This window comes from Kitasatospora sp. NPDC002522, assembly GCF_053595195.1.
On the sequence record NZ_JBSFXE010000042.1, the window covers coordinates 1 to 56,128 of the forward strand.

The following is a 56,128-nucleotide window of genomic DNA, read 5'->3' on the forward strand; positions in this document are numbered from 1 at the left end:
CCTGATCGCCGTCACCCGCCCCGACGGCCAGCAGACCCTCGCCGCCTACACCGACCGCCTCAGCCTGCCCGTCACCGTCACCGAACCCGGCGGCGTCGTGTGGCGGCAGACCTACGACGAGCACGGGCGCCGGACCTCGGTCACCAACCCGCTCGGCGCGGTGACCCGGTTCGGCTACGACGAGCTCGGGCACCTGGAGAGCGTCACCGACGCGCTCGGCCACACCACCCGGATCCGCTGCAACCCCGCCGGCCTGCCCGTCGAGTCCACCGACCCGACCGGACGGACCGTCGGCTACCAGCGCGACGCCTTCGGCCGGGCCCGCACCATCACCGACCCGATCGGCGGCGTCACCCGGCTGACCTGGACCGCCGACGGCCGTCCGGCCACCAGGACCGCCCCCGACGGGACGGTGGAGAGCTGGGTGTACGACGGTGAGGGCAACCTGCTCACCCACACCGACGAACTCGGCCAGGTCAGCACCTACGAGTACACCCACTTCGAGACCCTCGCCGCCCGCACCACCCCCGACGGCGCCCGGATCACCTTCACCCACGACGCCCACATGCAGCTGGTGGCCGTCACCAACGCCCTCGGCCAGCGCTGGGAGTACGAGTACGACCCGGCCGGGCGGCTGATCGCCGAGAGCGACTTCGCCCGCCGCCGCGCCGAGTACACGCTCGACCCGGCCGGGCAGCTCGTCGCCCACACCAACGCCGCCGGGCAGCGCACCGCGCACCGCTACGACGAACTCGGCCGGCTCGTCGCCACCGAGACCGCCGGCCGGGTCACCAGCTACGGCTACGACCGGGCCGGACACCTGGTGCACGCCGCCAACCCGGACGCGGAGGTGACCCGCGTCGTCGACGCACTGGGCAACGTCCTCGCCGAGACCGTCAACGGCCGCACCCTCACCCACACCCTGGACACCCTCGGCCGCCGCACCTCCCGCACCACCCCCGGCGGGCACACCAGCGGCTGGACCTACGACGAGGCCGGCCGCCCGACCGCCCTGCGCACCCCCGGCGGCGACCTCGGCTTCGGCTACGACGCGGCCGGCCGCGAGATCGAACGCACCGTCGGCGCGCAGCTCACCCTCACCACCAGCTGGGACGCCCGCCACCGCCGCACCGGCCAGGCCCTGCACGGCCGCACCGCCGGCGAACCGGCCCTGGGCGCCCGCCGCTACGACTACCGCCCGGACGGCCAGCTCACCGCCGTCGACGACCAGCTGACGGGACGTCGGGAGTTCGACCTCGACCCGGCCGGCCGGGTCACCGCCGTCCGCGCCGAGAACTGGACCGAGAGCTACGCCTACGACCCGGCCGGCAACCTCACCGACGCCCAGTGGCCCGCCACCGGCGCCACCAGCGACGCCGTCGGCCCGCGCGCGTACGAGGGCGCCCTGCTCACCGCCGCCGGCAAGGTCCGCTACGAGCACGACGCCGCCGGCCGGGTCACCCTGCGGCAGCGCACCCGGCTCTCCAAGAAGCCCGACACCTGGCGCTACACCTGGGACGCCGAGGACCGCCTCACCGAGGTCACCACCCCCGACGGCGCCCGCTGGCGCTACCTGTACGACCCCTTCGGACGGCGCACCGCCAAGCAGCGCCTCGACGCCGACGGCGCCACCGTCCTGGAGCAGACCGACTTCACCTGGGACGGCCACACCCTCGCCGAGCAGACCACCCACGCCCCCTACCTGCCCGGCCCCTACACGCTCAGCTGGGACCACAAGGGCCTGCGCCCGCTCACCCAGACCGAGACCATCGCGACCCAGGAGCAGGTCGACCGGCGCTTCTTCGCCATCGTCACCGACCTGGTCGGCACCCCCACCGAACTCGTCGACCCGGCCGGCACCGTCGCCTGGCGCGCCACCGCCACCCTCTGGGGCAACACCGTCTGGGCGGGCGACAGCAGCGGGTACACGCCGCTGCGCTTCCCCGGCCAGTACTTCGACCCCGAGACCCGGCTGCACTACAACCTGCACCGCTACTACGACCCCGAGACCGCCCGCTACACCAGCCCCGACCCGCTCGGCCTCGCGCCCTCGTCCAACCCGGACGCCTACGTCCGCAACCCGCACGCCTGGATCGACCCGCTCGGCCTGTCCCCGCACGAGGACGCCGAGGTCTTCTACCGCGGCATGTCGCGGGCCGAGTACGAGAAGCAGCTCAAGGCCGAGGGCGGCCTGTACCCGAAGTTCGGCGAGACCTTCGTGACCCAGGACGAGGCGTACATCCGGCAACTGGCGGCCCGTCACCCCGAGGACTACGAGGTCCTGGTCCAGTTCGAGATGCAGGCCGGCACCCGGGACGCCCTGCTGGCCGCCGGCGCCCGCGACGACCCCGCCTCGCAGGCGATCCGCGAGAAGGGCCTGGCCGACCTGCCGATCCTCGGCCGCGGCCAGGCCGACCGGGTGCACATCAAGGCCGAGAAGGGCTTCCTCAACTTCGGCCTGCGCAAGAAGTCGGTGGATATATTCAACGGGCGGATCCTCGGATACGAGACGAAGGACTGGTGAGCCCGGTGACCCCGGACGAGATCGAAGCCCTGCTGCGCGACCCGTCGGTGCCCTGGGAGGAGCGCCGTGACCGGGTCAAGGACCTGCAGGGGGTCACCGGTGCGACCGCCGCCGGGCTGGAGGCCGCCCGGGCCGCCGGCGACTGGGGGAAGTTCGAGCTCTTCCTGCTGGTCGCCGCGGCGCACCCGGACCCGTCCTACCTCCCGCCGATCACGGCCGCGCTGGCCCTGGGCGCCCGGGAGGTGCCGAACGAGGACGCCCTCGAGGTGCTCGCCGACCTCCCCGATCCCGGAACCATCGCGCTGCTCGAACGGATCGCCCGCACCGAGCACGAATGGGACGAGTTCAACCAGGTCGGCGTCAAGGCGGTGTGGGCGCTGGAGGCGATCCACACCCCGGAGGCCACCGCCGCGCTCGCCCGGATCGCCGAGCACGGCGACGAGTACGTCCAGCGCTGGGCGGCGAAGGCGGTCACCCGGCGCACCCGGTGACGGTGCGTCCGGTGATGGTCGGTCAGACCAGCGTCTCGATGACCGTGGCGACGCCGTCGTGCTCGTTGCTGACGGTGTGCCGGGTGACCGAGGCCAGCACCAGCGGGTGCGCGTTGGCCACCGCGTAGGCCTGCCCGGCCCAGGCCAGCATCTCCAGGTCGTTGGGCATGTCGCCGAAGGCCACCACCTCGGCCGCGTCGATGCCGCGCTGCGCGCACCAGCGTGCCAGCGTGCTGGCCTTGGTCACCCCCGGGGCGCTGATCTCCACCAGCGCGATCGGGCTGGAGCGGGTGATCTCCGCCAGCGGGCCGACCGCCGCCCGGGCCCGGTCCAGGAACTCGTCCGGGGCCAGGTCGGGGTGCTTGGCCAGTACCTTGAACAGGCCGTCCACCCGTCCCTCGGCGACCAGCTGCTCGGCCGGGGCGACCGGGTGCTCCTTGTCGGACTCCCACATCACCACCGTGTACTCCGGCTCCCGCGCGAACCCGCCCGGGAACTCGAACGCGAACGCGGTGCCCGGCAGTTCGGCGCGCAGCCGCTCGACCACGGCGAGCGTCTCGTCCGGCCGCAGCGGGAAGGTCTCCAGCAGCTCGCCGCGGTGGACGTCCACCACCGCGCCGCCGTTCGAGCAGATCGCCACGCCGTGGCCGCCGATGTGCGGGCCGAGCTGCTGCATCCACCGCGGCGGGCGGCCGGTGACGAAGACCACCTCGAGACCGGCCGCCTCGGCGGTGGCCAGCGCCGCCGCGGTGCGGGCGGAGAGCGTGCCGCCCGACCCGAGCAGGGTGCCGTCGAGGTCGGTGGCGATCAGGCGGGGGCGCGGCGAGGGGCTCATCGGTCCATCTTCGCGCACCTGTGCGGAATCCGGTCCCGCCCCGGCACCGACCGGGGCGGGACCGGCGCTCACGGCGCCACGTTCAGCGTCAGCGCGGCGGTGTGCAGCGTCCCGCCGGTCTGGAACTGCAGGAACAGCCGCCAGTCACCGGCCTTCGACAGCTCGGCGTGGAACGGCAGGGTCGGACCGCCGCCCGCACCGGTGGCCTTCACCTGCGGGTGCAGGTGGGCGAAGGCCTGGTCGCCGGTGTGGAACGCGGTCAGATGGGCGTAGGTCTCCAGGTAGGGCTGCAGGTCGGTGACCGGCTGCCCGTCCCGACCGACCGTCACCGTCAACTCGCCCGCCACTCCCGCCTTCGGCGCACCGGCCACGGTCACCGTGTACCCGTCCACCGTGGTGCTCGCCGCGGCGGCGGGCAGCGGCACCGGCGTCGCCTGTCCGGGCACCGTGACGGTGCGGCTGAGCACCAGCCCGGTGCCCTTGCCACTGCCCGCGCCGGGGACGAACGAGGCGTACACCCGCCAGTCGCCCGGCTCCAGCGCGGCGAGCGGCGCCGTCCAGCCGCCGTCCTGGCCGAGCACCGGGTGCAGGTGCTGGAAGCCCGACAGGTCCGAGCGGATCGCGTAGAAGTGCATCGGCTTGGTCTGCTCCGGCTCGAACGCGGTCAGCGCCCTGCCGTCCGGCCCGGTCACGGTGAACCGGTACTCGCTGCCGGACAGCGCGCCGTCCAGCCGGTAGCCGCCCTGCTCGGCGGCCAGGCCGTCGGTGGCCGCACCGGCCATGCCGTCCGGGCCGTGGCTCATCCCGGCCATGTCGTGGCCGGACGCGGCAGCGGACGGCTTCGTGTCGCCGTGGTCCATGCCGGCCATCGAGCCGCTGCCGCAGGCGGTCAGGGTCAGCGCGAGCACGGCCGCGGCCGCGGCGGCCAGCGCCCGGCGGCGGGGGGAGGGGGTCGTCCGGGTCGTGGAAAGCATGCTGGTCATGGGAGATCGCTCCAGGGTGCGCGCGCGGATGCGCGGTCGCGGACAGGACGCGGCGCCCGCCCGGGCCGTCGGCCCGACCGGGTGGCGCCCTCACCTGCGGGCGACGCCGACCCTGGTCAGCAGCTCCCGCCCGCCCTCCGGCGGCGCCCGGCCCCGCCCGTCCGCCGCCGGCCGCACCCGGGGGTGCGCGAGGGCCACGGCCCCGGTCCACACCGTGGCGGGCCCGGGCGCGGCCAGCGGAGCGTGGTCCCGGGCCTGCGTGGACACGCAGCTGGCCGCCCCGGCATGACCCGGGCGGTACGGCGCGGCCGCCGCTGCGGGCGTGCGCTCGTCCGCTCCGGCGGTCGCGGCGTGCGGCGACGACTCGCCCGCCGCGGCGGGCGGTTGCGGATGGCACCCGGCCGCGCCGGTCGGGCTGCCGTGCATCAGGAACAGGCCGAGCAGCAGGGCGCAGAGCAGCGCCCACCGGGCGGCCGTCCGCGACCCGGCGGGTACCGGGGTCCGCCCAGTCCGCTGCACCCCGCCACCATACCCCCTCCCGGTATCTGGTCCAGGCAGCCGCGCCGGTCGCGCCGCAGGTCCGTCAGCCTCGGCCGACCGTGCGTCACGCGCACCTGACGCGGCGACAAATCCGCTGGCAGGGTGCGATGGTAGGGGTACGTCCGGCTGTTTCTGTTCGGTGACAGAGCGATGATCGGCGCGGGATATCCGCTCGCCATGATTGTCGTACAGCGTCCGCCGGACCCCGCCGGGAACGAGCGAGCGGACGCCGCCCACGCCGCTCACCATCCGTCCCTGGGGGAACTCCGATGTCCGTCCGCACCCGCTCCCGCCGCGCCCGCCTCGCCACCCTCGCCGCCGTCGCCGTGCTCGGCGCCACCCTCCCGGTGCTCGGCGGCGCGTCCACCGCCTGGGCCTGCGGTGACGAGCCGGAGACCCCCACCGTCAGCCAGGCGGTCACCGGAGCCGTCAAGGACGCGAACGCGGTCAAGGCCGCCGACCAGACCACGCCGAAGTTCCCCAAGAGCGACTTCCTCCCCGAGATGCCGAAGTCGGTCACCGCGGGCGGCGCCGGCGTCGAGTTCGGCATCGAGCTGGGCAACTCCACCGGCGCGCCGATCGAGGACGCCAAGCCCTTCCTGGCCTTCTACAACGAGCACGAGGACGGCACCGGCGCGAGCATCCTGCAGCCGTCCGACCTGACCCTGGAGGTCATGCAGGGCGGCACCTGGAAGAGCCTGCCGCTCGAGCCCGGCTGCGACCCGGTGCTGCGCGCCGACTACTCCTCGCTCGCCACCCACCTGGACGACGGCCACGCCACCCGGTTCCTGTTCCGGCTCACCGTGACCGGCCACTCCAACGCCGCGCAGACCCAGGTCGACATCTACCTCGGCGCCCAGGTCGACTTGCACTACGTGCTGCCGATCGTGCACCCGGCCGCCCCCGCCCCGACCACCCCGGCGCCGGCCCCGACCACCCCCGCCACCAAGCAGCCCACCACCCCGGCGTCCACCCCCACCACCAAGGCCCCGGCCACCGCGCCGACCACCGCCGCCGCCGTCCCGGCCGCCGCGGTCAGCAGCGCCGCCCCGACCCCGACCGCCGTCGGCACCCCCGCGGTCGCGCAGAACCTCGCCTCCACCGGCGGCGGCTCCTCCTCCACCCCGCTGCTGATCACCGGCACCGTCCTGGTGGCGCTCGGCGCCGGCGTGGTGACCGTGGCCGCCCGCCGCCGCGCGGCCGCCGCCCGCGACTGAGCCGACTGCCCGTCAACTCCCCTGCCCCGTCGCCTCCTTCGGCGGCGGGGCCGACGGGCGTCGCGCCCCCCGCAGTTCGCGTGTTCGAACCGCGCCGCCTAGAGTTCCGCCGACGAAGCAAGCCGAACGGGGAACGGGGAGAACGTGGCGGGCAGGCGTGCAGCGGGCGGTGCGGGGACTCAGGTCAGGCCGGTCACGGTGGGGCCGGACGCGGCCTACTGGGAGGCGATGGCCGAGGCCGAGCAGCGGGAGGCCCGCCGCAAGCGGATGCTCGGCCTGACGCTCGGCGGCGGCGCCCTGGTCGCGGTCGGCGCGATGATCACCGTCGCCGTGGTCGTCTCCCAGCACTCCGACGGAACACCGGCCGCCAAACCGGCCAGGAGCGCCGCCGCGCCCTCCGCCGCCGCGCCCTCCGGCACCGCCGCCGCCAAGCCCGCCGACAAGGCGGAGTCCGCGGCCAAGCCCGAGGGACTGCAGCCCGGCAGCGCCGCCAAGCTCGGCCCCGCCGACGGCCGGGACGGCACCGCCCTGCTGCTGCCGGGCAACGGCGACGGCTACGCCGAGGCGGCCGACGCCGGGATCGACACCGCGAAGGACTTCACCGTCTCCGCCGTGGTCCGCAACGACGCCGCGAGCGACCCCAAGGCCGCGCTGTCGCAGAACGGCGAGCAGTTCTTCGCCTACTACCTCGGCCGCGAGGACTCCTCCGCCGCCACCCGCAACCGCTGGGTCTTCAAGGTCCAGACCGCCAACGAGGCCGGCAAGACCGCGATGGCGCTCTCCACCGCCCCCGCCGCCACCGGCCGCTGGACCACCCTCACCGGCGTCTACAACGCCAAGGCCAAGACCATCTCGCTCTACGTCGACGGCACCCTCGCCCAGACCACCCCCGCCCCCGCCGTCCTCCCCGCCAAGGGCCCCCTCGAACTCGGCCGCGCCCGCTACAAGGCCCACTGGGCCGACGCCTGGAACGGCGGCATCACCGACGTCCGCCTCTGGCGCCAGGCCCTCACCGCCGACCAGGTCACCCGCCTCACCAAGACCCGCACCCCCGACCCGGCCCCCGCCGCCGTCCTCCTCCAGCCCTGACCCGCCGGCCCGCACGCGGAGGGGACCGGCGCGCGCCGCGCCGGTCCCCTCCGTCGGTCCAACCTCCAGGTCAGCCCAGGCCGTTGACCTTCTTGTACTCGAGCGCGTAGGCCAGCTTGCCCGGCTTGGCGTCGGAGTACGGCTTGCCCAGCTTGTCGAACTCGCCCTTGTTGGCGGCCTTGCCGGCGTTCCACTGGTCCAGCGCGCCGAGCTGGCCGGCGGTGAAGCCGCTGTCCACCACGGCGTCCTTGGGCAGTGCCACCATCGCCTGGGTGGTGCCCTTGACGGCGGCCAGGTAGCTCGCGGGGTCCGTCTGGTCCCAGGCCGTCAGGTCGACCGGCGCGGCGTCACGGATCCAGCTGCCCCAGTAGAACTCCTGGAACGGCACGGTGTTCTGGGTGTAGCCGATGTCCCGGCCGAAGTAGAGCAGGCTGCGGTACTTGTCGTCGCTGAAGTCGGCCAGCCCGACGGAGGTCGGCAGCTTGTTGATCGTGACCTCGTTGCCCTCCGGGTCGCGGAGGTAGACCCACTTGTTGGTCTGCATCTCCGCCCAGAAGTCCTTCTTGGTGAGGGTGCTCAGGTTCGCCAGCACCTTCAGCCGGACGTGCAGGTCGGCGCCGCCGTCCGGGGTCTCGAAGAAGGAGGTCAGGGTGTGGTGACCGTCCGTCAAAAACGGCTCGCCGCCGGGGCCGATCACCACGGTCTTCATCGCGGCGGTGCTGTCCGCCGTCTCGCCGCCCACCGGCAGCGCACAGGTGAACGAGGACGGGTCGTCCAGACGCGCGCCCGGCTGGACCGCCGCGGCCTGTACCCGGCCGTCCGCCTCGCACCAGTCGTCGAACTTCTTGTTGACCGCGTCCTTGCCGAGCGTGTACCGCCCGAGCTTGTAGTACACCTCGTCGAAGCCCAGCGACGGCTGGGTCGGGTGCACGTCGCCGATCCGCACGTCCAGCAGGTCGCCCTCCTGGGCGCACAGGTACTGCGCGAACGGCGTGTGCCGGTTGTCGTGCCCGCAGAACGACGGACGGGTCCCCGGCGCCCCGGGCGCGGCGAACGCACCCGGAGCCGTGGCGACGACGGTGGCCAGTGCTGCACCGACCGCCAGCACCGGTGCGGCGGACGGGAGTCTGAATCGCATGACACTCCTTGCGGCAACGCGGATGTGACCCGCGAGGGTGTCAGCGCCCCGCCAACACCCGCCCACCCGCCCGTGACGCCCGGACGAACGCCGGGCGTCGGGGCGCGCTACTGCCAGCGGGTGTAGAAGGTGTAGATCGTCGGCTGACTCCGCCAGCCGGAGGCGGTCACGGCCCACACGTACACGGAGTGCGTGCCCCAGCTGCCCGAGTTGATGACGGCCTGGGCCGTGCCGTTGGTCGCCGGGACCAGGGTGTCGGGCGCCGTGCTGGAGTCCAGGGCGTAGTGGAAGGAGGCGATCGTCCTCCCCTCGGTGCTGCCGGTGGAGGTGGCGCCGAAGGTGAAGGTCAGCGGCTGCTGCATGAAGATCTGGCCGTCCACGCCGTTGGAGGCCACGGTCACGCCGGTGATCAGCGAGTCGGCGTCCACCCGGAAGTAGCAGGTGCTGCTCGGCGCGGAGACCCGCGTCCCGTCCGTCTCGTACGTGTAGAAGCTGTACGAGCCCGAGGTCGGCTTCCCGATGGAGACGCCCGTCTGGAAGTGGTCGGCGACCGGTGTGCTGGAGTAGGAACTGGTGCTGCCGTCCGGGGCGGTGAGCACCACCTGGAGCCACGGGCTCGCCCCGTTACCGGCGAGGCCGGGCGGCGTGGCGAACACCTGGACGTCGCTCAGTGCGTTGGGGAGCCAGTTTCCCGGGGCGGTGGCGGCGCAGGCCACGTTCGGCCCGTTGGTGCCCAGGCCCAGCGCGGTCGGGCCGCCCTCCGGGAGGGTGAAGTAGCCGAAGATGTCGACGACCACGTCCACCGTGCCCAGGTGGTTGTAGAAGTTGATCATTCCGGAGTCGTCCACCGGCACGATCACCATGTTCGGGATCGTCTGCCCCGGGCGGAAGTTGAGGTTCGAGGTGGTCGGCCGGCCGGTGCCGTTGCCGGGGAAGACGGTGAGGAAGCTGTCGGCGGTCGGGTTGGTGACCGTGACGTTGAGGACGACCGCGGCCACCTTCGTGGTGCCGAGACCGCCCGTGGCCACCGGGAGGTTCATCGTGCCGTCGGCGTCCAGCGTGTGGAAGCTCCCGCTGGAGCGGGTGTCGACCATGCGCTTCGGGCCGGTGGCCGAGTACGACGCGCCGTTCGGAGCGGCCTGGTAGAAGCCGAAGACGTCCACCACGACCTGGGTCGAGCCGATGTGGTTGAACAGGTCCACGCTGCCGTCCGCCCCCAGCGGGACGGTCACCAGGTTCGGGACGGTCTGCCCCGGCGTCCAGTTCAGGCTCGACGTGCTCGGACGGGTGATGCCGTGCGGAAAGACCGTCAGGAAGCTGTCGGCGGTGGTGTCGGTCACCGTCACGTTCAGCACCACCGAGGTCGCCCCGGCCGCCGGCACGCCGCCCGCCCCGGCCACCTTGAGGTTGCGCGTCACGCCCTCGCCCACCGCGCCGTTCGGCCGGGTGTCGAGGATCCGCGCCGGACTCAGCGGTACGTAGGTGGACCCGGTGATCGCCTGGCTGTCCGTGTAGTAGCCGGCCAGGTCCGCCACCACGTGTGTGCTGCCGGAGTTGTTGAAGAAGTCGACGTACCCGTTGACGACCGGCACCGTCACCGCGTTCGGGACGGTCTGCCCCGCCGTGAAGTTGAGGTTCGACGCGGTCGGCAGCGTCGTCCAGTCCGGATACACCGTCAGGTGGCTGTCCTCGGAGGGCTCGGTGACCGTCACGTTCAGCACGACGGCCTTCACGTCACCGGCCGGCAGCCCCACCGGCACCCGGATGCTCGCCCCGCCCTTGACCTTCCCCGCGGCCGGTACCCCGACCGCGGACCGGGTGTCGAGGATCCGGTGCGGCTCCACCTTGACGAACTTCCCACCCGGCGACGGAACCGGCACCGCCGCCCCCTGCGCGGTGGCCGTCCCGGTGCCCCCGACCACCGTCAGGCCGAGCGTCACCACGCCCGCCAGCCCCAACGCCAACCGGCGTACCGCGCCCGAACGACGCGGCGAGCCCACAACCCGGTCCAAGTGCCACCCCTGATGAAACGAAAGGAACCCGCCGGGACGACGTCACCGGCTGATGATTCATACCAGCACCGACCGTCGCCGGCCGGGCCGCCGGCATCACGGTTGGGCAAAGTGGTTCGCCGACGCCCGACACCGGTGCCAGCTGACGGAGCGCCGGATCAGCCCTGGTCGCACAGCGCGGAGGGGGCCATCTCTCGTGCCGGTGGCGGCTGTTACCCTCTGCACGCGTACGGCCTGCCGCCGTCGAGTGTTCAGAAGGAGCACAGTTGCGAAGACTGACCGCGACCCGGGTCGCCGTCACCGTTCTGCTGGTGGGCGCCGGGGTGCCTACCGCGATGGTGCCGGCCGGGGCGACGACGACCGGGCCGATGGCCTCGTCCGCGAGCACCCTGTACGTGGCGAACCAGGCGGCGTGCTCCGACGCGGGCCAGGGCAGCGCGGCGCAGCCGTTCTGCACCGTCTCCGCGGCCGCGGCCGTGGTCGCACCGGGTCAGACCGTCCGGGTCGAGCCGGGCAGCTACCACGAGCAGCTCCGGATCAGCCGGTCCGGCACGGATGCTGCGCCGATCACCTTCGTCGCGGAGAACACGGCTCAGGGCATGGTCCGGGTCTTCTCCGACACCGCGTCGGTTCCGGCGGTCTCGGTCTCCGGCGTCCGCAATGTGACGCTCCGTGGGTTCACGGCGTTCGCCGGTTCGGGAGCGGACGCCTTCCGGGTGTCCGACTCCTACCTGGTCGCGATCGAGCAGGGCTCCGCCCACGGGAACGCGGCCGGTGTCCGGGTGACCGGCTCGTCGAGCACGGTGTCCGTCCGCCAGGTGTCCGTGGTGGACCGCGGTCCGGCCGCGATCCAGGTCGACGCGGGCGTGTCCGGGACCAGCGTGACGGCCAGCACCATCACCGCCTTGTCCGGGTCGGGCCGGGCCGCCACGGGCGTGCTCGCCACGGACGCCCCCGGCACCACGGTCACGGGCAACACCGTGATCGCCCCGTGCGGCCAGGGGATCGCGCTGGCCGGAGCCTCCGTGGGTTCCTCGATCGAGAACAACATCGTCGAGAACGCGGGCGGGTCGCCGAAGGCCCCGGCGGCCTGCCCGGCGCCGTTCACCTCCACGGCGATATCCGTCTCGGCCGACTCCGCGGACTCGACCGGGGTCGACTACAACCTGGTCGACCCGACCGGCGGCGGAGCGCCGTACAACTGGAGCGGCACCGTCTACCCGACCCCGGCGGCCCTCACCGCGGCGACCGGACAGGGTGCCCACGAGCTCTCCGCCGCACCGCAGTTGACGGACGCGGTCGGCGGGGACATCAGCTGGTACCCGCTCGCATCCACCTCGCCGGCCATCGACTCCGCCGACGCCGACGCGCGCGGCGCACTGGCCGTCGACTACCTGGGCGCACCGCACCAGGACGTCCCGGCCGTCCCGAACACGGGCGCGGGGAAGACCGCCTACGCCGACCGCGGTGCGGTCGAGTTCGCGGCGGCGGCCGCATCGTCCGGCAGCCCCCGGATCGTGCAGGCCCCCGGCGGCGGGGCGCTCGAGGTCGAGGCCTCGGTGCCGGGCGCCGGCTACCCGGGCGCGCCCTACGGCGCGACCGGCGCGAGCTTCGCCTACCAGTTCGACGACGAGCCGTTCCCCGTGGTCACCACCGAGGGCACCGTCCGGCACACCTTCCAGCGGGCCGGCTACCACGGCGTGCGGATCGCGGTCAGCACCGACGGCTTCCGGACCGGAACCGGCGTCAGCTTCCCCGACGGCGGCGTCGTCGTGGGTGCGGACTACACCCCGGTCGCCCCCACCCGGCTGCTGGACACCCGCAACCGCATCGGCACCCCGACCACCACCCCGGTCGCCCCGGGCGGCGACCTGCTGCTGCCGATCACGAGCGTCGACGGCACCCCGGCCGCCGAGTTGACCGCGGTGACCGTCAACGTCACCGTCACCGAGCCGACCGGCACCGGCTTCCTCACCGTCTACCCGGACGGCCGGTCGCTGCCGAACGCGTCCAACCTCAACTTCACGCCCGGGCAGACCGTCCCCAACCTGGTGACGGTTCCGGTGGAGGGCGGCGGCATCCGCTTCCACAACACCGGCAGCGGCACGGTGCACGTGATCGCCGACCTCGCGGGCTACTACAGCAACAAGGGCTACGGCTTCAAGCCGCTGGCGCCGACCCGGGTCCTCGACACCCGCTCCGGCCTGGGCGCCTCCGCGGCCCGGCCGATGGCGGTCGGCGAGTACCTGCGCGTCAACCTGTCGGACCGCATCCCGGCCGGCGCGAAGGCCGCGGTCCTCAACGTGACCGTGACGGAACCCCAGGACACCGGCTTCCTGACCGCGTTCCCCGACGGCCAGCTGCTGCCCAACGCGTCCAGCCTCAACTTCACCCCCGGGCTGACCGTGGCCAACCTGGTGACCGTGCCGGTCAGCAACGGCCGGATCGACCTCCACAACAGCAGCTTCGGCACCGTCCACGTCGTGGCCGACCTGGCCGGCTACTACGGCACCCCGGACAGCGGCGCCACCCTCAGCTACATCCCGCAGAGCCCGGTCCGGGTCGCCGACACCCGGGACGGCACGGGCCTCAACCGCTCGGCCGGCGCGGTCGCCCCGCAGGACGGCATCAGCATCTACCCGTCGTTGCCGCTGGGCGACAAGTGGCCGGTCAGCGTGCTGTTCAACGTCACCGTCACCGAACCGCGGGACACCGGCTTCCTCACCGCCTACCCCGACGGCCGGACCCGCCCCACCGCCTCCAACCTCAACTTCACCCCCGGCCGCACGGTCCCCAACCTGGTCTCCGTCCCGGTGGCCGACGGCCGGGTCAGGATCGACAACGGCAGCTTCGGCCCCGTCCAGATCGTGGTCGACGAGCAGGGCTACTTCATCGACCCCACCCACTGACCCACCACACCGAACCCCCGACGGCCGGGTGCCCCTCCCCACCAGGAGACGGCACCCGGCCGTCGCCACAACCCGGTCGGTGCCGCCGCGACAAGAGCTCTGGCGCAGGCGCAGGCGTTCAGACCGGCTCGACGGCGACGCGGCCTGCACTCTGAAACCCGCACTCTTCCGTTGCGCCGTCGACTACGGTCGTCTGCGAGTGCGAATTCGGGGGATTGGTTCTGATGGGCAATCAGATCGTCAAGGCGCTGGAGGACGGCGCGCAGAAGCTCGGCAAGACGCTGGCGGAGGACGCCGGGAAGGCGTTGAAGAACTTCTACCGGCATGCGGGCGACAACATGAAGAAGGTCGCCAAGAACGTCCGGGACATCGAGGAGAAGCACGCCAAGGACCTCGAGAAGATCTTCAAGGGCGAGGGCAAGGGCCTGAACCACCCCCGCTCCGGCGGCGGTTTCGGCCGCCGGGGCGGCTCGCATCCGAAGGGCCGCGGCCGCGAGCAGGTGAAGTCGCCGCGGACCGAAGGCCGTCGGCACGACTCGCGCTGCCCGGGTGGTGAGCCGGTCGACATGGCGACCGGGCGGATGTTCATCGACCAGGCGGACGCTTCGCTGCCGGGTTCGCTGCCGCTGCTGTTCACCCGCAGCTTCGAGTCGGGGCTGCTGACGGGTCGTTGGATGGGCCCGAAGTGGCTCTGCCCCTTCGACGAGCGCCTCGAACTCGACGAGGACGGAGTGGTCCACGTCCGCGCCGACCGGATCACCCAGGCCTACCCGCTCCCCGAGCCCGGCGACGACCCGGTATACGCCTCGGCCGGATCCCGCCACGAACTCGCCTTGCAAGACGGCCTGTTCACCGTCACCGACCCCGCCACCGGCCTGGTGAAGACCTTCACGCCCACCCCCGACGGCACGGAGGCCCTGCTCACCGAGGTCCGCGACCGGCACGGCCGCCACTACACCCTCGCCTACGACGAGGACGGCGTCCCGCTCTCCATCACCCACTCCGGCGGCTACCGCCTCCTCGTCACCGTCGACGCCGACCGCATCACCGCCCTGCGCCTCGCCGGAGCGAGCGACAGCGGCGGCGACGCCCTCCTGATGCGCTACAGCTACACCGACGGGCACCTCACCGCCGTCTACAACTCCAGCGGCAAGGCGATGCGCTTCGCCAACGACGCCGACGGCCGCATCCTGTCGTGGACCGACCGCAACAACTCCCAGTACCTGTACGCCTACGACGCACACGACCGGGTCACCGACGAAGGCGGCGCCGAGGGCAACCTCCGATTCCGCTTCACCTACTCCGAACCCGACCCGACGACCGGTCTCGCCACCCACACCGAGACCAACGCCCTCGGCCACACCACCACCTACCTGGTCAACGAACACGCCCAGATCACCGCGATCACCGACCCGCTCGGCCACACCACCCGCACCGAACGCGACGAGTACGACCGCCTCCTCGCCGAGACGGACCCCCTCGGCCGCACCACCCGCTACGAGTACGACGGTGCCGGCGACCTGATCCGGATCACCCGCCCCGACGGCCACCACAGCACCGCCACGTACCTCGACGGACTCAGCCTCCCCACGACCGTCACGCAGCCGGGCGGCGCCACCTGGCACCACACCTACGACGGGTCCGGGCTGCGCACGACCGACACCGACCCCCTCGGCGCCACCACCCGGTACGGCTACGACGCCGACGGCCACCTCGCCACCATCACCGACGCCCTCGGCCACACCACGCTGATCAGCTGCAACCCGGCCGGCCTACCCGTCGAGGTCACCGACCCGCTGGGCGGCGTCTCCCGCTACGAGCGCGACGCCTTCGGACTCACCGTCGCCATCACCGACCCCCTCGGCGCGGTCGCCCGGCTGACCTGGACTTCCGAAGGCCGTCCGCTCACCCGGACCACGGCGGACGGGGCCGCCGAGAGCTGGACCTACGACGGCGAGGGCAACCTGCTCACGCACACGGACCGGCTCGGCCGAACCACGGTCCTCGAGCACACGCACTTCGACGTCCTCACCGCCCGGACCACCGCGGACGGTGCCCGCCACACCTTCCACTACGACGCCGACATGCGCCTGATCGCCGTCGGCGACGCGCTGGGCCGGCAGTGGACCTACGCCTACGACGCCGCCGGGCGCCTCGTCGCCGAGACCGACTTCGGCGGGCGCACCACCACCTACGAGCTGGACGCCGCCGGCCAGCTCCTCACCCGGACCGGCCCGGACGGCGCACGGACGCATCACACCTACGACCTGCTCGGCCGGGCCGTGCGGGTCGACTCGGCAGGTCGCACGACGACGTTCGGCTACGATCCGGCCGGAAACCTGATCGCCGCCGACAACCCCGACGCCGTGCTGACCCGGACGGTCGACGCCGTGGGCAACCTGCTCTCGGAGACTGTCAACGGACGGACCGTCACCCACACCCGGGACGTCCTCGGCCGCTCACTGACCCGACGCACCCCGGCCGGCCATGCCAGCACCCGGACCTACGACGCTGCCGGCCGGCCCTCGGCGCTCGCGACCCCCGACGGCGAGATCGGGTTCGGCTACGACACGGTGGGGCACGAGGTCGCGCGAAGCATCGGCGGACGACTGCTCATCTCCACCACCTGGGACCGTCGGCACCGGCGCACCGGGCAGACGGTCGAAACGGGAGGCACCCGTCTCCAACAGCGCAGCTACGCCTACTACCCGGACGGCAGCCTGCAGGCCGTCGAGGACGCGATCTCCGGCACCAGGACCTTCGCACTGGACCAGGCGGGTCGGGTCACCGGTGTGCAGGCCCGTGAGTGGACCGAGTCCTACGCCTACGACCGGGCCGGGAACATCACCAGCGCCGAGTGGCCCGCCACCGGGGCCGGCGCGGCCCCGCTGGGCACGCGCGTGTACCGCGACACCCGGCTCACCGATGCCGGCCGGGTCCGCTACGAGTACGACGCCGTCGGCCGCACGACCCTGCGCCAGGTCACCCGGCTGTCCAGGAAGCCCGACACCTGGCGTTACACCTGGGACGCCGACGATCGGCTCACCCGCGTCACCACGCCCGACGGAACCGTGTGGCGCTACCTGTACGACCCGCTCGGCCGCCGGATCGCGAAGCAGCGCCTCGACGACGACGGAAGCACGGTCGTGGAGCGGACCGACTTCACCTGGGACGACCACACCCTGGTCGAGCAGACCACGGTCGCTCCGTATCTCCCCGGGCCGCACACCCTGAGCTGGGAACACAGCGGTCTCCACCCGATCTGCCAGACCGAGACCATCACGACCGCCGACGCCTCGCAGGAACACGTCGACCGCCGCTTCTTCGCGATCGTCACCGACCTGGTCGGGGCTCCGGCCGAGCTGATCGACACGGCGGACCACACCATCGCCTGGCGCGCCACCACGACGCTGTGGGGCTGCACGAGCTGGTCGGCGGCGAGCACGACCTACACCCCGCTGCGCTTCCCCGGGCAGTACTTCGACCCGGAGACCCGGCTCCACTACAACGTCCACCGCTACTACGATCCCGAGACCGGCCGGTACACCAGTCCCGACCCGCTCGGACTCGGCCCCGCGCCCAACCCCGACAGCTACGTCCACAACCCGCTGACCTGGGCCGATCCGCTCGGACTCTCTCCCCACAACCACAATCCGGCACCGCCCGAGACGAAGATCGAACTACCGGAGGTGACGGCTCCCAAGCCGCTCAAGCCGTCCGAGGTCGAAGCGGCGTGGGACAAGTTCCTCGGCCCCGGACCGCACACTAATATTCACCCGCGAACCGGCCTCCCGGACCCGCACCGCATCGTGTCGGCCGACGGCCGGCGGAGCATCCGACTGGGGCCTCACGAGATGAACAGCAAACCGACGAAGTTCCACTTCCACATGGAGACGTGGGACTGGCACGCACCCTCGAACACGTGGGTGATCGGCAACACCATGGTCAGGGTTCCGCTGAAATGAGAGTGCAGGTCACCGAGGTCGTCGACCCGGCGCAGGGCACCGTCGCCTTCTCCTGCGCGGTCGGCGAGGCGGTCGGACGGTGGAGGGGCGAGGATGCCGCCCGGATCGGCTCGTACGACGTCGAGCTGGAGATCCCCGAGGCGGTCGACCGCTGGGCTCCGCACGCACCCGGACCGGGATCCCTCAGCGGCGTGGGCCCCCAGGACCTGGCCGTCACCGGCGTGGTGGTCGCGGTCGGCGAGGACGACGACCCCGTCCTCAGCCTCCGCGTCGGAACGGACATCCTCCTGGTCGAGCTCGCCGCCCCGGTGTCCTGGCCGGCCATCGGCGAGACCATCGCGCTCCGCGCCCGCACGCTGGAGCTCTATCCGTACCAGCTCTGAAGAGTCGGGCCATGTCGTCGACGTCCGAGGTGAGCACGCCCACTGGCCCCGGCTGCCGCAGCGCCATCTCCGCCACGGTCACGTCGGTCGCGTCCTTGTGCCCGTGCAGGCCGGCCTGCTTCAGCAGAAGCGTTCGGTCCCGTGGCGCTCGCCGAACCCGCCGACCCGGCGGAACCGAAGATCCTGGCGTGCGCCTCGGACATCTCTTCGTCGGTGAACGCGCCCTGCTCATCCCGACAACGGCGAAGATCGTCCGCGAGCAGCTGGTGCCGAATCTGGCGGGCTACTGCCTCCGCGACATACCCGGAGACGTTGTCGGTGAGATTCCTGAGTTCGTCCACCTGGGCTGTCGGGAGAGTGGCGGTGAGCCGAGGAACTCGGCTTCCATACGGCTTACACGTACGACCACCTGAGCTGGCGGAGCTTCCGCGAAGAGCCGTGGTTCGGGTCGGTGCCGCCCTCACCGCGGCGGCGACGGTGACCGAGCGGATGCGGCTGGGGACGCTGGTGACCTCGGCCAAGCCTCGTTCACCCATCACGCACTGACCTGCGGGAACGCGGGTCATGAACGCCCTGACCCGCTGTCGGCTCAGATCGCGATGAGCCGGACCCGGTCACCGCAGAGCTTGGCCATGTCGTCGACGTCCGAGGTCAACATGGCCACCGGGCCTGGCTGGCGGAGCGCCATCTCGGCGACGGTGGCGTCGATGGCGTACTTGTGACCGTGCAGACCGCCCTGCTTGAGAAGCGCCGCGGAGGCTCTGGCCGCGTGCTCGGTCACGGGCTCGATCCTGACCTGTGAAAGCACCCAGTTCAGGCGGGCGGTGTTCGCCCTGGCGTGCGAGATCTCCACGATGGTGTTGGCGCCGATGACCAGGCCGGCCCCCATCGAGTGGAAAGCCTTGATCATCGCGAGCACGTCCCGGTCCTGCGAGATCCAGGCGGACATTCCCTGGGAGTCCAGCACGGCGGTCTCGATCCGCACACTCACGCGGCAGCCGCTCCGCTGCCCGGCTCGGACGAACCGAAGATCCTCGCGTGCGCGGCGGCGAGTTCCTCGTCCGTGAACGCGCCGTGTTGTTCCTCGTACTGACGGAGTTCTTCTGCGACCAGTTGATGCCTGATCTGCCGGGCCACCGCTTCCGCGACGTATCCGGAGATGTTGTCCGTGAGTTTCTTCAGCTCGGCCACCTGCTCCGTGGGCAGGGTGACCGTGATGCGCGTGGTAGCCGCCATGAAGCAAGCATACTGCCGGTATGCATACTCCGGCCGGGCTTTCGGCGGCATAGTGTCGAGCCATGCGACTGAGTACGGTGATCCTCGGCTTCCATGCGGCTTACACGTACGACCACCTGAGCTGGCGGAGCTTCCGCGAGGAGCCGTGGTTCGGGTCGGTGCCGACCCGCACGGCGGCGGCAACGGTGACCGAGCGGATGAGGCTGGGGACGCTGGTGACCTCGGTCAAGCCTCGTTCACCCATCACAGCCTGAGCTGGAAAGACGCGGCAGGTCGTCGGGAGGGGTGCTCAGATCGGCTCGACTGCCACCCGCGGGTGGCAGAGTCGGCGGAGATCGTCGGTGTCGCTCGTGACCACGGTGACGTCGCCGCGTTCGAGGTGGGCCGTGGCTGCGAGCATCGCGTCGACGGCGTACTTGTGGCCGTGCAACCCTTCGGTCGCGAGGAGCTTGCTCGCGGCGCGTGCGATCTCCTCCGTGACGGGACGCACCTTGGCCAGCGAGACAGCGTGGTCGAACGCGGCTTGCGGCACTTTCGGATCGCGGGCCTCGACCAGGGTCGCTGCACTGGTGACGACCAGGAGGTCGAGGGTGCGGGCGACGTCCAGCCAGACCGTCATGTCACGGTGGCGGCGGGAGAGCTTGGAGAGTGCTTCGCTGTCGAGAACGAGCGTGCCGCTCACGCGGCGTCCGCCGGAGCCGAGTTGTCGCGATGGGCGGCATGGTGGGCTCGGATGCGTTCGGCCCTGGCCGCCACCTCGGTCGGATCAACAGGGCCGTGCTCCGCTTCGGCGGTGGCGACGTACTCGTCGATGGCTTCGCGCTGGAGCTGGCGCTGCACGGCCTCCTCGATGTACGAGGAGACGCCCTGCTTCCCGGCGCGCGCGCGGATCGCCTCCAGCGTCTCGGCGCGCAAGGAGACGCTGGTGACCCGGGTCTTGCCGGCGCGAGGGGTATCCATGGGAAAAGTGTAGTACATCACTTGTGAATCCTGTGCGCCGGCGCTCCGGATTCCGGAGTTTCGGGTGCACCCGACGGCAGCGCGCCGCCCGGTACTACCGCCGACCGGCGAGGAGTTCGGCGAGGCGCTCGCCGATCACGGAGACGCCGGGGCGGGGTTCTTGTGCGTAGTACCAGGGCTTGCGTCGGCGCAGCAGTTCCTCGCCGTGCTCGGCCCAGGCGAATCCGGGCTTGCGCAGCAGCCTTCGGAAGACAGTGTCGACCGTGTCCGGGTGGGCGGCGGCAAGGCGGCGGATCGGCAGTGGCGTGATCGAGTCCTCGCGTAGGTAGGTGCGCAGCAGGTCCTGGTGCTTCCTGCGGCCCGTCAGGTCCGGGTCGGCGAACAGGTCCCGCAGCATCCCGTAGTCCGCGTAGAAGTTCAGCCCGTCAATCTCGTCGTAGATGACGCCGACGGTGTCCGCGTCCGCGAGGTCGGGTGGCAGCTCGAAGGCAGGGAAGTCCAGCCCGGGCAGCCGCCTGCCCCGTGCAGGGGCGGAGTGCGCGGCGAGGGTGGCCTCCTGCCGGTGCCGGTAGTAGGCGTTGAGCAGATCCTCGGATGCGGCGGGGCTCACTGGCTGCCAGTTGGAGCGCGGCCTGGGCAATCTCGTTGGCACTGGCCTTCGGGTAGTACTCCATGGCCCCGGAAACCAGCCAGGCTCCCTCGGCCGGGAGGAGAGGAACCAGGCAGGTGAGGAGGAACCCTCCTTCGAAGACTCCGCGAAAGGCGGCTCGCCCGACATTCGAGTACGTGCGGTACTCCAGGTCGTCGACCAGGTTCAGCAGGACGACCGCACCGTCGTCCTTCCGCCGGATCTCGAAGATCCCTTCCACCGGGTCACGCCAGCCGAGCAGCAGCTCCCGCTCGACCTCGGTCAGGTCCCGCCGTCCTGCGACGAACCAGTCCACCACGGTCGAACCGTCCGGCAGGCGGTACCGCAGGATGCAGTGGTCGATGATCCGGATCGCCTCGGTCTCGTCCAACTCCCGTTCCGGGCCGGCGGCCTCCAGCAGCAGCGGTGTCAGCCACCGGTCGAAGCGCGCGCTCTGCCCGAAAGCAACCAATGCGCCCTTCAGCTCGGCACTGCGTTCGACGAGATCAGCGCGCAAGCGTGCATCCGTGTCCACGGCGCCACGCTAGCGGGCGTACGGATACCGTTCCTCGGCCTTGCCGAAACCTCACCCGCAGCAGCTCGCGCGTAGGGTCGGGGCCATGCGACTGAGTACGGTGATCCTCCCCATCCACCGGTGGAGCGAGGGGCAGAAGGTGTGGCGGCGGGCCGAGGAACTCGGCTTCCATGCGGCTTACACGTACGACCACCTGAGCTGGCGGAGCTTCCGCGAGGAGCCGTGGTTCGGGTCGGTGCCGACCCTCACGGCGGCGGCGACGGTGACCGAGCGGATCAGGCTCGGGACGCTGGTGACCTCGCCGAACTTCCGTCACCCGGTGACTCTCGCCAAGGAGTTGATCACGCTGGACGACGTGTCCGGCGGGCGGCTGACGCTGGGGATCGGGGCCGGCGGAACGGGGTACGACGCGACGGCGATGGGCCAGGAGGCGTGGTCGCCGAAGGAACGGGCGGCGCGGTTCGGCGAGTTCGTGCCGCTGCTGGACGAGCTGTTGCGGCAGGACGCGACCACCCGGGAGGGGCAGTACTACTCCGCCGTCGAGGCGCGGAACATCCCGGGCTGCGTGCAGACGCCGCGGGTGCCGTTCTACGTGGCGGCGACCGGACCGCGCGGGCTGAAGCTGGCCGCGGAGTACGGGCAGGGCTGGGTGACGTACGGCGACCCCAAGGGCCCGGCGGACGTGCCGGTGGAGCAGGCGCCCGCGGTGATCGCGCAGCAGCTCGCGAAGCTGACGGCCGCCTGCGAGTCCGCCGGGCGGGACGTGGCGACGCTGGAGAAGGTGCTGCTGCAGGGCTCGACCGTGGAGAAGCCGCTGCAGTCACTCGACGCCTTCGTCGAATGGGCGGGCACCTACCGGGAGTTGGGCATCACCGAGCTGGTGGTGCACTGGCCGGTGCCGGACTCGATCTTCGCCAACGACCTCGCCGTGTTCGAGCGGATCGCCACCGAGGGCCTGGCCCAACTCGGCTGACGCCCCATCCGGTTCCGCACCCACCCGGGGGCCGCCGGTGACCTGGTGCGACGCGAGTCCTAGGCTCTGCGTCGCACGCGATCAACGGGATCGGCGGGCCTCTGGAGGGGGTACGGGGATGAGCGCGGACAGCGGCAGTCCGGAGCAACCGCAGGACGGCGGTCAGCAGAGCGGACAGCAGCACGGCCGGCAGAACGGTCAGCAGGCCGGAGCGCCGGGTCATCAGCAGGGCCAGCAGCCCTGGGGCGGGCAGCAGTGGGGCCAGCAGCCGCCGCCGCAGGGCCAGTACGGCCAATACGGGCACCAGGGCTGGGGCCAGGGCGGCGGCGGGGCCTGGGCGTTCGTGCCGATCGCGCCGAAGCCCGGCACCGTCCCGCTGCGCCCGCTGGCCTTCGGCGACATCTTCGGGGCGGTCTTCGACACCCTGCGCCGCTACGCGAAGGCGATCTACCTGCCGCTGCTGGTGGTGGCGGGAATCGCGGCGGTCCCGGTGATCGCGCTGTCGGTGGCCGCGGTCTCACCGCTCTCGGACGTCTTCCGGCACGCCGCCGACGACGACAACTGGGAGGGCAGCCAGGACGCGGTGGTGCGGCTGCTCTGGTCGCTCGGCGGGCTGGCGCTGGTCTGGGTGCTGGTGATCGCGGTGATGTACGTGGTCACCTCGACGGTCTCGACGGTGGTGCTGCGGTCGGCGGCGATCGGACGCCCGATGACGGCGGGTCAGGCCTGGAAGGAGGCCCGGCCCTGGCTGTGGCGGGTGCTGGGCTCGCAGGCGCTGCTGTACGGCTCGATGCTGCTGGCCTGGGTGGCGGTGGCGGTGGCGGGCACCGCGATCGCGGCGGCGGCCGACGTCCCGCAGCTGTTCCTGGTGCTGGTGCCGGTGGACATGGCGCTGCTCGGGGTCGTGGTCTACGTCGCGGTGCGACTGGTGCCGCAGGTCGCCGTCCTGGTGCTGGAGGAGTCCACGGTCACCGGCTCGATCCGGCGGGCCTGGCGGCTGAACCTGGGCAACTGGTGGCGCAGCCTGCTGATCCCGCTGGCGGTAGCCGCGGTCGGCCGCGCCGCCGTGGGCTTCCTGACCTCGCCGTTCTCCATCGCCGTGAACGTCATGACGCCCACTCGCGAGTTCTCCACCGACCCGGCCTCGGTGCCCACGCCGGACCTGCCCGGCAGCGGCGCGCTGGCGGTGCTCGTGGTGATCGGCGCGGTCCTCGGCCTGCTCGGCGTGATGGCGACCCTGCCGCTGACCCCGCTGGCCAACGGCCTGCTGTACATGGACCGCCGGATCCGCAACGAGCGACTCGACCTCGCACTCGCCGAGGCCGCCGGCATCCGCCTCACCGACCCCGGGCAGCCGACCCCGCCCGGCGGCGCCCCCGGCACGCCCGGCCAGCCGACCTGACGGGTCGTGGCGTTGCGGTTCGGTCACGACGTGTCTGATTGGTCGCCGAATACGGGTTTTTGTGCCGCAGAACCGTGTTGTTGACGGAGACACAGGGCTTTCATAATTCGTGCACCGCGTGGTGACGATGACGCACGGGCCGACCGGGGGGACGGTCCGCCCGCCCGCGGGTACTTTCCTGTGAACTTTGGGGGGAGACCCTTGTCCGTGCCCGATCCGTCCGCCGACCACCCGTCTGACCACCCGTCTGACCGCCCGTCTGACCGTCCGTCTGACCAGCGGTCGGCCGACCAGCCGACCGACCCGTCGACCGACCAGTCGACCGACCAGCTGACCGATTCCGACGCGCAGCCCGGCGCGACCGAGCCGCACCCCGTAGTCGAGGCGCACCCCGCAGTCGAGGCGCAGCCCGTCGCGCTCGGGGCGCCGACGGTCCGTCGGCTGCCCCGGGCGCTGGGTATCGCCCTCACCGTGACCGGGCTGCTCGCGGTGACCGCGACCAGCGCCGCGGTCACCGTCGCGGTCGGCAAGCCCGACCCGGCGCCGCGGGTGGCCGCCGCCCCGGCCGCCCCCGCGGCGAGCGCGAGCGCAAGTGCGAGTGCCAGCGCGACGCCCACCCCGACGCCCACGCCCACGCCGACCCCGAGCGTGGCACCCCGTCCGGCCAGCACCTTGCAGGGCAGCGTCTCCGGCGGCAAGCACAGCGGCGACCTGCGCTACTTCCTGCTGCCGGTGCCGGACCAGGCCGACCCGTACGGCTCGCCGGACGGCTCGATGATGACGATGGACGAGATCGCCGCGGGCTACTCCGACGGCACCGACGTCCAGGGCATGCTGGACTCCTGGGGCTTCAAGGAGGCGGCGACCCGCACCTACCGCACCCGGGACGGCAAGCTGCAGGTCCGGGTGGAGCTGAAGCACTTCGGCCGCACCGACCGTGCCGACGGCTACGCGCAAGGCACCAGCTACAAGGGCGACTCGTTCACCGTCGACGGCGGGGGCGGCGCCAAGGGCTGGATCTTCAAGCCCGAACAGCAGGCCTACACCGGCGAGTTGATCGGTGTCGGCGCGGTCGGCGACGTGGTCTACGAGATCTCCGTCCAGGTCAAGGGCGACCCCGACAAGGCGCTGCTCGCCGACGTGGTGAAGCGTCAGCGCGACCGGCTCGCCAACGGCTGACGGCCGTCCCGAACTTCTCTTCCAGGAGCACCAGTTGAGCACCGAACCCACGGGCCCCGCCGTGCCCGGGGCGGCCGCCGCACAACCCGAGCCGCCCACCACGATCCCGCCCGCCACTGCCCCGTCCGCGGAGCCGAACCCGTTCGCGCCGCCGTCCACCGCCCTGCCCGCCGCCGCCGCGCCTGCGGAGCCGAACCCGTTCGCCCCGCCGGTCGTGCTGTTCCCGCAGCCCGAACTGATCGAGGCGGGCGCCGAACCGGCCCGCAAGCGGCGCAAGCTCGGCACCGGGACGCTGTTCCTGGTGGCCGTGCTGGCCGGGCCGGTGCTCGGCGGCACGGTCGGGTACGCGATCCAGGCCGCCCGCCCCGCCACCCCGCTGCCGCGGATCGCCGCGCCGAAGCTGTCCTACCCGGCCGACCGGGTCGACCCGGCGGTGGTGGCCGCCGCGGCCCCGCAGCCGCTGAACATCGACGGCGACCTGCGCGAACTGCTGCTCAAGCGCCCGGACGGCACCGAGGAGTGGAAGGAGAACGCCGGCGACGGCGGCTGGATGACGACCGCCGACACCGCCGAGTCGTACGGCGAGTCGCAGCGGATCTTCAAGCAGCTGCTGGCGAACGGCTTCCGCCGTTCCGCGGTGGTCGCCTGGAAGGCCGGTGACGTCGAGTACCGGATCCGGCTGGTCCAGTACGCCCCGGATTCGGCGGACAACGCGATCACCGCGGCCAACGACTACCGCGCGGGCAACACCAAGGTCGGCAAGCTCGCCGGCAACCCGGACAGCGTCGTGGCCGTCCTGGACGACCCGCTGCACTACGCGGACAGCACCGAGAAGTACTACTACGGCCAGGTCCTGGCGCGTAAGGGCACCGTGGTGATGAACGTCGAGGTGTACGCCAAGAACCCGGTCGACCGGGCCCAGCTCGAAGACCTCGCCAAGCGCCAGTGGGAGCGACTCGCGTGACCGACATCGAATCCCCCACCCCGGCCGTCGAACCGGCCGTCGAACCGACCGGCGCGTCGGCCGAACTTCCCGTCGAGTCGTCAACGTCCCTGAAGAACAAGGACATTGTGACGCCCAAGCCGAAGCGCACGGTGCTGAAGGCCGCCGCCGCGGTGGTCGCCGCGGCGCTGGTCGGCGTCGGCATCGGCGAGGCGATCATCCAGGTGCACTACGCGAAGGACGACAAGGCGGTCGTCGCGGCGGCGCCGACCGCGCCGCAGCCTTCGGCGAGCCCGTCGGCCGCCTGGGGTGCCAAGTCCAACGGCAACCACTTCGGCAGCCTGCGCGACCTGCTGCTGCCCGTGCCGGGCGCGTACCGCCTCGGCCCGGACGCCGGCGCGCTCGGCCACGACAGCGAACTCGGCCAGGAGCAGCTGGCCAAGCGCCTGGAGAAGAACCTCGCCGACGTACCGGAGAAGTACCGCGACCAGGTGAAGAAGGCCTGGGAGGACCTGCACTTCCTCGGCTCCGGGGTGCGCACCCTGGTGCCCGGCGACAACAGCATGCTGGTCGAGCTCTACCTGGACCAGTTCAACCAGCAGGCGGTGTCGCAGACCAGCCAGCTGTACGGCGCGATGGTCGACGACACCGGCGTGTTCCGGCACGGCCCGGACGTCCCGGGCCACCCGGGCGCGCGCTGCGTGCTGCCGCCGCTGCGGCCGGGCGACCAACTCGACTACGTGCACTGCTTCTCCGCCGAGGGCGACCTGCTGGTGACCATGGAGGTCTCCGGGCTGGCACCCCTCGACCAGAACAAGGTCGTGGACCTGTTCCGTCAGCAGCTGGACCGACTGGCCCGACCGGGAGCCTCCGCATGAGCAGCGACACCACCCCCACCGACACCACCCCCACCGACACCACTCCCACCGACACCGCCCCGGCCACCGACGCCGCCCCGGCCACCGACGCCGCCCCGGCCACCGACGTCGCCCCCGCCCCCGCCGGGGGAGCCGCGGCAACCGCGATCGGCGAGGTCGAGGCGGTGGCCGGCGAGCCCGTGCCCGAGGGCGACCCCGCCGGGCGGCCGGCTGCGTCGAAGGCCGGCCGCAAGCGGCTGTGGCAGCTCGGCGCGGCCGTCCTGCTGACCCTGGCGACCGGCGCGGCCACGGCCGTCGCGGTGACCCAGCCGGAGCGCACCGAGCTGCCCGGCCTGGCCACACCGAACGACGGGCGGTACGTCTTCCCGGAGTTGGCGCTGCCGCCCCTGCCGTCGGGCGCGCCCGCGCCGCAGGACACCCGGGGCAAGACGCACGCCGCCGACCTGCGGGCGCTGCTGCTCCCGCTGCCCAAGGGCGCGGTCGGTACCGGCCCGTCCGCCGCCCCGTCGGCGAGCGCCACCGGCTCCCCGGCCGCAGCCCCGAGTGGCAGTCCGAGCACCGCCACGTCCGCGTCGGCAGGCGGTGCGGCCACCGCGTCGGCCGCGACGAAGCCGGCGCAGCCGGTCATGGCGGGCCGCTGGGTGCCGTGCGACGCGGAGACCATGCTGGCCAAGGACCCGGCCAACGCGAACCGGCTGACCACGGACGCCTGCCGGGCCGCCGCCGCGCAGGGCTGGACCGCCAAGGACGGCACCCGCACCGAGCTGCGGCTGCTCAAGTTCGGTTCCTCGTACGAGGCCGTGGACTTCTTCGGCGGCTCCGCCGGCCTGTCCTCGACCCGGGACATCGAGTCCGCGCGGATCGACCTGGACACCCAGTACCCGACCGCGTCCGGCACCCAGGTCGCCGCCCGGCTCTCGGACGCCAAGTCCGGTGGCACGCCCACCGGCCGGGTGGCCTGGGTGCAGGTCGGCGACGTCGTCGCGGTGGTGCAGATGACCAACCCGCACGGCGTGCCCACGCAGGCGTTCCGGCAGGTGATCGCCCTGCAGAGCGCCATGCTCGGCTGACCGTGCGGCCGACGTGGCGCGCCGGCTGACGGGGCGTCAGACCGGTCGCGATTTCCGGGCCCGGCTCCGGAACCCCTAGGGGTCGGGCCCGGACGGTCATCCCGTGGTGGGACGGAAGGCTCCGCTTCCCAGCGCATTCCCCCGCACACCTGCGCAGGGATACGTTGAGCCCGTGTCCACAGTCATCAAGACGGACGGCCTCACCAAGAGGTTCCCCCGGGTCACCGCACTCGACCGGCTCACCGTTGAGGTGGAGCCCGGCGTGGTCGGTCTGGTCGGAGCGAACGGCGCGGGCAAGTCCACTCTCATCAAGATCCTCCTCGGGCTGTCCCCCGCCACCGAGGGCACCGGCCAGGTGCTCGGCCTGGACATCGCCACCGAGGGCCCGGCCATCCGCGAACGCGTCGGCTACATGCCGGAGCACGACTGCCTGCCCCCGGACGTGTCCGCCACCGAGTTCGTGGTCCACATGGCCCGGATGTCCGGCCTGCCGGCCTCCGCGGCCCGCGAGCGGACCGCCGACACGCTGCGCCACGTCGGCCTGTACGAGGAGCGCTACCGCCCGATGGGCGGCTACTCCACCGGCATGAAGCAGCGCGTCAAGCTCGCCCAGGCCCTGGTCCACGACCCGCAGTTGGTGCTGCTGGACGAGCCGACCAACGGCCTCGACCCGGTCGGCCGGGACGAGATGCTGGCGCTGATCCGCCGGATCCACGCCGACTTCGGCATCTCCGTGCTGGTCACCACCCACCTGCTCGGCGAGCTGGAGCGCACCTGCGACCACCTGGTGGTGATCGACGGCGGCCGGCTGCTGCGCTCGTCGTCCACCGCCTCGTTCACCGAGGCCACCCAGCTGCTCGCCGTCGAGGTCACCGACCGACCCGGCGACCTGTCCTTCGACGCGGACGCCGCACTGCGCGAGCGGCTCACCACCGCCGGGCTGAGCGTGCGGGCCGACGGCAGCCGGGTGCTGCTGGTCGAACTCGCCGGCGACGAGACCTACGACACCGTCCGCGACACCGTCGACGACCTGGGCCTCGGCCTGGTCCGGCTGGAGCAGCGCCGCCACCGGGTCGCCGAGATCTTCAGCACCGACGCCCCCGACGACGCGGACGTCGTCGACAGCACCGATCCGCGCGACGACGCCGAGCGCGCCGTCGTCGAGCAGCCGGCCGGAGGCGAGCCCGCATGACCACCCACGCCGACGCCCAGACCGGCGTCATCCACGACATCGGCTACCGCCCGTACACCGGCCCCCGGCTCGGCCGCGGCTACGCCACCCGCTCGCTGTACGTGCAGAGCCTGCGCGCCGCGTTCGGCCTCGGCCGCTCCGGCAAGTCCAAGGTGCTGCCGTTCCTGCTGGTCGGCGGCTTCGCCGCGCCGGCGGTGGCGATCGTCGCCATCGCGGTCTTCGTCGGGATGCCCAAGTTCCCGATGGACTACCCGCAGTACCTGGCGGGCTTCGGGGTGCTGCCGCAGATCTTCCTCGCCGCGCAGGCCCCGGTCCTGATGTCCCGTGACCTGCGGCACCACGTCGTGCCGTTGTACTTCTCCCGGCCGCTGACCCGCCGCGACTACGTCAACGCGAAGGCCGCCGCGATGGTCAGCGCCCTGCTGATGCTGCTGGTGCTGCCGCTGCTGATCCTGTTCATCGGCGCGCTGCTGGCCGGCCTCCCGACCGGCGAGAACGCCACCCACCTGCTGTACGGCCTGGTCGCGGCGGTGCTCTACGCGGTGCTGTACGCGGCGATCGGCCTGCTGATCGCCGCGGCCACCCCGCGCCGCGGCTTCGGCGTCGCCGCCATCATGGGCACCCTGATGATCACCAGCGCCATCGCGCTGATCCTCTACGGCCTGTCCGGCGGAGCGCAGCCGGTCCCGGACCAGTCCGCGTCCTGGGCGCTGCTGATCTCCCCGTCCCAGCTGGTCTCCTCCCTGGTCAACCAGCTCTTCGGCCTCGCCGACAACCCGGGGGTCCTGCACGCCCCCGGCAGCCTCGGCGCGGCGGTCTTCGCCGCCGTCCTCGCCGCCGTGTCAGCCGCCTGCTACGGCCTGCTGCTGCGCCGCTACCGGAACGTCTGAGAGGCAGCCATGGCCGTCATCACCATCGACAAGGTCTCCCGCTGGTTCGGGAACGTGGTCGCCGTCAACGACGTCACCATGACCATCGGACCCGGCATCACCGGCCTGCTCGGCCCCAACGGCGCCGGGAAGTCCACCCTCATCCACATGATGAGCGGCTTCCTCGCCCCGTCCTCCGGCAGCGTCACCCTCGACGGCGCCGCGATCTGGCGCAACCAGGAGGTGTACCGCCAGATCGGCCTGGTCCCCGAACGGGAGTCGATGTACGACTACCTGACGGGCTGGGAGTTCGTCCTCGCCAACGCCGAACTGCACGGCCTCGCCGACCCCGGCGCCGCCGCTCAGCGGGCGATCGCCCTGGTCGAGATGGAGTACGCCCAGGACCGGCAGACCGGCACCTACTCCAAGGGCATGAAGCAGCGCGTCAAGATGGCCTCCGCGCTGGTCCACGACCCCGCGGTGCTGCTCCTCGACGAGCCGTTCAACGGCATGGACCCGCGCCAGCGCCTGCACCTGATGGAGCTGCTGCGCCGGTTCGGCGCGGACGGGCGCACCGTGCTGTTCTCCTCGCACATCCTCGAGGAGGTCGAGCAACTCGCCCGGCACATCGAGGTGGTGGTGGCCGGCCGGCACGCCGCCTCCGGCGACTTCCGGGAGATCCGCCGGCTGATGACCGACCGCCCGCACCGCTACCTGGTCCGCTCCAGCGACGACCGGCGGCTGGCCGCCGCGCTGATCGCCGACGGTTCCACCGCGGGCATCGAACTCGACTGGACCGAGAAGGCGTTGCGCATCCAGGCGATCAACTTCCAGGGCTTCACCACCCTGCTGCCGAAGGTCGCCCGCGAGGCCGGCATCCGGCTGTACACCGTCTCCCCGGCCGACGAGTCGCTGGAAAGCGTCTTCTCCTACCTGGTCTCGTCCTGAAGGGCCACACCCGATGAACACCACCGTCGCCAGGCTCACCGCCCGCGGCCTGTTCGGACGCCGGCGCGTCCTGGTCCTGCTGGCCGTCCCGGTCCTGCTGCTGGTCATCGCGCTGGTCGCCGGCAACTCCGACCAGGACCCGCTCGACCTCGCGCACAGCGTCCTGGGCACCCTCGCCCTGGGCACCCTCGTCCCGATCCTCGGCCTGATCACCGGCACCGGCGTGATCGCCACCGAGATCGACGACGGCTCGATCGTCTACCTGCTGTCCAAGCCGCTGCCGCGCTGGCAGATCATCACCACCAAGCTGGCGGTCGCCATCGGCGCCACCTGGCTGCTGGCCGCCGTCCCGACCTACCTCGCCGGGCTGATCGTCTACGGCTCGGCCGACAACGTCGCCCTCGGCTACGCGGTCGCCACGCTGGCCTCCGGCGCCGCCTACAGCGCGCTGTTCCTGCTGCTCGGCGTGGTCACCCGGCACGCCGTGATCGCCGGTCTGGCGTACGCGCTGATCTGGGAGAGCCTGGTCGGCAACTACGTGAAGGGCGCCAAGACCCTCTCGGTGCAGCAGTGGGGCCTCTCGCTGGCCCACACCGTCGCGGGGGAGGGCATGGTCACCGCCCCGGTGGCGCTCTCCGTCGCGGTGCCGCTGCTGATCCTGGTGAGCCTGGCCGCCACCGCGCTGGCCGCGGTCAAGCTCGCCGGCCTCACCCTCAGCGGCGAGGAGTAGTAGCCCACCGGACACCCGCAACGGCGGCGAACAGCCCGCCGGACACGCGAAACGGCGGGGAGCACCCACGCTCCCCGCCGTTTCGCATCCCCCGCGCCTGACGCGGCGTCAGACCGTCCGGTTGCGGCCCGCGCCCCAGCCCGCCACGCCGGCCACCGCGGCCAGCGCCAGCATCACCAGCAGGGTGGCGTCCCAGCCGCCGGTCAGCTGGTGCAGCGCGCCCGCGCCCACCGGACCGGCCGCGGCCACCAGGTAGCCCACCGCCTGGCTCATCCCGCCCAGGCGCGCCGCGCCGAGCACGCTGTCGGTGCGCAGCACGATGAACGCCAGGCCGAGGCCGAGCGAACCGCCCTGCGCCAGGCCGAGCACCGCCGCCGAGAACCAGGCGCCGGAGACCGGGGCGAGCAGCAGCCAGGCCAGGCCGACCCCGTTCAGCACGGCCATCGCCGCCGCCAGCCCGCGCTGCCGGGTCATCCGGCCCGCCGCCAGCGGCACCAGGAACGCGCCCGCGACCTGCACCAGGTTGCTGAACGCGAAGACCAGGCCGGCCTCGCCGCGCGGCATCCCGTGGTCGGCCAGCACGGTCGGCAGCCACGCCACCATCACGTACACCAGCAGCGAGGAGATGCCCATGAAGGCGCTGATCTGCCACGCCAGCCCGGACCGCCACGGGTTGCCCGCCGGGGCGGCCGGCGTCGCGGCCGGGGCCACCCGCAGCGGCGCGGTGTGCTCCTGACGGGCCCTCAGCACCTGCGGCAGCCAGGCCACCGCCGCGACCAGCGCCAGCAGCGACCAGGCGCCCAGCGAGGCCTGCCAGCCGCCGCCCAGGGCGTGCTCCAGCGGCACCGACAGGCCCGCCGCCAGTGTCGCGCCGACCAGCATGGTGGTCGAGTACACCCCGGTCATCGCCGCCGCCCGGTGCGGGAACTCCCGCTTCACCAGGCCCGGCATCGACACGTTCAGCACCGCGATCGCCACGCCGATCACCATGCACCCCGCGTACAGCGCCGCCACCGACGGCAGCACCCGCAGCAGCACGCCCGCGCCCAGCGCGAGCACCGCGCCCAGCACCACCCGCTCGGTGCCGAACCGCCGGGTCAGCCGCGGCGTCAGCGGCGCGCCGACGCCCTGGAACAGCACCGGAACGGTGGTGATCAGACCGCTCGCGGCGGCGGACAGGCCGAAGGTCCGCTGGATCTCGTCGACCATCGGCGAGATCGCGGCCAGGCAGGCCCGCATGTTCAACGCGACCAGCACGATCCCCGCCAGCAGCAGGGCGGGGTGGGCGAACCGGGCGGTTCGGACGCCCGTCCTCGGATCGAGGACGGGCTGCGCGGCACGGGTGACCGACATGGCAGGGGCAAGCTCTCTGTGCGGGTGGTACGGGACGGGGACGGCGCGGGCTGGCGGGCCGGTCACTTCCGCGCCGCGATCTCGGCGAGCAACTGCTCCACCGCCGCGGACGGTTCGGCCAGCAGCTCGCGACAGGCCGCCTCGGCCCGGTCCGGGTCCCCGCTCTCGATCGCCGCGACCAGCGCCTCGTGGGTGGCGATCACCACCTCGGGCATCTCCTGGTCGCCGAAGGCCGCCCGCATCGACTCCCGCACCGAGGCGCCGAAGTAGCGGTACACCTCGGTCAGCGCCGGATTGTGCGCCGCCTCCACCACCGCGGTGTGGAACTCCAGGTCGTGCTCGACGGTGTCCTCCCGGCCGGCCCGCTCCGGGTGCGCCGCCATCACGGCGGCCTCCCGGGCCAGCGCGGCCCGCATCCGCTCCAGGTCCGCCGCGGTGTGCCGCAGCGCGGCCAGCCGCGCCGCCTCGGTCTCCAGCGCGGCCCGCACCTCCAGCACGTCCCGCACCCCCGACCGCTGCACCCCGCGCAGCACCGCCGCCGGGTCGCTGGTCGACCGGACGAACGTCCCCTCGCCCTGCCGGGAGACCAGCATCCCCGCGTGCACCAGCACCCGGATCGCCTCCCGTACGGTGTTGCGCCCCACCTGCAGCCGCTCCGCCAGCTCGTGCTCGGTCGGGATCCGCGACCCCACCGGCCACGCCCCCGCCGCGAGCTGCTCCCGCAGCTGCTCGATCGCCGCGTCCACCAGCGAACGCCGCCCGGCCGCCTGCAGTCCCTCACCCACGTCCGGACACCCCTCTCCACGCCTCGTCGACGGCAGTCATCCTACAACCGCTTGCCCGGTCATCCTACAACCGGCCCTCCGAGGTTCCGGAGAGCCCGAAGTGAGCTGTGTCTCCCCGGTTTTCCGCAACCTTGGTCCGCTGACCGGAACCGGCGCTCCGCACACGGCGTTCCCATCCTCGGAGAGGGAACCCAGGCCGTGACTCGGAAATGATCCCTTTATATGCTCCGCTCTCAAGCTTCATCCGTCCGCTGAGCAGACGGAGCGTTTGCTGAGGCGCCCAGCGGCCGCCTCCGGTGAAGGGTGTACGTATGGCAGGCCAGAGGGCGGGGGCGTCCGACGCGGACGCCGGCTGGTGGGAGAACGACTCCCCGCAGGGTGAGCCGTACCGTCAGGACGCGCCCCACCGGGACGACGTGCCGACCCCGGGTGTGCCGCGCCGCCGCTCCGGCGGCCACGACGACGTCCCCTCCGGCGGTCGCGCCGAGGCCCGCCGCGCCGCCCAGGGCCGCGCCGCCACCCCGCCCCGCTCCGGCAACCGCACTCCCGGCACCCCGCCGCGCTCCCCGAACGGTGGCCCCGACCCGGCAGCCGCCGGGGGCGGCGGCCGTGCCGAGGCCCGCCGCGCCGCGCAGGGCCGCGGCCCGCAGGGCCGCAAGAAGCCGCGCAACAAGAAGAAGCTGGTCGCCTGGATCGCGGTCGGCGCGGTCGCCACCGTGATCGCCGCCGGCGGCGCGATCTACCTGAAGCTGAACGGCAACATCACCTCGTTCGGCGACGAGGGCCTCAGCAAGGACCGCCCCGACGCCGCCCAGGCCGACGCCCAGGGCCGCACGCCCGTCAACATCCTGCTGATCGGCTCCGACTCCCGCGCCGGCGACAACAAGAGCCTGGCCGGCGGCGAGGACGGCGGCGCCCGCTCGGACACCACGATCCTGCTGCACGTCTACGCCGACCACAAGCACGCCGTCGGCGTCTCCTTCCCGCGCGACGCCCTGGTCAACATCCCGGCCTGCATGCTGCCCAACAAGACCTGGACCAAGCCGCAGAACAACGTGATGTTCAACAGCGCCTTCTCGGTCGGCAACACCGACGCGGGCAACCCGGCCTGCACCCAGAACACCGTCGAGAAGATCACCGGCATCCGGGTCGACCACACCATCGTGGTCAACTTCGAGGGCTTCGCCGCGATGACCAAGGCGGTCGGCGGCGTCAACGTCTGCCTGCCGAACGCCATCTACGAGAAGGACCTGAACCCGAACCTGCCCCGCAAGGGCAAGGAGATCTACCCCAAGGGCACCCAGAAGGTCGAGGGCCAGGCCGCCCTCGACTACGTCCGGCTGCGGCACGGCATCGGCGACGGCTCCGACGTCGGCCGGATGAAGCGTCAGCAGGCCTTCATGTCCTCGCTGATCAAGGAGGTCAAGTCCAAGGGCATGGACCCGACCACCCTGCTGCCCCTCGCCGACGCCGCCACCAAGTCGCTGGTCGTCGACTCCGGACTGGACTCCGCCGCCAAGCTGCTCGACTTCGCCATGTCGATGAAGAACCTCGACCTGCACGACGTCAAGTTCCTCACCACCCCCTGGCACTACGAGGGCGAGCGGATCGGCCTCAACCACCCCGAGGTCGAACAGCTCTGGGCCGCGCTCAAGGCCGACCGCACCCTCGACGGCCAGGACGCCAGCGGCGGCGCCGCCTCCGCCCCGGCCAGCGCCCCCGCCAGTCCCGCGGCGCCGGCCTCCAGCGCCCCGGCGGTCCCGTCGGCCAACGGCGCGGGCATCAAGGTCGGCGTCTACAACGGCACCACCACCGCCGGGCTCAGCACCAAGGCCGCCGACGCGCTCAAGGCCGCGAAGTTCACCGTCACCGCGACCACCAACGCGAGCAACCAGAACCACTCCACCACCGTGGTCCAGTACGGCCCCGGCCAGAAGACCAACGCCCAGGCCGTCGCCGCGCTCTTTCCCGGCTCCACCCTGGAGGCCTCCTCCAGCGCCGGCATCGCCCTGGTGCTCGGCAAGGACTACGCGGCCTCCGCGGGCGGCGCGGCCCCCGGCACCACCGCCCCGGGCCCGCTGCCCAGCTCGGTCGCCAACGACGCCCGCTCCGCGGACGACGACCCCTGCTCCAACGTCAGCTACGGGTGACCCGGCGCCCCGCGAGGGGCGCCGCGGCTACCGCCCGAAGACCCGGTCCAGCACGACGGCGACGCCGTCCTCGTCGTTGCTGACGGTCACCTCGTCGGCGACCGCGCGCAGCTGCTCGTGGGCGTTGCCCATCGCGACGCCGTGGCCGGCCCAGCGGAACATCGGCACGTCGTTGGGCATGTCGCCGAACGCGATGGTCTGCGCGGCGGTGACGCCGAGCCGGCGGGCCGCGATCGACAGGCCGGTGGCCTTGGTCAGGCCCAGCGGCAGCAGCTCCACGATGCCCGCCCCGGCCATCACGACGCCCACCAGCTGACCGGCCACCGCCTCGGCCGCGGAAGCGAGTTGATCGTCCGTCAACTCGGGGTGCTGGATGTACAGCTTGCTGACCGGCGAGGCCAGCAGCTCCTCCGGCGGCACCGGGCGCACCGGCAGCTCGGCGCCGATCTTCAGCCGGTAGCCGGGCCCGGCCAGCACCTCGCCGTCCAGCCCGTCCTGGTTCGCGGCCACCGCCAGGGTGCCGACCTCGGCCTCGATCTTGGCCAGCGCCATCGCCGCGAGCTGCCGGTCCAGGGTGACCGAGGTGAGCAGCCGGTGCGCCCCGGCGTCGTACACCTGGGCGCCCTGGCCGCAGACCGCTATCCCGGTGTAGCCGATCTCGTCGAGCACCGGTCGGGTCCAGCCGGCCGAGCGGCCGGTGACGATGATGTGCTGGGCGCCGCGCGCGGTGACGGCGGCCAGCGCCCGCAGGGTCCGCTCGGAGACGGTCTCGGCGCTGGTGAGCAGCGTCCCGTCGAGGTCGGTGGCGACCAGCCGGTAGGGCAGGGCGTCGGTGCTCATGTGCGAGGTGTCTCCGGGGGAGGGGGCGGGCTTACTTGCTGACCGGCTCCAGGACGTCCCGGCCGCCGAGGAAGGGGCGCAGGGCCTGCGGGAGGACCACCGAGCCGTCGGCGCGCTGGTGGTTCTCCAGCAGCGCGACGATCACCCGCGGGACCGCGACCAGGGTGCCGTTGAGGGTGGCGAGCGGGCGCACGCCGTTCTCGTCGCGCATCCGGATGGACAGCCGGCGGGCCTGGTACTCGGTGGTGTTGGAGGTGGACGTCACCTCGCGGTACTTGCCCTGGGTGGGGATCCATGCCTCGATGTCGAACTTCCGCGCGGCGGAGGCGCCGAGGTCGCCGGAGGCGACGTCGATGACCCGGTACGGGAGTTCCAGAGCGTTGAGGAAGTCCTTCTCCCACTGGAGCAGGCGGCGGTGCTCGGCCTCGGCGTCCTCGGGGGCGGTGAAGACGAACATCTCCACCTTCTCGAACTGGTGGACCCGGATGATGCCGCGGGTGTCCTTGCCGTAGGTGCCCGCCTCGCGGCGGAAGCAGGACGAGAAGCCGGCGTACCGCAGCGGGAGGCGGTCGCCCTCCAGGATCTCGTCCATGTGGTACGCGGCGAGCGGGACCTCGCTGGTGCCGACCAGGTAGCGGTCGTCGTCCTGCAGGTAGTAGACGTTCTCGGCGGCCTGGCCGAGGAAGCCGGTGCCGTCCATCGCGGCCGGGCGGACCAGCGCGGGGGTGATCATCGGGGTGAAGCCGACCGCGGAGGCCTGTGCCATCGCCATGTTGACCAGCGCGAGCTCGAGCAGCGCGCCGGGTCCGGTGAGGTAGTAGGAGCGGGCGCCGGCCACCTTGGCGCCGCGCTCGGTGTCGATCGCGCCGAGCAGCTGGCCGAGTTCGACGTGGTCGCGGGGCTCGAAGCCCTCGGCGGCGAAGTCGCGGGGGGTGCCGATCTCCTCGAGGGTGACGAAGTCCTCCTCGCCGCCGACCGGGGCGGCCGGGTCGATCAGGTTCGCCAGCGAGCGCAGCAGCCGCTCGGCCTCGTCCTTGGCCTCGCCCTGTGCGGCGTCGGCGGCCTTCACCTCGGCGGCCAGCTCCTTGGTGCGCTGGAGCAGCGCGGCCTTCTCCTCGCCCTTGGCGGCGGCCACCTGCCGGCCGAGCTGCTTCTGCTCGGCGCGCAGCTCGTCGAAGCGGGTGCCGGAGGTGCGGCGGCGTTCGTCGGCGGAGAGCAGGGCGTCGACCAGGTCGACGTCCTCGCCACGGGAGCGCTGCGAGGCACGCACTCGGTCGGGGTCGTCACGGAGCAGGCGGAGGTCGATCACGGATCCAGCCTACCGGGGGAGCGGGGGCGCTCCGGGACCGCCGCTCGGCGGCCGGAGCGGCGCGGTTCCGGCCAGGTGAAGCTTGGGCGGGTATGTCGCTTTCTGTCCCGGAATCTGGCATCCTGTGCCCGGCCGGTGGCGGCGGGGGTGTGGGAAAGCCGTCCGAGGCCTGGGGATAACTCCGGTCGGCCTGTGGATAACCCAGGTGGACAATCGCCCGGTGGACGAGTTATCCACAGGCTCGGGCGAGGGGCTGTGGACAGTGGAAAACCGCCGGTCCGCCGGGTGCTGAACCGAGAATTCCATGTTTCAAACCTCGATTCGGCTTCCCGAGTGAGGGAATTCGCTCGCTCGCACAGGTGATTTGTTGGCGCAGGGGTGACTCTGGTGCGATTAGTCCACCCTGTGCCCCTAGCTGATGATCTGACCGGCACTGGGGATGTCTTTACCGGTTTGTCGACTCGTCCCCAGTCCTGTGGATAACTACCCCCAACCTGGGGACAACTCCGCCTGTGGATGCCGGGCGCGGCCCTGTGGATGAAGCCCATGGCCCGCTCCCCGCCTGATCGGTGGCCTCACACCCGCCCGGTGAACGGTTCTCGTCCGGGCAGGTGACCTTCCGGCGTGTCGAAAATGAACGAAACGGGTTCCTTTTCGATCCCGTTCCGGCCGGATTCGGTTCCTTGCGATCCGAACGATCAACACACCGCGGTGGCGTCACACCGCGGTGCAGCCGCTCAGAGTTCCCCGCGCCCGTCCAGGCAGCGCGACAGCCAGTCCGCGGCGTTGGCGAAGTCCAGGTCCGAGGTGCCCGGGCGCAGCGGCGCGGCGGTGCCGTGGTCGGCGCGCGGATAGGAACCGAGGAAACGCACCTGCGGGCAGATCCGCTTCAGGCCCATCAGCGCCTCGCTGACCCGGCGCTCGCTGAGGTGGCCCTCGCAGTCGAAGACGAAGCAGTAGTTGCCCATGCCCTCGCCGGTCGGCCGGGACTCGATCCGCATCAGGTTGATGCCGCGCACCGCGAACTCCTGCAGCAGCTCCAGCAGCGCGCCCGGGTGGTCGTCCGGCAGCCAGACCACCATCGAGGTCTTGTCCCAGCCGGTCGCCGAGGAGACCCGGCCGGGACGGCCGACCAGCACGAACCGGGTGGTCGGCGCCGCGGCGTCGTGGATCTCGTCGGAGAGCACGTCCAGCCCGTACAGCTCGGCGGCGAACGCGCCGGCCACCGCCGCGTCGTAGCGGCCCTCCTGGACCAGCCGCGCGCCCTCCGCGTTGGACGCCGCCGACTCCCACTGCGCGTCGGGCAGGTTGGCGGCCAGCCAGTGCCGCACCTGCGGCTGGGCGACCGGGTGGCCGGTGACCGTCTTGACGTCGCCGAGCGCGGTGCCCGGGCGGACCAGCACCGCGAAGGAGATCGGCAGCAGCACCTCGCGGTAGATCATCAGCGGGGAGCCGTTGATCAGCTCGTCGCTGGTGGTGGTCACCGCGCCGTCCACCGAGTTCTCGATCGCCACCATCGCGCCCGCGGCCTCGCCCGCCCGCACCGCATCCAGCGCCGCCGACACCGAGGCGACCGGCACCAGCTCACGGGTCGCGGCCTCGGGCAGCGTACGCAGCGCCGCCTCGGTGAAGGTGCCCGCGGGACCGAGGTAGGTGTAACGGGTCGCCGACATGACCGCCTCCGAACGAACAGCGTGGTGCAGAGCAGGACTCGGCTTGCCACCTTAGCCACTTCCGCCGCGCGGCCGTGCCGCGTTCCGCCCAGCGAGCAGGCCGCCGGACGACCCGCGGCGGATCAGCCCTCCAGCAGCGGCTGCCCGACGTACCCGCCCGCCGGGGCGCCCGGCGGCACCGCGAACAGTGCGCTCGCCTCGTGCCGCAGGAACCGGAACAGGCCGTCGCCGCGGGCCAGCCGCTGCTGGACCGGGACGAAGCCGCGCGCCGGGTCGGCCTGGAACGCGGCGAACAGCAGCCCCGCGTCCGGGGAGCCGTCCGGCAGCAGTCCCTCGTGGAAGGAGAAGCCGCGCCGCAGCATCGCCGCCCCGCCGTTCACCGAGGGCGCGGCGACCCGGACGTGCGCGTCCGGGGCGATCGCCAGCGTGCCGTCGGGATTCGTCGCGGCCAGGTCGACGGCGGTGTGCTCGCCCGCGTCCGGTCCGCCGGAGAGCGGGGCGCCGTCGCGCTTGCGGCGCCCGACCAGCCGCTCCTGACGGTCCGTCGGCAGGTTCTCCCAGTCGTCCAGAAGCATCCGGATCCGCCGCAGCACCACGTAGCTGCCGCCGTCCAGCCAGCCCGGGCCGGTGGCGAACACCTTCGCGGCGAAGTCCGGGTCCGAGGGCTTCGGGTTGTTGGTGCCGTCGATCTGACCCATCAGATTGCGCCCGGTCACCGGACGCGCGGCCGCCCCCGGCGTACGGGCGAAGCCCGACATCTGCCAGCGCGGCGCGGCCAGCCCCGCCGCCAGCCGGCGCAGCACCCGTACCGCGTGCACCGCGACCAGCGCGTCGTCCGCGCCGACCTGCACCCACAGGTCGCCGTCCGAACGGGCCGGATCCAGCGCGTCGCCGGGGAACGCGGGCAGCGCGGCCAACTGCTCGGGGCGGCGGTTTGCCAGGCCGGTCTTGTCGAAGAGCGTCGCGCCGAAGCCGAAGGTGACGGTCAGTGAGCTCGGTCCGGCGTCCAGGGCGATCTGGTTCTCGCCCTGCTCCACCGGCTCGCCCGCCGCCATCCGCTCCGCCGCGGCGGACCAGCCGCGCAGCAGCGTCACCAGCCCGGACCGCCCGGCCGCGGGCAGCAGGTCGAACGCCACCCACTCCACCCACGCCTGCCCGGCCTCGACGATCCCGCCCTGCCGCACCCCGTGGAACGCCACCCGCCCCGCCCCCAGGCCCACCGGCGCCGGCGCCGGCGCCGGCGCAGCAGCCGAAGCCCGCCCGCCCCACACCCCGCCCACGGCCCCCACCGCAAGCCCAGCCCCCGCCCCACCAAGCACCGCCCGCCGCGAAACCGACCGCCCCTCACCGTCCGCTTCGCCGCGCGGCAGGCTCTGGCCCTTCTCTCCGTGCCCCGTGCCGCCCGCGGCTCCGCCGCCGCCCGCGCGTCGCTGCCCGCTGACTGCTTCGTCGCGCGGGAGGCTCTGGCCCTTTTCTCCCTGCCCCGTGCCGCCTGCGGCTCCGCCGTCCTCCGCACCCCGCTGCCCACTGAGCGCTTCGTCGTGAGGCAGGCCCTGGCTCTTCTCTCCCTGCCCCGTGCCGCCCGCGGCTCCGCCGCTGACCGTCTCGTCGGCGTCGTTGCGCCGCAGGCCCTCTCTCATTGCCCGACCTTCAGCTGCTGAGTAACCGTCACCTGGTCGATGTCCGATGACCGCACCGTCACCGACACCACCCACACGCCTGCCAGCGGTAGCTGTGCGGTGCCCGACCAGCTGCCGGTGCCCTCCGGCTTCAGTGTCACCGGGAGCGGGCCGAGGTCGCGGTCCGGGAGGGTGAAGGCGAGCTGGACCTCCGGCACCTCGACCGGCTGGCCCGTGGCGTCCGCCAGCTTCAGCGTCACCGCGTTCGGGCCGGTGCCGACCGGGTTGACGGTGACCGTCGCGGTGCCCTTGGCGTTCGGCGTGCGGCCGCCGGTGTCGTACGGGAGCTTCAGCTCCTGCGTGCGGCCCGGCACGACCGAGGCGCCCGCGGCCGGCGCGGTCGCGCCGCCGCCCGGCTGCGCGGCGACCGCCTGGGCGACCCGGCCGGGCGGGGAGTTGGTGAGCATCGTGGTGACGACCAGCACCAGCACGGCCACCGCGGTCTCCACCAGCACGCTGCGCCGCAGTCCGGCCCGGGCCGGCGCGCCCTCGGCGACCTGCTCGCGGGCCCGCTCGCGCACCGCCTGCTGGCGCGCCAACTGGGCCGCCCGCAGCGGGTCCCCGGCCTCCGCCGCGGCCGCCGGCTCCTGGCTCTGCGGCGCCGGGACGACGGTCAGGCCCTCGTCGGCGACCCGCAGCCGCGCGGTCCAGGCGCGGGAGATCCAGGCCACGCCGACCATCCCCGCCACGCAGCCGGTCTTGATCAGCAGCAGCCGCCCGTACTCGGTGTCGACCAGCGCGCTCCATGAGCCGAGGCCGCGCCAGGACTGGTAGACGCCGGTGACCACCAGCACGACGACCGCCCAGAACGCCAGCCGCGAGAAGCGGCTGACCGCCGCGGCCGGCAGGCCGTGCCGCAGGCCGACCGCGAGGGTGGCCAGGCCGCCCAGCCAGAACGCCATCGCCAGCAGGTGCAGCGCGGCCAGCGGCAGCGCGAGGGCGACCTGGATGCCCACCGAGGAGTGGTCCGCGCCGACCCAGGTCGCGGCGAGCGCGATGGCCAGCGCGAGTCCGGCCAGGCCCAGCCCGAGCCGGGTGTCGTGCTGCGGACGCTCCGCGGCCCGCTGCTCCAGCCGGCGCAGCTCGGCCTCCTCCGCGTCCAGCCCCGACTCCTCGGCCGGTGCGGGCGCGGTGGGCACGGCGGGCTTCGCCTGCAGCCCCAACTGCCCGACCAGCAGCGACAGGAAGACCCCGGCCGCGGCGAGCAGCAGCAGCCGGGCGGCGAGCGCGGTGCCGATCCGCTCGTCCAGGGTGGCCCGCACCAGCGACAGGTCGAGCGCCTGTCCGAGTCCGGTTCCGCGTTCGTACGGGCCGCGCAGCATCAGCACCGCGACGGTGGAGAGCAGCAGCGCCACCCAACCGGTCATCAGCAGCCGCTGCACGCCGCGCTGCGCCGCGCCGGACGGCCAGATCGCCAGCACGAACGCGGCGGCGCCGACCAGCAGCGCGAAGGCGCAGTAGGCGACGGTCCGGGACAGGCCGTAGGCGAAGCCGACCGCCGGTTCGGCCTTGCCGCCCTGGACGGCGGAGGCGTTGACCGAGGTGTCGGACGGGGCGCCGATGGAGAAGGTGAAGGCGCCGCCCACCGGGTGGGAGTCCTCCGAGACGGCCCGCCAGGCCACTGTGTAGGTGCCGTTGCCCAGGCCCTGGCGCAGCGCCACCCGGGCGGTGGCGGCCTTGCCGTCGACGTGCCCGGGGTTGCCGTCGTCGACGGCCTTGCCCTGCGGGTCGAGCACCCGGACCGAGTCCGCGGAGAGCGACACGCCCTCGCTGAAGGTCAGCGTCACCGCGGCGGGGGCGGTCGCCACCACCGAGTTCTGCGTCGGGTCGGTGCTCTCCAGGGTGGCGTGCGCGGACGCCACCGACGCCCCGCCGAACACCAGGGCCACCGCCGCCACCAGCACGGCGAGCAGCGCGCCGACCCCCCGCCGGGTCCGACCGCCGCCGGACCGCCTCGCCACCGTCACCACGTGCCCGCCTCTCCTCGTCACCGCGCCGTCTGCCACGTCATCCGCCTTCTAGTCGCCCGGCCGGTAGGTGAGCGGCTTGACCGGGATCTTCACCACGACCGTGCCGGCCTTGGCGAACTGCAGGTCGAGCTCCAGCTCCTCGCCGAGGGCCGGCGGCTTCGCCCAGTCCATGATCATCAGGTGGGTGCCGCCGCGGGCCAGGTCCAGCGTGCCGTGCGCGGGCACCTCCAGGGCGGTCACCTCCTCCATCGAGCTGTCGGTGGAGCGGTGCATGGTCACCGAGGCCGCCGCCGGACTGGTCACCTTCAACAGCCGGTCCGCGCCGCCCTCGTTGCGGACCGTCAGGTACCCGGCGCCCATCCCGCCGGGCGTGGCGGGCAGCGGTATGTACGGGTCGGCGACCGACAGCCGCGGCGCGGCCGCCGACCCGTCCGAGGACTGGCAGGCCACCACCACGGTGCCCGCGGTCAGCACCGCCGCCAGCCCGGAGCCGATCAGCGCGGTCCGCCGGAACGACCGGCTCACACCGCCACCCCCTTGGCCAGCAGCTCCAGGTCGTGCCGGTAGGTCTCCACCGAGGTGCCCGCCATGTACAGCAGGTGCGCCTTGTCGTCGGTGGGCAGGAACGCCAGCACCTGCGCGCCGTGCGTCGAGGTCACCGAGCCGTTGGCGTTGACCACCGGGTCCTCGACCAGGATGCCCAGCGGCTTGGCCGCGGCCTTCACCTTCTCCAGGTCGCCGGTCAGCCCGATGAAGTCCTTGCCCATCGAGTCCAGCCAGGTGCGCAGCACCTGCGGGGTGTCGCGCTGCGGGTCGGTGGAGACGAACACCACGTCGAACTTCTGCCGCTCCTCCGCGGGCAGCTTGGACAGCGCCACGCCGATGTCGCCCATGGTGGTCGGGCAGACGTCGGGGCAGCTGGTGTAGCCGAAGAACAGCAGCACGGTCTTCCCGGCGGTCTTCGCCTTCAGGTCGTACGGCTGGCCGGAGGTGTCGGCGAGCTGCAGGTCCGGCTTCTCGAAGTTCTTCTTCAGCACCGTGCCCTGGTACTGGCTGGTCGGCGCCTCCCTGCTGACCTTGGCGGCCGTGCCGCCCTCACCGCCGCCACCGCCGGAGGAGGAGCAGGCGGAGAGCACGAGGACGGTGCTGAGGGCGAGGGCGGCGGCGGCCGCCAGGCGGGGACGGGTGCTGCGCTGGGATGCCAAGGGTTCTTCCGTTCCGTGCGGAGTGGTGCGGGGGAGCCGGGACGTCAGGCGGGGCCGCGGGCGCGGCCCCGCCTGACGGGGGGTCAGGACTGCGGGGTGCGGCGGCGCAGCCCGGCGACGCCGAGCGCCGCGCCGATCACGCCGACCACGATGCCGACCACGCCCAGGGTGCGGGCGGTGGAGTCGTCGGACTTCGCGGCCGCGGCGGTGTCGGTGCCGCCCGCCGCGTCGCCCGAGTGGTGGTCGGCGGCGGCGGACGGGGCCGCGGCGGCGGCCTTGGTCAGGCTCAGCACCGGGGCGGGCTTGGACGGCTCGGGCTGGCCGTCCTTGGCCTCCTCGATCCAGCGCACGACCTCGCCGTTGTCGTAGCTCTGCAGCGCCTTGAAGGTCAGCTTGTCGGTGTCGGTGGGCAGGGCGCCCAGCGACACCCGGAACTCCTGGAACTGACCGGGGGCGATCTTGGTGCCGGCGTCGGCGGTCCAGGTGATCTTGGAGACCGCCTCGGTGATCTGCTGGCCGTGCGAGTCCAGCGGCTTGTCGAGCTTGGACTTCTCCAGGGTGGCGGTCCAGCCCGGCAGCGGCTGGGTGCGCACCGAGGCCATCGGGTGGTCCATCGGCAGGCTGACCTCCAGCTTCACGGTGGAGGCGGTGTCGCTCTCGTTCGGCACCCGGAACGCCACGGCGGTGTAGCCGCCCTGCGGGACACTGCCCGGCTGGACGGTCACGTGCGCGAACGCGGGAACGGCGGACGCCAGCAGGGCGGAGGCCGCCACCGCGAGGGTGCCGACGGCGCGACGGGCGGAAAGCGAACGCATCAGGGGTCTCCTGGGAAAGGGGGCGCGCGGAGGCCGCGCGACGGGGAAAGGGGTACGTGACGCCGGCCGCGCGTTTCGCGGGCACGGCGCAGCTCTGCGCGCCCCGACCCCGTCTCACCCGGAGCCGGTCAGCGCGCGAACGCCGCCCTCGGCGGTCCTCGCCGCAGCACGCTGTGCCGCAGCGCCACTGCCACCGGCAGCGGCCAGTCCGCCGCCCGTCCGGCCCGCCGCGGCGCACCCGGACGCCCGCCCAGGCCGCCGAGCAGCAGCGCGAGGGTCAGCGCCACCGCGGTGCGCAGCGGCTCCGCCCACTCGCGGGCGGTCAGCGCCGCGGCGCGCAGCAGCCGCCACAGCGCGGCCTCGCCGCGCCGCAGCCACCAGCCCGCCAGCACCGCGGCCGCCAGGTGGCCGAGCAGCATCCCGGGGGTCATCCCCAGCCAGCCGCCGGCGTGCGGCGCCGCCACGGCGGTGTACGCCGCCGGGTCCAGCCCGGCCGCGCTCACCACCTGCTCGGCGGTGGTGTCGACCGGGACCACGGTCAGCCCGTCGCCCGGCAGGTCGTTGCAGAGCAGCCGGCCCGCCACGGCGGTCAGCCCGTCCGAGGGGCTGTTTCCGGCCATCTGCATGCCCGCCATCGGCAGGCCCGTCAAGCCGCCGCCGAGGCCGCCCGCGAGGCAGTGGAACAGCAGGTGCAGTCCCAGCTGACCGGCGCCCAGCGCCGCCGCGATCGCCCCCAGCGAGCGTTCCCGCCCGGCGAGCAGCGCGGCGCACGCCGCCACCACCGCGAAGCCCAGCAGCAGGGTGTCCGGCGCGACCTCGCCGCCGCCCACCCACGCGTGCCCCGCCGCCGCGACCACCGTGCACACCAGCGCGAACGGCGCCGCGCGCAGCACCCGCAGATCCCAGGCGGCCGTAGTCGCCCGCCCGGCGGGGACGACAGCTCCCCGGCGGGCGGCGGCGGTCAGGTCAGTCATGGCCGGGCCATCATCTCACCGCCTACACCGGCCCCCGGGGCAGGGGCCGAAAGCCGTCCGCATTGGCGCGAACCCGACCGGCGCGCGCGGACCACCGTGCGCCGATCGGCACAACCGGCGGGACCAGTCCATCCGCCGAACGAGCGGTACCGGTGAGTGCGGACGGTTCACCGCGCGTAGCCGAGGAGATAGCTAGTTGTATGTGGAGCCGCAGCCAGGAGGGATCTCCCGTGGACATCTGGTGGACTCTGCACCTCAAGCGCGACCCCGCGAGCGTCCCGCTCGCCCGCCGCATCCTGCTCGGCGCCATGGACTCCGCGGGCGTCGACCCCCAGGTCGCCTTCGACCTCGGCGTCGCCCTCACCGAAGCCTGCGCCAACGCCGTCGAGCACACCGGCCCGGCCCGCCCCGGCGACACCTTCCAGGTCACCGCCGCGCTGTCCGGCAACCGCCTGCGCATCGAGGTCACCGACACCGGCCCCGGCCTGCCCGCCACCTGCGCGACGGCCGACCCCCCGGCGCCCCGCCGCCCCACCGGCGTCCCCGGCCGGGCCCGCCCCGCCACCCCCCGCCGCACCCGCCGCGGCCGCGCCACCCTCCCCCCGCGGGTCCTCACCGCGGCCCGCCGCCCCACCGCCTACGACACCCACGTCCTGCCGCCCGGCCGCCCCCACCTCCCCGCGCCGGCCCCCGACACCGTCCCCGACCTCACCGCCGAGTGCGGCCGCGGGCTGTTCCTCATCCACGCCCTCACCGACCACGTCCAACTCCGCAACCACCCGCTGCGCGGAGCCACCGTCAGCTTCGACAAGATCCTCACCTGGCGGGACGACACCCCGCTGCTCCGCAGCGCCTGACCCGACCTCGCGCTTCTCGGCCGACCACCGACCCCGTGCTTTTCGGCCAACCAGCCCGCTGCGGCCCGGTCGGACGTGTCCGTCCTGCGAAACCCCTAGCCCCGCACCCACCCTCCACGGCTATGGTCTAGTCCACCCACCCGGAGGGACGATGACCACCACCGCCGCGCCCGAGCCCACGTCCGCGACCCGCAGGGGCCTGGCCCGGATGGGCCAAGCGCTGCAGGGACGCGACTTCCGCATCTGGTTCCTCGGCCAGTTGACCTCCGCCTCCGGCGCCCTCGCCCAGGGTGTCGCGCTCTCCTGGGTGGTCCTCGAACTCACCGACGACGCCGTCTGGTTGACCCTCCTGTCGGCCTGCACCTGGGGTCCCACCCTGCTGCTCGGCCCGTGGGCGGGCGCGCTGGTCGACCGCTCCGACCGCCGCCGCCTGCTGCTGGTCACCCAGGGCCTGATGATGGCGATCGGTCTGACCCTCGCCACCCTCACCGCGCTCGGCGGACTCCACCTCTGGCTGCTGCTCGCCCTCGCCACGTGCTCCGGCCTGGTCGCCACCGTCGACGCCCCGGCCCGCCAGGTCTTCGTGGTCGACCTGGTCGGCGCCGAGTCGGTGGCCAGCGCGGTCGGCCTCTGGGAGGTGGCGCTGAACGCCTCCCGGGTGCTCGGCCCGGGCGCCGCCGGCGCCCTGCTGACCCTCAGCGGACCGGCCTTCTGCTTCGCCTTCAACGCCCTCGCGTACGCCGCCCCGCTGGCCGCCCTGCTGAAACTCCGTCCGGCCCGGCCCGCGGACCCCGCCGGCCGCGCCGCCGAGCGCCCCAAGGCCGGCGCCCGCGAGGGCCTCTCGTACGCCCGGCGCTCGCCGCTGATCCGCGGCCTGCTGCCGATGTCCGCCGCCAGTGGCCTGATCTTCGCGATGAACCTCACCGTCCCGACCCTCGCCAGCCGCTCGCTGCACCTCGACGGCGGCGGCTACGGCCTGCTGGTCGCCGCGTTCGGCGTCGGCGGCCTGCCCGGCGCGCTGCTCGCCGCCTCGGCCCCGGCCCCCACCCCGCGCCGGGTCCGCACCCTGGCGCTGGCCACCTCGGCGGCCGTCCTCGCCACCGCGCTCGCCCCGAACTTCCCGCTCGCCCTGCTCGGCCTGGCGAGCATCGGCCTCACCTCGATCTGGTTCATCGCCAGCGCCAACACGCTGGCCCAGCTCCGCTCCGACCCGGGCATGCGCGGCCGGGTGATGTCCCTCTGGGGCACCGCGATGACCGGCACCCTCCCGCTCACCGGCCTCGCCGTCACCGCCGTCGCCCAGCACATCGGCGCCCGCACCGGCTTCGCCATCTCCGGCGCCGCCCTCCTGCTCGCCACCCTCACCGCCTGGCGCGCCCTGCGCTCCACCACCTGACCCGCCACCGCCGCCCGTACCATCGCCCGATGGACCGGGACCTGCGCCGCCTTCGCGTCCTGCGCGCACTCGACGAGCACGGCACGGTGACCGCCGCGGCTGAACACCTCCACCTGACGCCCTCCGCCGTGTCCCAGCAACTCGCCTCGCTGGCCCGGCAGGTGGGCGCCCCTATGGTCGAGCCGTACGGCCGCCGGGTGCGCCTCACCCCGGCGGCCCGGCCGCTGCTGGCCCACGCCGACCGGATATTCGGCCAGTTGGAACAGGCGGCGTCACCGAGGCCGAGGCCGCCGAGGCGCACCGCCTGCTGGCGGCCGGCGAGGTCGACCTGGCGGTGGAACTCTCCGCCGAACTCCCGAGCCCCCAGGACTCCCGCTTCGTCCGCACCCGGCTGCTCGCCGACGTCCTGGACGCCGCCCTCCCGCCCGACCACCCGCTCGCCACCGCACCGGAGTTGAGGCTCTCCGACCTGGCCGGCCAGCCGTGGATCTACGGCACCGAAGGACCCTGGCACGACATCACCACCGCCGACCCGCGCCCGACCACCCACGTCCGCCTCGACGTCCTCCCCGACGGCGGCATCGCCCGGCTCCGCCTGCACGGCACCCTCACCCCGCCGGCCGCCGACTGATCGAATTGCCGGGTATGCCCGGTCGGCGGACCATGGTGATCATGATGCACCAGATGCGCGCCGAGACCGGCCCGACCGGCGCCACGGACTCCGTGGTCAGCTGGCACATCGTCCGCAACGCGGACCTGGTCGCCCTGTGCGGCAGGGAACTGGAGGCCGGGGCCCCGGTCCAGGACGCCGCCCGCTGGACCGTCGACCCGGACCACAACTGCCACACCTGCGGGGCCCTCTTCCTCCGCGAGGCTCCCTACCTCCCGGACGAGCACTCCGCCTGACCCGCAACGACGGCCATGAACGCCACCTCCCGCACCACCGAGCCCCGCCCCCCGCGGCCGGACCCCTACCCGGGTCCGGCCGCCGCCGTCCTCCCCCCGCTCTCCCTGCTCGACCAGGTCGCCGACCTCCGCAGCGGCCGCCTCGACCTGCCCACCCACGTGGAGCGGCTGCTCACCCGGATCGACCGCCTCGACCCCGCGGTCCACGCCTTCGTCCCGGAACCGGGCCGCTACCGCCGGCTGGCCGCCGAAGCCCGCGACCTCGCCGCCCGCGACCCCGCCGACCTCCCGCTGTACGGCGCCGCCGTCGGCGTCAAGGACGTCCTGCACGTCGCCGGACTGCCCACCCACGCCGGCTCCGCGCTGCCGCCCGGCGTCCTGGCCGGCCCGGAGGCCGCCGCGGTGACCCGGCTGCGCGCGGCCGGCGCCCTGATCGCGGGCAAGACCGTCACCACCGAGTTCGCCCTCACCGCCCCCGGCCCCACCCGCAACCCCCGCGCCCTCACCCACACCCCGGGCGGCTCCAGCAGCGGCTCCGCGGCCGCCGTCGCCGCGGGCCTGCTCCCGCTCGCCCTCGGCACCCAGACCCTCGGCTCGGTGATCCGCCCCGCCGCCTACTGCGGCGTCCTCGGCTTCCGCCCCACCCACGGCCGCATCCCCACCACCGGCCTGCTCCCGAACTCCCCGACCCTGGACGCCGTCGGCTGCTTCACCGCGGACCTCCCCAGCCTGCAGCTGGCCGCCGCCCTGCTCTGCGACGACTGGTCCCCGCCCGCCGGCGCCCCGAACGCCCAGCCCGTCCTCGGCGTCCCCACCGGCCGCTACCTCGACCAGGTCGACCCCGACGCCCTGACCGCCTTCACCCGCCACCTCGCCGACCTCGGCGTCACCGTCCGCCACGTCGACGCGCTCCCCGACCTGGACGACCTCACGCACCACGCGACCGTCATCCACCACTACGAACTGGCCCACCGCCTGGGCGAGTTGGTCAACCGCTTCGGCGCGCTGCTGCGCCCCGAGACCGCCGCCGCGATCCGCCGCGGTCAGGACGTCGACCGCGCCGACTACCTCGCCGCGCTGGCCGCCCGCGAAGGCTTCCGCCACCGCCTCACCGGCACCATGTCCGACCACCACCTCGACCTCTTCGCCACCCCTGCCGCCCCCGGCCCCGCCCCCCTCGGCCTCGACTCCACCGGCTCCCCCGCCCTCTCCCTCCCCTGGAGCCACGCCGGCTTCCCCGCCCTCACCCTCCCCACCACCCTCACCCCCCTCCCCCTGGGCCTCCAACTCATCGCCCACCCCCACGCCGACGAAGCCCTCCTCCACACCGCCGCCCACCTCCAGCACATGGCCGACTAGCGCCCGCGGGCGGCACGGCGAGGGGTGGAACCGTACGAGTCGGAAGACCCGTCGTCGTACCCTGGCGGGGCAAGCCGTCTCGCGGAGGTGTGTGTCCAGTGGTCGTCAGCTCCTCCACCGACGGGCGGGTCCAGCGGGGTAACGAGACGCGGCGGGCGGTCCTGGGCAGGGCGGTGCAGATCGCGTCCGTCGAGGGCCTCGGCGCCCTGTCGATCGGCCGCCTCGCCACCGACCTCGGGCTCAGCAAGAGCGGCGTCTTCGCGGGCTTCGGCTCCAAGGAGGAGCTGCAGCTCGCCACCGTCCGCGCGGCCCGCCGGATCTTCTACGACAACGTGATCGCCCCGGTCCTCGACCTCCCGGCCGGCACCGGCCAGGTGCTGGCGCTGTGCGAGCGGTGGATCGCGTACTCCCGCGGGCGGGTCTTCGAGGGCGGCTGCTTCTTCTACTCGGTCACGGCGGAGTTCGACGCCCAGCCGGGCCCGGTCCGCGACGCGCTGGCCACCGCCGCCCTCGACTGGGAGGCGCAGATGACCGACCTGCTCCGCGCCGCCGTCGCCACCGGCGACCTCGCCGCGGACACCGACGTCGAGGAACTCGCCCTCCTGCTCACCAGCCTGATGGACAGTGCGAACGTCCACTCCGTGCTGCACGACGACCCGTCCCGCTACGACCGCACCGCCCGCGCCATCCGCCGCCTCCTTCTCCTCGCCACGCCGGCCTAGCCGGGCAGGCCCGTGCAGGTCCGCACCGACGCTCATAAAACTGAACGAACGATCGTGCTAATATCTGCGCATGGCATCCAAAGCCGCACTACCGAGCGCCGCGGCCCGCGCCGCCGTGCGCACCGCGCTGAACGCCACCTCCCTGATCGCCCCCGCCGTCCCGGGCCGGGTGGCCTTCGAACTCTTCCGCCACCCGCTGCGCCGCGGCCGCGTCCGCCCCGCCGAACGCGAGGTGCACGAACGCGCCGCCACCGAGACCCTCGCCGTCAACGGCCGCCGGGTGGTGGCGTACCGGTGGGGCGACGGCGGCCGGCCGGTGCTGCTGCTGCACGGCTGGCAGTCCCGGACCTCGCGCTTCGCACCGTACGTGCAGGGGCTGCTGGACCTCGGGATGAGCCCGATCGGCTTCGACGCGCCGGGGCACGGCGACTCGGGCGGCCGGGCGAGCACGATCCTCGACTACCGGGAGGCGATCGGGCAGCTGGCCGAGCGCCACGGGCCGTTCGAGGCGATCGTGGCGCACTCCTTCGGGGTGTGCTGCGCGTTCCTCGCGCTGCGCGACGGGATCAAGGCGGAGCGCCTGGTGGCGGTCGCGGGGGTGGCCGACTTCGACTTCGTGGTGAACGGCTTCGCCGCCCAACTCGGCCTGAACGCACGGCTGAAGGGCGAACTGGTCCGCCGCACCGAGCAGGTGCTATTCCCCGAGGTCGAGGCACTCTGGCAGCGTTTCGACGCCGCCCACCGGCCCGAGGAGATCGGCGCCGCGATCCTCGCCTTCCACGACGAGGGCGACCGGATGGTCCCGCTCGCGCAGGCGCACCGGCTGCGCGACGCCTACGGCGAGCAACTGCGCCTGATCACCACCCGGGGCCTGGGCCACAACCGGGTGCTGTCCGAGCCGACCGTCGTCGACAACGCGCTGGCCTTCCTCGCCGAACCCGCCCCGGTCCGGGCGGCCTGACGACCACCGGGACACGCCACGGGGCCGGCTCCGCACCATGCGGACCCGGCCCCGGCTGGTACCCCGACGGAGTGTCAGCCCCCGCTCTTGCGGCGGAAGGTGCGCTTGCCGCCCGCCGCCCCGTGGGCGCCGTGGATCTTCGAGTCGCCGCCCGGGCCGCTGCCCGCGCCGCGACCTGATCCGCCGTCCTTGCGCTGCAGGGCGGCGAGGAACTTCGCCTTCACGTCGTCCTGCCCGGCCTCGGCGGGGGTCTCCGCGGGGTCGGCCGAGTCGGCGGATTCGGCGGCGGTTTCGCTGCTCATTGGGGTCCTCCTGGACGGGAGCTGGTGTGCTGGTGCCCACCCTGCCATGCCGGTCGGGGCGGCTGAAGCCCATTTCCCTCCGGTGGAGGGCGCGCGGAGGGGGTGTGGGGGCGGCGTCCTCGCCGGTCAGTGGTGCTCGTCGCGGTAGTGCGGGCCGCCGATCAGGTAGAGCAGCGCCAGGATCGGAAAGCCGATCGAGGCGATCACCAGTACGAAGAACTGCCAGACCATGGGTTCTCCCGACGCGAGTTCCGAGCCTTTTCGCCCATTATGTCTGAATCCCTTCGCGATACCCCCGCGAAGGGATCACGTTCCGACCCCTGTTCCGCGCCCGTGGGCCGGTCGCAGACTGGTGGCCATGCGGGTAGAGCTGGCAGTCGAGGCGCGCCGCCCGGACCGGGCGAACGAGGATTTCGCGGTGGCCACCCCGGAGGCCCTGGTGCTGCTGGACGGTTCCAGCGCCCCGGCCTCGCTGGAGTCCGGCTGCCGCCACGGGATCGCCTGGTACGTGCGCAGACTGGGCGTGCAGCTGCTGGCCCGGCTCACCGACCGCGTCGACCGCGGCATCGCCGAGTGCCTGGCCGACGCGATCGCCGAGACCGCCGCGCTGCACGGCGGGCGCTGCGACCTGGCCAACCCCAACACGCCCGCCGCGATGGTGGTGGCCGCCCGGATCGCCGACGGGGCGCTGGAGTACCTGGCGCTCGGCGACTCGCTGCTGGTGCTGCACCCCGCGGACGGGCCGCCCCGGGTGATCGGTGACAACCAGCGCTGGCCCGGCGCGGACGGCCTGCGCCGGCAGATCTGGTCCACCGTCCCGGGCACCGCCGAACGCGCCGAGCTGTACCTGCGGTACGCCACCGCGGTCCGCGCCGCCCGCAACACCGGCCACGGGCCGTGGATCGCCGCCGCCACCCCGCGCGCGGCCGAACACGCCGAGACCGGATTCGCCGACCTGGCGGTCCTGCGCGGGGTGGCGGCCCTCTCGGACGGTGCGGCCCGCTTCACCGACCGCCTGGGGCTGGGCAGTTGGGCCGACGCCCTACGCCTGCTCGCCGAGGCCGGTCCGGCCGAGCTGATCGCCCAGGTGCGGGCCGCCGAACGCACCGACCCCGACTGCCTGCGCTGGCCCCGGGGCAAGGCCCACGACGACGCCTCGGCGCTCTACGCGCACCTCTGACGCGCCGTCGGCCTGCTGGCGGAGCGTCAGCCCGTGACCGCCGCCGCGAACACGGCGCGCACCGCCGAGCCGTCCGGCGCGGTGTACCCGGCCACCACCTCGCCCGCGGCCGGCTCCCCGGCGCCCGGCGACAGCACCCGCCGCAGCGCCACCCCGGCGACCGACGCCGGGACGGCGCCCACCGCCACCGTCGGGTCGGGCCGGTCGCTCTCGCTCTGCATCTGCGGCTCGGCCTTGCCGCCCAGCAGCGCGGCCAGCTGCTCGCGCACCACCGGGTCGTGCTCGCCGTCGTATATCCAGCGGGTGCCCAGCACGCCGTGCTCGCTGGTGCCGATCAGCGCCTGCGCGGGAGCGCCGTCCAGCGGGGCGCCGCGGTAGGACATCGGCACCAGGTAGGCGGCCCGCCCGTCGGTGACGACCATCAGCTCGATGCCGACCTCGCCCGCCGGATCGTCCAGCCGGAACCCGCCGGCCCGCTCCAACTCCCCGGCGCCGTCGGTCCGGTACCACTCCTGCCGGGGCAGCCAGTCGACCAGCAGCTCCAGCTTGGTGGGCTCCATCGTGGTGCGGTGGATCGTCGCCATCTCAACACTCCCGTCGTCGTACGCGACCTGCCCGCCCAGCCTAGGCAGTGCCGTCCGCCGGGGTAGCGTTACCCGGCGGACGACCGGGCGGAGGCGGAGCGGGGGAGGCGGGGGCCGTGGGCATCAAGCGGGTGACCGAGGGCGTCGGACGGGTGACCGAGGGCGTCGGGCGGCGGGCCGGTGCGGCCCTCGGGGCGGTGTCGGAGGCGGTCGCCTCGGCGCGCACCAAGGCCGGCGGCGACTGGGCGCGCCGGGCCCTGGACACCCACCCGCGACCGGACGTCCCGCCGACCGAGGACTGGGAGGTCTCGCTGGCCGGCCTGGTGGCCCGGCTGCCGCGGGTGCCCGGCCCGGCGGTGAAGCTGCTGCACCTGCTGGACGGCCTCGGCCAGGTGTCGATCGGGCCGGAGCAGGTCGGCTTCGACGGCGAACAGGTCGACTGGAGCCGGGTGCTGGAGATCCGCTGCCACAGCAGCCTGGACTTCCTGCCCGGGGTGGTGGTGGACCGCGAGGTGGACCGGATCCGCGAGCTGTTCCCGCCGGTCCCCGGCCGCAGGTGGCTGGTCACCAAGGCCGTCGAGGCGCTGCTCACGGTGGCGCTGGCGGCCTTCGACGCGGCCGAGCGGCAGGAGCGCGCACTGCCCTGCGAGATCGTCTCGAAGAACCTGATCGGCCGTCCGAAGCCGCTGCCCGGCGGCCTGTTCGCCGCCTCGGTGCTGACCCTGATCCCGGAGGCCGGCGACAGCCTGCTCGCCGCCGCCCGCGCCCGCGGCATCCCGGTCGTCGAGGTGGAGAACACCGACGCGGGCATCCACGCCGAGCGCGCCCAGCAACTGCGCGGCGTCTCGCACCGCGTCGCCGAGACCCTGCGCGGCCTGCGCGCCGACTCCACCGACGAGCCCACCAAGGCCGAACTGGGCGCGGCCGCCCTCGCCGAACTGGAGCAGCTCCGGTCCGAGCAGCCGGGCGAGCCGCGGCCGGAGGACGACGAAGGGGCCCCGGCCGCGGCCGGAACCCCTTCGACGGACTGAACCCCTACGAGCTGACCGTCCGTCAGTTCTCGTCGGCCGGGACGGTGCCGAGCCGGCCGGCCTGGAAGTCCTCCATGGCCTGCTGGAGTTCGCGGTGGCTGTTCATCACGAACGGGCCGTACCAGGCGACCGGCTCACGGATCGGCAGGCCGCCGAGCAGGACGAACTCGAAGGTCTCGGAGCGGGAGTCCTGCTTCTCGTCGGCGCGGACGGTCAGCGTGTCGCCGTCGCCGAAGACCACCGCCTGGCCCATGTGGAACGGGCGGCGCTCGGCGCCCGCGGAGCCGGAGCCGGCCAGGCCGTAGGCGAGGGCGTTGAAGTCCGACCGCCAGGGCAGCGTGACCTGGGCGCCCGGGGTGAGCGAGCCGTGGATCATGGTGATCGGGGTGTGCGTGCTGCCGGGCCCCTGGTGGCCGTCGAGCTCGCCGGCGATCACCCGGAGCAGCGC

52 protein-coding genes and 5 pseudogenes (1 of these 57 cut by a window edge) are annotated in these 56,128 nt (G+C 73.3%); 31 read left to right on the plus strand and 26 right to left on the minus strand.

Annotation, left to right across the window (positions count from 1 at the left end):
* Both ACWD4U_RS28265 and ACWD4U_RS28270 read left to right on the plus strand, forming a co-directional pair.
* The coding region (locus ACWD4U_RS28265) for an RHS repeat-associated core domain-containing protein (RefSeq protein ID WP_363458504.1) at positions 1-2,524 on the plus strand (2,524 nt) is incomplete at its 5' end.
* Positions 2,521-3,015, plus strand: a complete 495-nt coding sequence (locus ACWD4U_RS28270; protein ID WP_363458506.1) for a HEAT repeat domain-containing protein — start codon at positions 2,521-2,523, stop codon at positions 3,013-3,015. The genes ACWD4U_RS28265 and ACWD4U_RS28270, both read left to right, overlap by 4 nt.
* 22 nt (positions 3,016-3,037) lie before the next feature.
* On the opposite strand, the gene ACWD4U_RS28275 is transcribed toward ACWD4U_RS28270, so the two are convergent.
* The 3 genes from ACWD4U_RS28275 to ACWD4U_RS28285 form a co-directional block, all read right to left on the minus strand.
* On the minus strand, positions 3,038-3,850 hold the full coding sequence (locus ACWD4U_RS28275; protein ID WP_363458508.1) for an HAD family hydrolase: 813 nt from the start codon (positions 3,848-3,850) through the stop codon (positions 3,038-3,040).
* Positions 3,851-3,918: 68 nt separating this feature from the next.
* A complete protein-coding gene (locus ACWD4U_RS28280; RefSeq protein WP_363458509.1) occupies positions 3,919-4,833 on the minus strand; it encodes a hypothetical protein in 915 nt (304 codons plus the stop codon).
* A 90-nt stretch (positions 4,834-4,923) separates the two neighbouring features.
* Complete coding sequence (locus ACWD4U_RS28285) at positions 4,924-5,352, minus strand: hypothetical protein (protein ID WP_363458510.1); 429 nt, start codon at positions 5,350-5,352, stop codon at positions 4,924-4,926.
* A gap of 290 nt (positions 5,353-5,642) precedes the next feature.
* On the opposite strand from ACWD4U_RS28285, the gene ACWD4U_RS28290 reads away from it, so the two are divergent.
* Both ACWD4U_RS28290 and ACWD4U_RS28295 read left to right on the plus strand, forming a co-directional pair.
* Positions 5,643-6,590, plus strand: a complete 948-nt coding sequence (locus ACWD4U_RS28290; protein WP_363458512.1) for a hypothetical protein — start codon at positions 5,643-5,645, stop codon at positions 6,588-6,590.
* A gap of 198 nt (positions 6,591-6,788) precedes the next feature.
* Positions 6,789-7,679 (plus strand): LamG domain-containing protein, encoded by an 891-nt coding sequence (locus tag ACWD4U_RS28295; RefSeq protein ID WP_363458514.1) that lies wholly within the window; start codon positions 6,789-6,791, stop codon positions 7,677-7,679.
* 70 nt (positions 7,680-7,749) lie between these two features.
* On the opposite strand, the gene ACWD4U_RS28300 is transcribed toward ACWD4U_RS28295, so the two are convergent.
* Together ACWD4U_RS28300 and ACWD4U_RS28305 are read right to left on the minus strand one after the other, a co-directional pair.
* Positions 7,750-8,817 (minus strand): ParB/Srx family N-terminal domain-containing protein, encoded by a 1,068-nt coding sequence (locus tag ACWD4U_RS28300; RefSeq protein ID WP_363458515.1) that lies wholly within the window; start codon positions 8,815-8,817, stop codon positions 7,750-7,752.
* A 107-nt stretch (positions 8,818-8,924) separates the two neighbouring features.
* Positions 8,925-10,829 carry a hypothetical protein gene (locus tag ACWD4U_RS28305; RefSeq protein ID WP_363458517.1) on the minus strand — a complete coding sequence of 635 codons (1,905 nt, stop codon included), beginning with the start codon at positions 10,827-10,829 and terminating at the stop codon, positions 8,925-8,927.
* A 266-nt stretch (positions 10,830-11,095) separates the two neighbouring features.
* On the opposite strand from ACWD4U_RS28305, the gene ACWD4U_RS28310 reads away from it, so the two are divergent.
* The 3 genes from ACWD4U_RS28310 to ACWD4U_RS28320 all read left to right on the plus strand — a co-directional run bounded on the left by ACWD4U_RS28310 (position 11,096) and on the right by ACWD4U_RS28320 (position 18,086).
* Positions 11,096-13,738, plus strand: coding sequence for a right-handed parallel beta-helix repeat-containing protein (locus tag ACWD4U_RS28310; RefSeq protein WP_363458518.1), 2,643 nt, complete (start codon positions 11,096-11,098; stop codon positions 13,736-13,738).
* Between the two features lie 224 nt (positions 13,739-13,962).
* Entirely contained in the window at positions 13,963-17,703 is a 3,741-nt protein-coding gene (locus ACWD4U_RS28315) for an RHS repeat-associated core domain-containing protein (protein ID WP_363458520.1), read from the plus strand.
* Positions 17,700-18,086, plus strand: coding sequence for a hypothetical protein (locus ACWD4U_RS28320; protein ID WP_363458522.1), 387 nt, complete (start codon positions 17,700-17,702; stop codon positions 18,084-18,086). The genes ACWD4U_RS28315 and ACWD4U_RS28320 overlap by 4 nt, the downstream gene beginning before the upstream one ends.
* Before the next feature lies 1 nt (position 18,087).
* Here the strand turns inward: ACWD4U_RS28320 and ACWD4U_RS28325 are convergent.
* Both ACWD4U_RS28325 and ACWD4U_RS28330 read right to left on the minus strand, forming a co-directional pair.
* Positions 18,088-18,213: pseudogene (locus ACWD4U_RS28325) on the minus strand (DNA-binding protein); the annotation flags it as partial.
* A gap of 16 nt (positions 18,214-18,229) precedes the next feature.
* Positions 18,230-18,427, minus strand: a pseudogene (locus ACWD4U_RS28330) (hypothetical protein); the annotation flags it as partial.
* A 26-nt stretch (positions 18,428-18,453) separates the two neighbouring features.
* Between ACWD4U_RS28330 and ACWD4U_RS28335 the strand changes: the two are divergent.
* A pseudogene (locus ACWD4U_RS28335) lies at positions 18,454-18,626 on the plus strand (LLM class flavin-dependent oxidoreductase); the annotation flags it as partial.
* A 49-nt stretch (positions 18,627-18,675) separates the two neighbouring features.
* Here ACWD4U_RS28335 and ACWD4U_RS28340 read toward each other — a convergent pair.
* The gene (locus ACWD4U_RS28340) at positions 18,676-19,077 is read right to left on the minus strand and encodes a DNA-binding protein (RefSeq protein ID WP_363458523.1); all 402 of its coding nucleotides are present in this window, start codon (positions 19,075-19,077) and stop codon (positions 18,676-18,678) included.
* The gene (locus ACWD4U_RS28345; protein ID WP_363458525.1) at positions 19,074-19,322 is read right to left on the minus strand and encodes a type II toxin-antitoxin system CcdA family antitoxin; all 249 of its coding nucleotides are present in this window, start codon (positions 19,320-19,322) and stop codon (positions 19,074-19,076) included. The genes ACWD4U_RS28340 and ACWD4U_RS28345 overlap by 4 nt, the downstream gene beginning before the upstream one ends.
* A 62-nt stretch (positions 19,323-19,384) precedes the next feature.
* On the opposite strand from ACWD4U_RS28345, the pseudogene ACWD4U_RS28350 reads away from it, so the two are divergent.
* Positions 19,385-19,570: pseudogene (locus tag ACWD4U_RS28350) on the plus strand (LLM class flavin-dependent oxidoreductase); the annotation flags it as partial.
* Between the two features lie 41 nt (positions 19,571-19,611).
* Here the strand turns inward: ACWD4U_RS28350 and ACWD4U_RS28355 are convergent.
* From ACWD4U_RS28355 to ACWD4U_RS28365, 3 genes are all read right to left on the minus strand, one after another.
* Positions 19,612-20,004, minus strand: a complete 393-nt coding sequence (locus ACWD4U_RS28355) for a type II toxin-antitoxin system VapC family toxin (protein ID WP_363458527.1) — start codon at positions 20,002-20,004, stop codon at positions 19,612-19,614.
* Positions 20,001-20,282, minus strand: a complete 282-nt coding sequence (locus ACWD4U_RS28360; RefSeq protein ID WP_363458529.1) for a hypothetical protein — start codon at positions 20,280-20,282, stop codon at positions 20,001-20,003. Before ACWD4U_RS28360 ends, ACWD4U_RS28355 begins: the two co-directional genes overlap by 4 nt.
* 94 nt (positions 20,283-20,376) lie before the next feature.
* Positions 20,377-20,892 (minus strand): hypothetical protein, encoded by a 516-nt coding sequence (locus ACWD4U_RS28365; protein WP_363458531.1) that lies wholly within the window; start codon positions 20,890-20,892, stop codon positions 20,377-20,379.
* 10 nt (positions 20,893-20,902) lie between these two features.
* On the opposite strand from ACWD4U_RS28365, the gene ACWD4U_RS28370 reads away from it, so the two are divergent.
* The 11 genes from ACWD4U_RS28370 (at position 20,903) to ACWD4U_RS28420 (ending at position 31,629) form a co-directional block, all read left to right on the plus strand.
* Positions 20,903-21,520: a hypothetical protein gene (locus ACWD4U_RS28370; RefSeq protein ID WP_363458532.1), complete on the plus strand. Its 618-nt coding sequence runs from the start codon at positions 20,903-20,905 to the stop codon at positions 21,518-21,520.
* Positions 21,521-21,530: 10 nt separating this feature from the next.
* Positions 21,531-22,418 (plus strand): LLM class flavin-dependent oxidoreductase, encoded by an 888-nt coding sequence (locus ACWD4U_RS28375; RefSeq protein WP_363458534.1) that lies wholly within the window; start codon positions 21,531-21,533, stop codon positions 22,416-22,418.
* Between the two features lie 118 nt (positions 22,419-22,536).
* Positions 22,537-23,820, plus strand: a complete 1,284-nt coding sequence (locus ACWD4U_RS28380; protein WP_363458536.1) for a hypothetical protein — start codon at positions 22,537-22,539, stop codon at positions 23,818-23,820.
* A 207-nt stretch (positions 23,821-24,027) separates the two neighbouring features.
* Positions 24,028-24,999 carry a hypothetical protein gene (locus ACWD4U_RS28385; protein ID WP_363458537.1) on the plus strand — a complete coding sequence of 324 codons (972 nt, stop codon included), beginning with the start codon at positions 24,028-24,030 and terminating at the stop codon, positions 24,997-24,999.
* A gap of 34 nt (positions 25,000-25,033) precedes the next feature.
* Complete coding sequence (locus ACWD4U_RS28390; RefSeq protein ID WP_363458539.1) at positions 25,034-25,963, plus strand: hypothetical protein; 930 nt, start codon at positions 25,034-25,036, stop codon at positions 25,961-25,963.
* Complete coding sequence (locus tag ACWD4U_RS28395; RefSeq protein WP_363458541.1) at positions 25,960-26,820, plus strand: hypothetical protein; 861 nt, start codon at positions 25,960-25,962, stop codon at positions 26,818-26,820. Before ACWD4U_RS28390 ends, ACWD4U_RS28395 begins: the two co-directional genes overlap by 4 nt.
* Positions 26,817-27,890 carry a hypothetical protein gene (locus tag ACWD4U_RS28400; RefSeq protein ID WP_363458543.1) on the plus strand — a complete coding sequence of 358 codons (1,074 nt, stop codon included), beginning with the start codon at positions 26,817-26,819 and terminating at the stop codon, positions 27,888-27,890. The genes ACWD4U_RS28395 and ACWD4U_RS28400 overlap by 4 nt, the downstream gene beginning before the upstream one ends.
* A 172-nt stretch (positions 27,891-28,062) precedes the next feature.
* Positions 28,063-29,082: an ABC transporter ATP-binding protein gene (locus ACWD4U_RS28405; RefSeq protein WP_363458545.1), complete on the plus strand. Its 1,020-nt coding sequence runs from the start codon at positions 28,063-28,065 to the stop codon at positions 29,080-29,082.
* The gene (locus ACWD4U_RS28410; RefSeq protein WP_363458547.1) at positions 29,079-29,972 is read left to right on the plus strand and encodes an ABC transporter permease; all 894 of its coding nucleotides are present in this window, start codon (positions 29,079-29,081) and stop codon (positions 29,970-29,972) included. The genes ACWD4U_RS28405 and ACWD4U_RS28410 overlap by 4 nt, the downstream gene beginning before the upstream one ends.
* Positions 29,973-29,981: 9 nt before the next feature.
* Entirely contained in the window at positions 29,982-30,899 is a 918-nt protein-coding gene (locus ACWD4U_RS28415; protein ID WP_363458548.1) for an ABC transporter ATP-binding protein, read from the plus strand.
* A gap of 13 nt (positions 30,900-30,912) precedes the next feature.
* A complete protein-coding gene (locus tag ACWD4U_RS28420) occupies positions 30,913-31,629 on the plus strand; it encodes an ABC transporter permease (RefSeq protein ID WP_363458550.1) in 717 nt (238 codons plus the stop codon).
* A 108-nt stretch (positions 31,630-31,737) separates the two neighbouring features.
* Here ACWD4U_RS28420 and ACWD4U_RS28425 read toward each other — a convergent pair whose 3' ends face one another.
* Together ACWD4U_RS28425 and ACWD4U_RS28430 are read right to left on the minus strand one after the other, a co-directional pair.
* A complete protein-coding gene (locus tag ACWD4U_RS28425) occupies positions 31,738-32,982 on the minus strand; it encodes a CynX/NimT family MFS transporter (protein ID WP_363458551.1) in 1,245 nt (414 codons plus the stop codon).
* A gap of 62 nt (positions 32,983-33,044) precedes the next feature.
* The gene (locus ACWD4U_RS28430; RefSeq protein ID WP_363458553.1) at positions 33,045-33,767 is read right to left on the minus strand and encodes a FadR/GntR family transcriptional regulator; all 723 of its coding nucleotides are present in this window, start codon (positions 33,765-33,767) and stop codon (positions 33,045-33,047) included.
* Between the two features lie 311 nt (positions 33,768-34,078).
* Here ACWD4U_RS28430 and ACWD4U_RS28435 point away from each other — a divergent pair, with 311 nt between their 5' ends.
* Positions 34,079-35,917 carry an LCP family protein gene (locus tag ACWD4U_RS28435; RefSeq protein ID WP_363458555.1) on the plus strand — a complete coding sequence of 613 codons (1,839 nt, stop codon included), beginning with the start codon at positions 34,079-34,081 and terminating at the stop codon, positions 35,915-35,917.
* A gap of 27 nt (positions 35,918-35,944) precedes the next feature.
* Here ACWD4U_RS28435 and ACWD4U_RS28440 read toward each other — a convergent pair whose 3' ends face one another.
* The 9 genes from ACWD4U_RS28440 to ACWD4U_RS28480 all read right to left on the minus strand — a co-directional run bounded on the left by ACWD4U_RS28440 (position 35,945) and on the right by ACWD4U_RS28480 (position 46,382).
* On the minus strand, positions 35,945-36,757 hold the full coding sequence (locus ACWD4U_RS28440; RefSeq protein ID WP_363458557.1) for an HAD family hydrolase: 813 nt from the start codon (positions 36,755-36,757) through the stop codon (positions 35,945-35,947).
* Positions 36,758-36,788: 31 nt separating this feature from the next.
* On the minus strand, positions 36,789-38,066 hold the full coding sequence (gene serS / locus ACWD4U_RS28445) for a serine--tRNA ligase (RefSeq protein ID WP_363458559.1): 1,278 nt from the start codon (positions 38,064-38,066) through the stop codon (positions 36,789-36,791).
* A 737-nt stretch (positions 38,067-38,803) separates the two neighbouring features.
* On the minus strand, positions 38,804-39,739 hold the full coding sequence (gene pheA / locus ACWD4U_RS28450) for a prephenate dehydratase (RefSeq protein WP_363458561.1): 936 nt from the start codon (positions 39,737-39,739) through the stop codon (positions 38,804-38,806).
* Between the two features lie 122 nt (positions 39,740-39,861).
* Positions 39,862-41,379, minus strand: a complete 1,518-nt coding sequence (locus tag ACWD4U_RS28455) for a Dyp-type peroxidase (protein WP_449787339.1) — start codon at positions 41,377-41,379, stop codon at positions 39,862-39,864.
* Complete coding sequence (locus tag ACWD4U_RS28460; protein WP_449787340.1) at positions 41,376-43,388, minus strand: copper resistance CopC/CopD family protein; 2,013 nt, start codon at positions 43,386-43,388, stop codon at positions 41,376-41,378. Before ACWD4U_RS28460 ends, ACWD4U_RS28455 begins: the two co-directional genes overlap by 4 nt.
* A gap of 48 nt (positions 43,389-43,436) precedes the next feature.
* Positions 43,437-43,913, minus strand: coding sequence for a copper chaperone PCu(A)C (locus ACWD4U_RS28465; protein ID WP_363458565.1), 477 nt, complete (start codon positions 43,911-43,913; stop codon positions 43,437-43,439).
* Complete coding sequence (locus ACWD4U_RS28470) at positions 43,910-44,593, minus strand: SCO family protein (protein ID WP_363458567.1); 684 nt, start codon at positions 44,591-44,593, stop codon at positions 43,910-43,912. The genes ACWD4U_RS28465 and ACWD4U_RS28470 overlap by 4 nt, the downstream gene beginning before the upstream one ends.
* Positions 44,594-44,676: 83 nt before the next feature.
* Positions 44,677-45,408, minus strand: coding sequence for a YcnI family copper-binding membrane protein (locus ACWD4U_RS28475; RefSeq protein WP_363458569.1), 732 nt, complete (start codon positions 45,406-45,408; stop codon positions 44,677-44,679).
* A 128-nt stretch (positions 45,409-45,536) separates the two neighbouring features.
* The gene (locus ACWD4U_RS28480) at positions 45,537-46,382 is read right to left on the minus strand and encodes a hypothetical protein (RefSeq protein WP_363458571.1); all 846 of its coding nucleotides are present in this window, start codon (positions 46,380-46,382) and stop codon (positions 45,537-45,539) included.
* 230 nt (positions 46,383-46,612) lie between these two features.
* Between ACWD4U_RS28480 and ACWD4U_RS28485 the strand changes: the two genes are divergently transcribed.
* The 8 genes and pseudogenes from ACWD4U_RS28485 to ACWD4U_RS28520 all read left to right on the plus strand — a co-directional run bounded on the left by ACWD4U_RS28485 (position 46,613) and on the right by ACWD4U_RS28520 (position 52,583).
* Positions 46,613-47,239 carry an ATP-binding protein gene (locus ACWD4U_RS28485; protein ID WP_363458572.1) on the plus strand — a complete coding sequence of 209 codons (627 nt, stop codon included), beginning with the start codon at positions 46,613-46,615 and terminating at the stop codon, positions 47,237-47,239.
* Positions 47,240-47,390: 151 nt separating this feature from the next.
* Positions 47,391-48,635, plus strand: a complete 1,245-nt coding sequence (locus ACWD4U_RS28490; RefSeq protein WP_363458574.1) for an MFS transporter — start codon at positions 47,391-47,393, stop codon at positions 48,633-48,635.
* A gap of 29 nt (positions 48,636-48,664) precedes the next feature.
* Positions 48,665-49,164 (plus strand): annotated as a pseudogene (locus ACWD4U_RS28495) (LysR family transcriptional regulator); the annotation flags it as partial.
* Positions 49,153-49,266: a hypothetical protein gene (locus ACWD4U_RS28500; protein WP_363458608.1), complete on the plus strand. Its 114-nt coding sequence runs from the start codon at positions 49,153-49,155 to the stop codon at positions 49,264-49,266. The pseudogene ACWD4U_RS28495 and the gene ACWD4U_RS28500, both read left to right, overlap by 12 nt.
* 41 nt (positions 49,267-49,307) lie before the next feature.
* The gene (locus ACWD4U_RS28505; protein ID WP_363458576.1) at positions 49,308-49,541 is read left to right on the plus strand and encodes a hypothetical protein; all 234 of its coding nucleotides are present in this window, start codon (positions 49,308-49,310) and stop codon (positions 49,539-49,541) included.
* A 15-nt stretch (positions 49,542-49,556) separates the two neighbouring features.
* Positions 49,557-50,900 (plus strand): amidase, encoded by a 1,344-nt coding sequence (locus tag ACWD4U_RS28510; protein WP_363458577.1) that lies wholly within the window; start codon positions 49,557-49,559, stop codon positions 50,898-50,900.
* A 98-nt stretch (positions 50,901-50,998) separates the two neighbouring features.
* Complete coding sequence (locus ACWD4U_RS28515) at positions 50,999-51,622, plus strand: TetR/AcrR family transcriptional regulator (RefSeq protein ID WP_363458579.1); 624 nt, start codon at positions 50,999-51,001, stop codon at positions 51,620-51,622.
* A 70-nt stretch (positions 51,623-51,692) separates the two neighbouring features.
* Entirely contained in the window at positions 51,693-52,583 is an 891-nt protein-coding gene (locus ACWD4U_RS28520; protein ID WP_363458581.1) for an alpha/beta fold hydrolase, read from the plus strand.
* A 74-nt stretch (positions 52,584-52,657) separates the two neighbouring features.
* On the opposite strand, the gene ACWD4U_RS28525 is transcribed toward ACWD4U_RS28520, so the two are convergent.
* The gene (locus ACWD4U_RS28525; protein ID WP_363458583.1) at positions 52,658-52,885 is read right to left on the minus strand and encodes a DUF5302 domain-containing protein; all 228 of its coding nucleotides are present in this window, start codon (positions 52,883-52,885) and stop codon (positions 52,658-52,660) included.
* Between the two features lie 358 nt (positions 52,886-53,243).
* Between ACWD4U_RS28525 and ACWD4U_RS28530 the strand changes: the two genes are divergently transcribed.
* Positions 53,244-54,065: an integrase gene (locus tag ACWD4U_RS28530; RefSeq protein ID WP_363458585.1), complete on the plus strand. Its 822-nt coding sequence runs from the start codon at positions 53,244-53,246 to the stop codon at positions 54,063-54,065.
* Between the two features lie 26 nt (positions 54,066-54,091).
* Here ACWD4U_RS28530 and ACWD4U_RS28535 read toward each other — a convergent pair whose 3' ends face one another.
* Complete coding sequence (locus tag ACWD4U_RS28535; RefSeq protein WP_363458587.1) at positions 54,092-54,649, minus strand: maltokinase N-terminal cap-like domain-containing protein; 558 nt, start codon at positions 54,647-54,649, stop codon at positions 54,092-54,094.
* A gap of 116 nt (positions 54,650-54,765) precedes the next feature.
* Between ACWD4U_RS28535 and ACWD4U_RS28540 the strand changes: the two genes are divergently transcribed.
* Complete coding sequence (locus ACWD4U_RS28540) at positions 54,766-55,680, plus strand: hypothetical protein (RefSeq protein ID WP_363458588.1); 915 nt, start codon at positions 54,766-54,768, stop codon at positions 55,678-55,680.
* 22 nt (positions 55,681-55,702) lie between these two features.
* On the opposite strand, the gene ACWD4U_RS28545 is transcribed toward ACWD4U_RS28540, so the two are convergent.
* A protein-coding gene (locus ACWD4U_RS28545) for a pirin family protein (RefSeq protein ID WP_363458590.1) crosses the window boundary here: on the minus strand, positions 55,703-56,128 show its 3' portion. It continues 534 nt past the right edge of the window; the window shows 426 of its 960 coding nt (coding positions 535-960); its start codon lies beyond the right edge, outside the window; it ends in the stop codon at positions 55,703-55,705.

What these genes read in the sequence shown, in the direction of transcription:
- ACWD4U_RS28275 (WP_363458508.1), bottom strand. Translation starts at nt 3,850, where the DNA reads ATGAGCCCCTCGCCGCGCCCCCGCCTGATCGCCACCGACCTCGACGGC.
- ACWD4U_RS28280 (WP_363458509.1), bottom strand. Translation starts at nt 4,833, where the DNA reads ATGACCAGCATGCTTTCCACGACCCGGACGACCCCCTCCCCCCGCCGC.
- ACWD4U_RS28290 (WP_363458512.1), top strand. Translation starts at nt 5,643, where the DNA reads ATGTCCGTCCGCACCCGCTCCCGCCGCGCCCGCCTCGCCACCCTCGCC.
- ACWD4U_RS28300 (WP_363458515.1), bottom strand. Translation starts at nt 8,817, where the DNA reads ATGCGATTCAGACTCCCGTCCGCCGCACCGGTGCTGGCGGTCGGTGCA.
- ACWD4U_RS28315 (WP_363458520.1), top strand. Translation starts at nt 13,963, where the DNA reads ATGGGCAATCAGATCGTCAAGGCGCTGGAGGACGGCGCGCAGAAGCTC.
- ACWD4U_RS28320 (WP_363458522.1), top strand. Translation starts at nt 17,700, where the DNA reads ATGAGAGTGCAGGTCACCGAGGTCGTCGACCCGGCGCAGGGCACCGTC.
- ACWD4U_RS28345 (WP_363458525.1), bottom strand. Translation starts at nt 19,322, where the DNA reads ATGGCGGCTACCACGCGCATCACGGTCACCCTGCCCACGGAGCAGGTG.
- ACWD4U_RS28360 (WP_363458529.1), bottom strand. Translation starts at nt 20,282, where the DNA reads ATGGATACCCCTCGCGCCGGCAAGACCCGGGTCACCAGCGTCTCCTTG.
- ACWD4U_RS28375 (WP_363458534.1), top strand. Translation starts at nt 21,531, where the DNA reads ATGCGACTGAGTACGGTGATCCTCCCCATCCACCGGTGGAGCGAGGGG.
- ACWD4U_RS28380 (WP_363458536.1), top strand. Translation starts at nt 22,537, where the DNA reads ATGAGCGCGGACAGCGGCAGTCCGGAGCAACCGCAGGACGGCGGTCAG.
- ACWD4U_RS28400 (WP_363458543.1), top strand. Translation starts at nt 26,817, where the DNA reads ATGAGCAGCGACACCACCCCCACCGACACCACCCCCACCGACACCACT.
- ACWD4U_RS28410 (WP_363458547.1), top strand. Translation starts at nt 29,079, where the DNA reads ATGACCACCCACGCCGACGCCCAGACCGGCGTCATCCACGACATCGGC.
- ACWD4U_RS28415 (WP_363458548.1), top strand. Translation starts at nt 29,982, where the DNA reads ATGGCCGTCATCACCATCGACAAGGTCTCCCGCTGGTTCGGGAACGTG.
- ACWD4U_RS28420 (WP_363458550.1), top strand. Translation starts at nt 30,913, where the DNA reads ATGAACACCACCGTCGCCAGGCTCACCGCCCGCGGCCTGTTCGGACGC.
- ACWD4U_RS28425 (WP_363458551.1), bottom strand. Translation starts at nt 32,982, where the DNA reads ATGTCGGTCACCCGTGCCGCGCAGCCCGTCCTCGATCCGAGGACGGGC.
- ACWD4U_RS28435 (WP_363458555.1), top strand. Translation starts at nt 34,079, where the DNA reads ATGGCAGGCCAGAGGGCGGGGGCGTCCGACGCGGACGCCGGCTGGTGG.
- ACWD4U_RS28440 (WP_363458557.1), bottom strand. Translation starts at nt 36,757, where the DNA reads ATGAGCACCGACGCCCTGCCCTACCGGCTGGTCGCCACCGACCTCGAC.
- pheA (WP_363458561.1), bottom strand. Translation starts at nt 39,739, where the DNA reads ATGTCGGCGACCCGTTACACCTACCTCGGTCCCGCGGGCACCTTCACC.
- ACWD4U_RS28455 (WP_449787339.1), bottom strand. Translation starts at nt 41,379, where the DNA reads ATGAGAGAGGGCCTGCGGCGCAACGACGCCGACGAGACGGTCAGCGGC.
- ACWD4U_RS28475 (WP_363458569.1), bottom strand. Translation starts at nt 45,408, where the DNA reads ATGCGTTCGCTTTCCGCCCGTCGCGCCGTCGGCACCCTCGCGGTGGCG.
- ACWD4U_RS28480 (WP_363458571.1), bottom strand. Translation starts at nt 46,382, where the DNA reads ATGACTGACCTGACCGCCGCCGCCCGCCGGGGAGCTGTCGTCCCCGCC.
- ACWD4U_RS28490 (WP_363458574.1), top strand. Translation starts at nt 47,391, where the DNA reads ATGACCACCACCGCCGCGCCCGAGCCCACGTCCGCGACCCGCAGGGGC.
- ACWD4U_RS28505 (WP_363458576.1), top strand. Translation starts at nt 49,308, where the DNA reads ATGATGCACCAGATGCGCGCCGAGACCGGCCCGACCGGCGCCACGGAC.
- ACWD4U_RS28510 (WP_363458577.1), top strand. Translation starts at nt 49,557, where the DNA reads ATGAACGCCACCTCCCGCACCACCGAGCCCCGCCCCCCGCGGCCGGAC.
- ACWD4U_RS28520 (WP_363458581.1), top strand. Translation starts at nt 51,693, where the DNA reads ATGGCATCCAAAGCCGCACTACCGAGCGCCGCGGCCCGCGCCGCCGTG.
- ACWD4U_RS28525 (WP_363458583.1), bottom strand. Translation starts at nt 52,885, where the DNA reads ATGAGCAGCGAAACCGCCGCCGAATCCGCCGACTCGGCCGACCCCGCG.
- ACWD4U_RS28530 (WP_363458585.1), top strand. Translation starts at nt 53,244, where the DNA reads ATGCGGGTAGAGCTGGCAGTCGAGGCGCGCCGCCCGGACCGGGCGAAC.
- ACWD4U_RS28535 (WP_363458587.1), bottom strand. Translation starts at nt 54,649, where the DNA reads ATGGCGACGATCCACCGCACCACGATGGAGCCCACCAAGCTGGAGCTG.